This is a genomic window from Flammeovirga sp. OC4 (assembly GCF_000812565.1).
Taxonomy (GTDB): domain Bacteria; phylum Bacteroidota; class Bacteroidia; order Cytophagales; family Flammeovirgaceae; genus Flammeovirga.
Genome location: NZ_JTAM01000014.1, coordinates 1 through 57,671, shown reverse-complemented (window position 1 = coordinate 57,671; position 57,671 = coordinate 1). Strand labels below are relative to the sequence as shown.

The 57,671-nt window shown below is 34.9% G+C and carries 45 protein-coding genes (1 of these 45 running past the window's edge); 24 read left to right on the top strand and 21 right to left on the bottom strand.

Translation table 11 applies throughout. The features are described 5' to 3' along the window. The 3 genes from PL77_RS11990 to PL77_RS11980 form a co-directional block, all read right to left on the bottom strand. Positions 1-84 carry the 5' portion of a DUF4345 domain-containing protein gene (locus tag PL77_RS11990; RefSeq protein WP_044205355.1) on the bottom strand. The gene continues 342 nt to the left of window position 1, outside the view, so the window shows 84 of its 426 coding nt (coding positions 1-84); its start codon is at positions 82-84; the stop codon falls past the left edge of the window. 62 nt (positions 85-146) lie between these two features. After that, positions 147-1,004, bottom strand: a complete 858-nt coding sequence (locus PL77_RS11985) for an AraC family transcriptional regulator (RefSeq protein ID WP_044205352.1) — start codon at positions 1,002-1,004, stop codon at positions 147-149. Positions 1,005-1,831: 827 nt separating this feature from the next. Continuing rightward, positions 1,832-3,502, bottom strand: a complete 1,671-nt coding sequence (locus PL77_RS11980; protein WP_044205349.1) for a formate--tetrahydrofolate ligase — start codon at positions 3,500-3,502, stop codon at positions 1,832-1,834. A 261-nt stretch (positions 3,503-3,763) separates the two neighbouring features. On the opposite strand from PL77_RS11980, the gene PL77_RS11975 reads away from it, so the two are divergent. Beyond that, entirely contained in the window at positions 3,764-4,543 is a 780-nt protein-coding gene (locus PL77_RS11975) for an enoyl-CoA hydratase/isomerase family protein (RefSeq protein ID WP_044205346.1), read from the top strand. A 77-nt stretch (positions 4,544-4,620) separates the two neighbouring features. Here PL77_RS11975 and PL77_RS11970 read toward each other — a convergent pair whose 3' ends face one another. The 3 genes from PL77_RS11970 to PL77_RS11960 form a co-directional block, all read right to left on the bottom strand. Further along, positions 4,621-5,610: a KR domain-containing protein gene (locus PL77_RS11970; RefSeq protein ID WP_044205344.1), complete on the bottom strand. Its 990-nt coding sequence runs from the start codon at positions 5,608-5,610 to the stop codon at positions 4,621-4,623. 122 nt (positions 5,611-5,732) lie between these two features. Continuing rightward, the gene (locus PL77_RS11965) at positions 5,733-6,356 is read right to left on the bottom strand and encodes a CoA pyrophosphatase (protein WP_044205341.1); all 624 of its coding nucleotides are present in this window, start codon (positions 6,354-6,356) and stop codon (positions 5,733-5,735) included. Positions 6,357-6,558: 202 nt separating this feature from the next. Next, the gene (locus PL77_RS11960; protein ID WP_052444347.1) at positions 6,559-8,448 is read right to left on the bottom strand and encodes a glycoside hydrolase family 13 protein; all 1,890 of its coding nucleotides are present in this window, start codon (positions 8,446-8,448) and stop codon (positions 6,559-6,561) included. 176 nt (positions 8,449-8,624) lie between these two features. Between PL77_RS11960 and PL77_RS11955 the strand changes: the two genes are divergently transcribed. Further along, complete coding sequence (locus PL77_RS11955; protein WP_044205339.1) at positions 8,625-10,853, top strand: two-component regulator propeller domain-containing protein; 2,229 nt, start codon at positions 8,625-8,627, stop codon at positions 10,851-10,853. Between the two features lie 442 nt (positions 10,854-11,295). Here PL77_RS11955 and PL77_RS11950 read toward each other — a convergent pair whose 3' ends face one another. Next, a complete protein-coding gene (locus tag PL77_RS11950) occupies positions 11,296-11,652 on the bottom strand; it encodes a hypothetical protein (protein WP_044205337.1) in 357 nt (118 codons plus the stop codon). Positions 11,653-11,862: 210 nt separating this feature from the next. Between PL77_RS11950 and PL77_RS11945 the strand changes: the two genes are divergently transcribed. The 3 genes from PL77_RS11945 (at position 11,863) to PL77_RS11935 (ending at position 15,249) form a co-directional block, all read left to right on the top strand. Next, the gene (locus PL77_RS11945; protein ID WP_044205335.1) at positions 11,863-12,393 is read left to right on the top strand and encodes a hypothetical protein; all 531 of its coding nucleotides are present in this window, start codon (positions 11,863-11,865) and stop codon (positions 12,391-12,393) included. Positions 12,394-12,407: 14 nt separating this feature from the next. Next, complete coding sequence (gene dinB, locus PL77_RS11940; protein WP_082026507.1) at positions 12,408-13,481, top strand: DNA polymerase IV; 1,074 nt, start codon at positions 12,408-12,410, stop codon at positions 13,479-13,481. A 391-nt stretch (positions 13,482-13,872) separates the two neighbouring features. Further along, on the top strand, positions 13,873-15,249 hold the full coding sequence (locus PL77_RS11935; RefSeq protein WP_044205331.1) for a S9 family peptidase: 1,377 nt from the start codon (positions 13,873-13,875) through the stop codon (positions 15,247-15,249). A 13-nt stretch (positions 15,250-15,262) separates the two neighbouring features. Here the strand turns inward: PL77_RS11935 and PL77_RS11930 are convergent, their stop codons facing one another. The 7 genes from PL77_RS11930 to PL77_RS11900 all read right to left on the bottom strand — a co-directional run bounded on the left by PL77_RS11930 (position 15,263) and on the right by PL77_RS11900 (position 22,910). Next, positions 15,263-16,207 (bottom strand): bifunctional riboflavin kinase/FAD synthetase, encoded by a 945-nt coding sequence (locus PL77_RS11930; protein WP_044205330.1) that lies wholly within the window; start codon positions 16,205-16,207, stop codon positions 15,263-15,265. Between the two features lie 77 nt (positions 16,208-16,284). Further along, positions 16,285-16,983 carry a tRNA pseudouridine(55) synthase TruB gene (truB, locus tag PL77_RS11925; RefSeq protein ID WP_044205327.1) on the bottom strand — a complete coding sequence of 233 codons (699 nt, stop codon included), beginning with the start codon at positions 16,981-16,983 and terminating at the stop codon, positions 16,285-16,287. A gap of 16 nt (positions 16,984-16,999) precedes the next feature. Continuing rightward, positions 17,000-17,791, bottom strand: a complete 792-nt coding sequence (locus PL77_RS11920; RefSeq protein WP_044205325.1) for an undecaprenyl-diphosphate phosphatase — start codon at positions 17,789-17,791, stop codon at positions 17,000-17,002. A gap of 34 nt (positions 17,792-17,825) precedes the next feature. Beyond that, positions 17,826-18,053, bottom strand: coding sequence for a DUF3098 domain-containing protein (locus PL77_RS11915; protein ID WP_044205478.1), 228 nt, complete (start codon positions 18,051-18,053; stop codon positions 17,826-17,828). Positions 18,054-18,173: 120 nt separating this feature from the next. After that, on the bottom strand, positions 18,174-19,772 hold the full coding sequence (locus PL77_RS11910; protein WP_156152339.1) for an NFACT RNA binding domain-containing protein: 1,599 nt from the start codon (positions 19,770-19,772) through the stop codon (positions 18,174-18,176). 123 nt (positions 19,773-19,895) lie between these two features. Next, complete coding sequence (locus PL77_RS11905; RefSeq protein ID WP_044205322.1) at positions 19,896-21,911, bottom strand: LruC domain-containing protein; 2,016 nt, start codon at positions 21,909-21,911, stop codon at positions 19,896-19,898. Positions 21,912-22,019: 108 nt separating this feature from the next. Continuing rightward, positions 22,020-22,910 carry a zinc dependent phospholipase C family protein gene (locus PL77_RS11900; RefSeq protein WP_052444345.1) on the bottom strand — a complete coding sequence of 297 codons (891 nt, stop codon included), beginning with the start codon at positions 22,908-22,910 and terminating at the stop codon, positions 22,020-22,022. Positions 22,911-23,066: 156 nt separating this feature from the next. On the opposite strand from PL77_RS11900, the gene PL77_RS11895 reads away from it, so the two are divergent. From PL77_RS11895 to PL77_RS11880, 4 genes are all read left to right on the top strand, one after another. Then, a complete protein-coding gene (locus PL77_RS11895) occupies positions 23,067-23,573 on the top strand; it encodes an RNA polymerase sigma factor (RefSeq protein ID WP_044205320.1) in 507 nt (168 codons plus the stop codon). A gap of 91 nt (positions 23,574-23,664) precedes the next feature. Then, positions 23,665-24,909 (top strand): 3-deoxy-D-manno-octulosonic acid transferase, encoded by a 1,245-nt coding sequence (locus tag PL77_RS11890; protein ID WP_044205318.1) that lies wholly within the window; start codon positions 23,665-23,667, stop codon positions 24,907-24,909. 86 nt (positions 24,910-24,995) lie between these two features. Then, positions 24,996-25,988: a ribosome small subunit-dependent GTPase A gene (rsgA, locus tag PL77_RS11885; protein WP_044205316.1), complete on the top strand. Its 993-nt coding sequence runs from the start codon at positions 24,996-24,998 to the stop codon at positions 25,986-25,988. A 63-nt stretch (positions 25,989-26,051) separates the two neighbouring features. Then, the gene (locus tag PL77_RS11880; RefSeq protein WP_044205314.1) at positions 26,052-26,342 is read left to right on the top strand and encodes a KTSC domain-containing protein; all 291 of its coding nucleotides are present in this window, start codon (positions 26,052-26,054) and stop codon (positions 26,340-26,342) included. A 15-nt stretch (positions 26,343-26,357) separates the two neighbouring features. Here the strand turns inward: PL77_RS11880 and PL77_RS11875 are convergent, their stop codons facing one another. After that, on the bottom strand, positions 26,358-29,501 hold the full coding sequence (locus tag PL77_RS11875) for a SpoIIE family protein phosphatase (protein WP_044205313.1): 3,144 nt from the start codon (positions 29,499-29,501) through the stop codon (positions 26,358-26,360). A gap of 520 nt (positions 29,502-30,021) precedes the next feature. Between PL77_RS11875 and PL77_RS11870 the strand changes: the two genes are divergently transcribed. Then, positions 30,022-32,028, top strand: coding sequence for a hypothetical protein (locus PL77_RS11870; protein ID WP_044205311.1), 2,007 nt, complete (start codon positions 30,022-30,024; stop codon positions 32,026-32,028). 40 nt (positions 32,029-32,068) lie between these two features. Here the strand turns inward: PL77_RS11870 and PL77_RS11865 are convergent, their stop codons facing one another. Then, a complete protein-coding gene (locus PL77_RS11865; RefSeq protein WP_044205309.1) occupies positions 32,069-32,524 on the bottom strand; it encodes a VanZ family protein in 456 nt (151 codons plus the stop codon). Between the two features lie 30 nt (positions 32,525-32,554). Between PL77_RS11865 and PL77_RS11860 the strand changes: the two genes are divergently transcribed. From PL77_RS11860 to PL77_RS11835, 6 genes are all read left to right on the top strand, one after another. Next, positions 32,555-33,199 (top strand): peptidylprolyl isomerase, encoded by a 645-nt coding sequence (locus PL77_RS11860; protein ID WP_172665840.1) that lies wholly within the window; start codon positions 32,555-32,557, stop codon positions 33,197-33,199. Between the two features lie 211 nt (positions 33,200-33,410). Continuing rightward, positions 33,411-34,022 (top strand): hypothetical protein, encoded by a 612-nt coding sequence (locus tag PL77_RS11855; protein WP_156152338.1) that lies wholly within the window; start codon positions 33,411-33,413, stop codon positions 34,020-34,022. A 59-nt stretch (positions 34,023-34,081) separates the two neighbouring features. Beyond that, positions 34,082-34,900 carry a DUF3822 family protein gene (locus PL77_RS30480; RefSeq protein ID WP_172665839.1) on the top strand — a complete coding sequence of 273 codons (819 nt, stop codon included), beginning with the start codon at positions 34,082-34,084 and terminating at the stop codon, positions 34,898-34,900. Continuing rightward, complete coding sequence (gene coaD, locus PL77_RS11845; RefSeq protein ID WP_044205306.1) at positions 34,897-35,358, top strand: pantetheine-phosphate adenylyltransferase; 462 nt, start codon at positions 34,897-34,899, stop codon at positions 35,356-35,358. Before PL77_RS30480 ends, coaD begins: the two co-directional genes overlap by 4 nt. 72 nt (positions 35,359-35,430) lie before the next feature. After that, complete coding sequence (gene ricT / locus PL77_RS11840) at positions 35,431-36,822, top strand: regulatory iron-sulfur-containing complex subunit RicT (RefSeq protein WP_082026505.1); 1,392 nt, start codon at positions 35,431-35,433, stop codon at positions 36,820-36,822. Beyond that, positions 36,815-37,345, top strand: coding sequence for a gliding motility lipoprotein GldH (locus tag PL77_RS11835; RefSeq protein WP_044205302.1), 531 nt, complete (start codon positions 36,815-36,817; stop codon positions 37,343-37,345). The genes ricT and PL77_RS11835 overlap by 8 nt, the downstream gene beginning before the upstream one ends. 103 nt (positions 37,346-37,448) lie before the next feature. Here the strand turns inward: PL77_RS11835 and PL77_RS11830 are convergent, their stop codons facing one another. Then, positions 37,449-38,516, bottom strand: coding sequence for a hypothetical protein (locus PL77_RS11830; RefSeq protein ID WP_044205299.1), 1,068 nt, complete (start codon positions 38,514-38,516; stop codon positions 37,449-37,451). A gap of 267 nt (positions 38,517-38,783) precedes the next feature. Here PL77_RS11830 and PL77_RS11825 point away from each other — a divergent pair, with 267 nt between their 5' ends. After that, positions 38,784-39,452, top strand: coding sequence for a PD-(D/E)XK nuclease-like domain-containing protein (locus PL77_RS11825; RefSeq protein ID WP_044205297.1), 669 nt, complete (start codon positions 38,784-38,786; stop codon positions 39,450-39,452). Positions 39,453-39,522: 70 nt separating this feature from the next. Here the strand turns inward: PL77_RS11825 and PL77_RS11820 are convergent, their stop codons facing one another. The 3 genes from PL77_RS11820 to PL77_RS11810 form a co-directional block, all read right to left on the bottom strand. Beyond that, a complete protein-coding gene (locus PL77_RS11820; protein WP_044205294.1) occupies positions 39,523-42,096 on the bottom strand; it encodes a polynucleotide kinase-phosphatase in 2,574 nt (857 codons plus the stop codon). Continuing rightward, the gene (locus PL77_RS11815; protein WP_044205291.1) at positions 42,086-43,468 is read right to left on the bottom strand and encodes a 3' terminal RNA ribose 2'-O-methyltransferase Hen1; all 1,383 of its coding nucleotides are present in this window, start codon (positions 43,466-43,468) and stop codon (positions 42,086-42,088) included. The genes PL77_RS11820 and PL77_RS11815 overlap by 11 nt, the downstream gene beginning before the upstream one ends. 235 nt (positions 43,469-43,703) lie before the next feature. After that, a complete protein-coding gene (locus tag PL77_RS11810; RefSeq protein WP_044205288.1) occupies positions 43,704-45,467 on the bottom strand; it encodes a long-chain fatty acid--CoA ligase in 1,764 nt (587 codons plus the stop codon). A gap of 335 nt (positions 45,468-45,802) precedes the next feature. Here PL77_RS11810 and PL77_RS30475 point away from each other — a divergent pair, with 335 nt between their 5' ends. The 7 genes from PL77_RS30475 (at position 45,803) to PL77_RS11775 (ending at position 55,611) form a co-directional block, all read left to right on the top strand. Then, complete coding sequence (locus PL77_RS30475; protein ID WP_172665838.1) at positions 45,803-49,384, top strand: S8 family serine peptidase; 3,582 nt, start codon at positions 45,803-45,805, stop codon at positions 49,382-49,384. Between the two features lie 141 nt (positions 49,385-49,525). Then, positions 49,526-50,281: a 3-deoxy-manno-octulosonate cytidylyltransferase gene (gene kdsB / locus PL77_RS11800; RefSeq protein WP_044205285.1), complete on the top strand. Its 756-nt coding sequence runs from the start codon at positions 49,526-49,528 to the stop codon at positions 50,279-50,281. 120 nt (positions 50,282-50,401) lie between these two features. Then, the gene (gene kdsA / locus PL77_RS11795; RefSeq protein WP_044205283.1) at positions 50,402-51,232 is read left to right on the top strand and encodes a 3-deoxy-8-phosphooctulonate synthase; all 831 of its coding nucleotides are present in this window, start codon (positions 50,402-50,404) and stop codon (positions 51,230-51,232) included. Positions 51,233-51,285: 53 nt separating this feature from the next. Continuing rightward, on the top strand, positions 51,286-52,302 hold the full coding sequence (locus PL77_RS11790; RefSeq protein WP_044205280.1) for a transaldolase family protein: 1,017 nt from the start codon (positions 51,286-51,288) through the stop codon (positions 52,300-52,302). 9 nt (positions 52,303-52,311) lie between these two features. Beyond that, on the top strand, positions 52,312-53,013 hold the full coding sequence (locus PL77_RS11785) for a hypothetical protein (RefSeq protein WP_044205277.1): 702 nt from the start codon (positions 52,312-52,314) through the stop codon (positions 53,011-53,013). A gap of 304 nt (positions 53,014-53,317) precedes the next feature. Next, positions 53,318-54,277, top strand: a complete 960-nt coding sequence (metF, locus tag PL77_RS11780; protein ID WP_044205275.1) for a methylenetetrahydrofolate reductase [NAD(P)H] — start codon at positions 53,318-53,320, stop codon at positions 54,275-54,277. A 74-nt stretch (positions 54,278-54,351) separates the two neighbouring features. Then, a complete protein-coding gene (locus PL77_RS11775; protein WP_044205272.1) occupies positions 54,352-55,611 on the top strand; it encodes a hypothetical protein in 1,260 nt (419 codons plus the stop codon). Here PL77_RS11775 and ctlX read toward each other — a convergent pair. Next, positions 55,608-56,543, bottom strand: coding sequence for a citrulline utilization hydrolase CtlX (gene ctlX / locus PL77_RS11770; RefSeq protein ID WP_044205269.1), 936 nt, complete (start codon positions 56,541-56,543; stop codon positions 55,608-55,610). The genes PL77_RS11775 and ctlX overlap by 4 nt on opposite strands. Positions 56,544-57,671 lie beyond the last annotated feature (1,128 nt).

Here is a 57,671-nt window from a genome sequence, read left to right as displayed (position 1 = left end):
CATTACCAATGAAGAAAGACCTATAAATGAAAGTAATAGTCCTGAGAGTACGAGATAACTCTTGATTGTTTTAGATTGTTTCATAACTTCTGTTTGTAATTGTGTACTACAAAAGTCGATGAAAAATAAAGTATTGTTTGATCGTTTTAGCTCAAAGGTTTCTCATTTTGGTTCAAGCGCAAATCAGAGGGTGATTTCCCCACAAAATCCATAAAATTTCGATTAAAAGTAGCCAAAGAGTCATACCCTACATCATAAGCGATATCTGAGACTCTATCATTGGTGCTTTGTAATAAATCTACAGCTTTTTCGATTTTTTTAGTGTTGATGTACTTTTTAGGGCTTTCATCAAACACCTCTTTAAACTTTCGCTTGAAAGAAGAGGTACTCATCTGTGCAAGACTAGCTAATTCATCTATTGACAAGTTTGTATAAAGGTGTTTTTGGATCACCTTTTTAAAATTTACCTCATTGGGTTTAAAAATTGCCGAAAGGAAATCTAATTCTGAAGGAGCTGCGGTTGATTTTGAAACTAACAAAATAAACTCCTTGAGTTTTGCCTTAATAAGGCTTTCATCTGCTAAAGAAGGATTATCCAGTAAAAGGTTAATGCTCTCCCTATAGTTATCCAATAACTTATCCACCTCTACCTGCTTTACATTATAGTCTACTTTATGGTTGAGTTGTGTAAAGTCAAATTCAAAAAGGTCTTTTACAATAGATGGATATAAGAAGATACCAACAGATTCAATTCCTTCATCACAACTTTGAGAATCTTTCACTGGCTCGAAGAAATAGTTTAAACACTTTGCCAACATTCCTTGCTGACGGTTGACTTTGAAGTAATCCTCAGGTGTTCGTACGGCTACTTCTCCTTTATTAACGAACATAAAACAAGCTTCATTTTCAACATACTGTTTTAAAGTACGATCAAAGCTAGGCATAGATAACTTGATGAAGACAGGTTGCCCTTTATAAGTAATATGTTGTTCTTGATATCCCATGGTCAAAAGTTAAAAAAGATATTATTCAAAAATATTGAAAATAACCAAAAACAAAAAGAGGTTACCATTATCATGATAACCTCTCCAACTTAGTATGAAATGAAATGAATTATTACTTATATTTTTAAATATTATATATTTTTCTCTGTTTGAATTACTTATCCTAATTTAAATAACTTTTGATAAGTATTAAAAGGAATAATGAAATATTGAAACAAGTTCAACTTGAAGTACCATTCTTGTAAAACTTCAAATCTTTTTTCCTTTCAGTTATGTTTTACGTTATTACAAAGGTAAAGGTTGTCTTTAATAATTAACATGTGTTAAAACAAGCATATATAGTCTTTTACACCATAAACTAACCTGTTATAACGCAGGTTGTATTTTTCAATATTTTCAATAAAAACTCCTATTAGTTAAGAATATAATAATTATTGTTCGTTATACATTTATAAAAATCACAACATTAAATATTCACTTAACAATAATTTAATTTAAAATACAGCTTTCCCTATAATTAAACAGATTTTCAATTGTACTTGTATAAGTTACACATAACATTGTATCACATTATAAAATCATATTCATTCAACTTATTTTAATACATTTTTCACTTTGTTAAGACTTTAGTGATTGAACAATGTTATAAGATGTATTATTTTTTGATTATTTTAACTTTAATGAACATTAATATAACTCTGACCTGCTTTAATGACAGTTTGTTATGGTATCAAATAGTTTTAATACAATTCTAAAATAGAATTCCCTTCAAAATATCAACTGATACTTCAAAGGGAACTTAGCTATTCATTTAATGTCAAGGCTAATTATGATAATCCATCAATTAATCCGTCCTTAAACATAATTTTATTGGCTTGAGGTTCTTTTGGCAAACCTGGCATTCTCATAATGCTACCTGCTCTTGCTACAATAAAACCTGCACCGTTGTTGATTAATAAATCTTCAAAGTGAATATGGAAACCTCCATTAGGTGCTCCAAGAATCTTTGAGTTGTCTGTAAATGAGCTTTGTGTTTTCGCAACACAAACTGGCAATTCAGACATACCATATTTCTCAATTCTTTTTAATTTCTTCAAAGCTTTGGAATCCATTTTAATTCCATCCGCTCTATAGATCTTTTTAGCAATCTTATCTAGCTTTTCATAGATAGAGTCTTCAAGGTCATAAGTAAACTGTAACGGACCAGAAGGGTTAGTTTCAATCACGTCTACCACTTTTTGAGCTAAATCAGTGGCTCCTTTTCCGCCTTTCATAAAACTATCATTAACGGCAAATTCTACTCCTCTCTCATTACACCATTTCTCTACAAAATTCATTTCATCTGTAGTATCAAAAGCATACTGGTTGAATGTCACCATCACTGTTTGTCCAAAGCCTTGCATATTTTCAATATGTCTTTCAAGGTTTTTCATTCCTAACTTCAGGCCTTCAATATTGGGTAACTTAATATCATCTAAAGCCACACCTCCATGTAATTTTAAGGCCTGTGAAGTTGCTACAATCACGGTAAGATCTGGGTTTAAACCTGCTTTCCTACATTTGATATTGAAGAATTTCTCCGCTCCTAAATCCGCTCCAAAACCAGCTTCTGTAATAGTATAATCAGCATAGTTCATAGCCATTTTAGTTGCTAAAACTGAATTACAGCCATGAGCAATATTGGCAAATGGCCCTCCATGGATAAATGCAGGGGTATTTTCAGTGGTTTGCACCAAATTGGGGTGAATAGCATCTTTCATCAATACAGCCATTGCACCTTCCACACCTAAGTCTCTTACATAGACGGGGTCGTTATTATGGTCATATCCTAAATAGATATTACCGATTCGCTCTTGGAGATCTTCTCTATTTTCGGCTAAACATAAAATGGCCATCAATTCAGAAGCTGGAGTAATATCAAAACCTGCTTCAGCAACATCGCCATTTCCAATACCACCCAAACCTGTAACGATTTGACGAAGTGTTCGGTCATTGACATCCAATACTCTTCTCCAATTGATAGACTTCAATTGCTTTCCAGAAGCTCTTTCAAAATGTTGGTGGTTATCAACCAATGCCGAGATCATATTGTTGGCAGAAGTAATAGCGTGGAAGTCTCCTGTAAAATGTAGATTGATATCTTCCATTGGCAATACTTGAGCGTGACCGCCTCCTGCAGCACCTCCTTTCATACCAAAACAAACCCCTAATGAAGGCTCTCGCAATGCTGGAATTGCATTGTGTCCCAACTCTTGTAAACCTAAAGCTAGACCAACAGAAGTTGTTGTTTTTCCAATTCCCGCTCTAGTAGGAGTGATCGCTGTCACAAGAATTAGCTTTTTCTTGTTATCTCTTTTCTTATTCAATAATTCATAAGGCACTTTGGCCATATAATGACCGTAAGGGATCAGGTCTTCCTCTGGAATACCAATACTTTTTCCCACCTCATAAATACGTTTTAAGACAGTTTCTCTAGCGATTTCTATATCGGTTTTCATAGCTCGTCAGGAAATAATAATATGTTTATAATGCTTAATATGGTCCTTTTACTATAGTACATGTGCGAAATGAAATAGTTTGGCGAATTGAAATATAACTATTTTCATAACATTTTCAATTTACATAATAACGATAAACATTACATTATCAGCAACTTAAAACACACTACAGTTTAATTTTCATTGATTGGTATGCCAAAATAAAACATATTAATAGTAAATTAAGGTGTTATAAATCACCATCTAACAAAAACACATAGAATGACATTGGAATTAATTAACTACAAGAAAACTCAACAAATAGCTTACATCTCTCTCAATAGACCTGAGAAACGCAACGCACTGAATCATCAATTGGTCTCTGAACTCAAAGAGGCCCTCGATAATATAGAAAAAGACAATACTGTAAAAGCAGTAGTCCTCAAAGGAGAAGGAAAAGCTTTCTGTGCAGGAGCTGATTTGGCTTATATACAAGACCTTCAGAATTTCTCTTATGAGGAAAATCTAGAAGATTCGAACCACCTTAAAGAGTTGTTTCTAAAAATCTATTATTATCCCAAAATTATCATAGCGAGTATTCAAGGTGCCGCAATTGCCGGAGGATGTGGATTGGCAACGGTTTGTGACTTTTCTTTTGCTGAAAGTGGTGCGAAGTTTAGTTATTCTGAAGTAAAAATTGGTTTTATCCCTGCCATTGTCAGCATTTTTTTAGTCCGAAAAATTGGAGAAGGAAAAGCAAAGCAACTCCTCCTTTCAGGACAAGTTATTACTGCCCAAAAGGCGTTAGATTATGGTTTAATCAACGGCATCACTTCTGCTGAAAATTTGGAAGAAGAGGTTCTTGAATTTGCTAAAAAACTGGTTTCTGAAACCTCTTTACAGGCTAAAGCTGATACCAAACATCTAATTGCTTCAACTTGGCATTTACCTTTGGAAGAAGCAATGAATTTAGCTGTTGTATCAAATGCAAAAGCTAGAAGTAATGAAGATTGTAAAAAAGGTATTGCTGCTTTTTTGAATAAAGAAAAAATTGAATGGTAATTTTTTGAGGTATGAGGTAAGAATGAAGAGGTAAGATGTGTTATTCTTACCTCTTCATTCTTACCTCACACCTCATATTAGTTTTGTTGTACTATTTCTTTTTCGGGATAAACTTCCTGTATTATTGCATAAAATTCATCAATCAGCCCTTGATCTGTAAAAGCTGAATTCATTGACTTTTGGTCTACAGTCGGGCCTAATGTTTTCTTTTCGGGAGAGCCCAAAATATCTCCATTTTCACCTCTTATTCCTTCGATAGCACTTACATACTTTTGAGCTGCCTGTACAGGGCTTTGTGCCATTCCCACCCATTTCATCATTGTAAATCCTATATTCTCTAAAAACCATCTCTCGAAAGCCGGTTTTGTGGCTAACCCATTGGTACCATAAGTTAAACCCGGTGTGAACCAAATGTACTCTTGTCCGTCTTCTGCATTTTTAGCGAGTTTTGCGACCAAAAGAGCACTCATCAATTTAGAGGTTCCCATAGCATTCATATCATGATATTTTTGACCTTTTAGATTACCTTTGATGTAATCTTCTAAGACTTTTGGAGAATGAAAAGTCGGTTTATCAATCATACCAGGAATACCTCTTGCACCTTCTCCACCTGCAAATATCACCCTATAGTTTTCTGAGAGAAGGTTGCGTCTCTTCAGGTTCTGAAGTACAATATACCCTCCTATTACGTTTTGGAAGATTGTTTTCTCAATGGTAAGTCCATTCCAATTGATGTATTTGAATTCTTTCCCAAAAATCACTCCTCCTGATTGTAAAAACACAACATCAATTTTATGTTGAGAAGGAAGAGTAGCCACTGCTTCTTCAATAGCTAAGGGATCATTCATATCAAATCCTCCATATGTTTCTAAAGTATCAGCCGTATTATTGCTTTCTGCATTTAATAAAATTTTATGCTTTGCTTGTTGTGCTTTTTCTTTGGTTCTACAAGCCATCAAAATACTACCATATCCTTTATCGAAGAGAATTTTGGTTGTTTCTAAACCCATTCCTCCATTTGCTCCCGTAATTAAAATCCTTGTGTTTTGTTTTGATTTATTTTTCATAATAGTAATAGCGATTATTGATTTTCGATAGTACAAAGTACGGCTATTACAAAAGGATTAAATTGGAATATTAGGTCAATAAAATGGTAAATTAGGTCAAGGTAATTGAGCTGAAAGAGAGATTATATTTTCTCTATAATCATTAATAATTCACTCAACATCATAGCAGTAGCTCCCCAAACAGTATGTCCATAAACATCAAAAGCTGGCGTTTTAAACTTCACACCATTATCCAAATCAACAATATGTTCTTTATGGTTATTGATATCTTGTAATTGACTAATGGATGCTTCTACTACTTTATCCACTTCGTATTCATCAATATTGTATTGAAAAACATCGCTATAATTCGCCACTACAGGTACTACATGCATATTTGAAGGCGGAATATAGATATCCGATAATGTTCCTAATACTTTATTTCTCTCCACACTCACACCTATTTCCTCATAGCATTCTCTTAAGGCTGTTTCTATTAAATCTTCATCAGAATCATCATATTTCCCTCCAGGGAAAGCCATCTGACCACTATGTACTCCATCATAAGATGGACGCTGAATTAATGGAAAAATCAATGAATCTTCTTCCTCTTTCAATAAAATCAATACTGCTGCTTTTCTTGCTGTAGTAGGGATATCAAAAGGTGTTTCGTCTTGTCTTTTTAAAGACGACATCTTATCGTGTGCATCACGACCTGGTTTAGGTTCTGATAGTCTCTGTCTTAATTTATCTTGCCAATCGCTCATCAAATTGTCTTGTCTATTTGTTATAAAAAATGAATCTGTACTATGAATGTATAAAACATCAGTCTGTTCTATCACCCTTCAATATTGTACGTTAAAAATTAGTACTTAATCATAATTTACAATTTTATTTACAAAAAAAATAGAGCCAAGGAATTCACCTTAGCTCTATCTTTATCTATTTTCAGATTATTTTATTAAGTACTTATTTACCTAAATCAATAATCATTGCTGTTTTACCAGGAATTGTAAATTCACTTCCAATAGTTACTGTCTTACCTGTCAAGATATCTTTGCCTTTTGCATTCCCTTTCAATACCTCAGAGAAGCGATCCGTTGTGAATGTTTGCTCCTCTTTGTTGTTGTTCAAGATTACAAATACTGTTTCACTATCCGTATATCTTGCATAAGCATATACTTCATTGAAAGGTACCCAATGCTTTAATTTACCTTCAGCAATTGCCTTAGAAGTTCTTCTCCATTGAAGGATAGAACGCATGTAGTTGAAGTAATCATTTTCTTTTTTTGTACGGCCAGCTTCTGTGAAAGCATCACGCTTGTCACCTGCCCATCCACCTGGGAAATCCTCTCTCAAGTCACCATGGTGCCCACCTTTACCCATCAAGATTTCAGTACCATAGAAAATTTGAGGAATACCTCTTGTCGTCAATAAGAAAGAAGTTGCTAATTTCATATTAGGAATATTCTTATTGAAAACACCAAACGCTCTGTCAACATCATGGTTATCCATGAAGATTTTGTTTTGGTTGGCATCATCATATAAGAAATCTTCTGTTAATGTCTTATACACCTCTGTAATACTCCAGTTATTTCTCCAAGTTCTATTCAAAGCGTCCCAAACAGGGAAGTCAGAAACTGATTTTAAAGTTGATACAAATCCATCACGATTGTTTCCACCTGCTTTCCAATACGACTCCCAAGTAGCACCCGGCAACCAAGTTTCACCTACAATATAAAAATCAGGGTACTCGCTCAATACATAAGACACCCATTCTGACATCATTTCTTTTTTGTTGTAAGGATATGTATCCATACGAATACCATCAATACCTGCATACTCAATCCACCAAACAGAAGCTTGCATTAAGTATCTTGCTAAATAAGGGTTTCCTTGATTTAAATCAGGCATGTGACCGTCAAACCAACCATCTGTCATGATTTTTTTATCGTAATCAGAAGCGTTTGGATCCGATAAAGCTTCACCTTTGTAGTTGGTCTTTGTAAACTCTTTCCATTCGTGAATCCAATCTTTTGCAGGAAGATCTTTCATCCAGTCATGACCATTACCGATATGATTGAATACAAGGTCCATCACCACTTTCATGTCTCTTTTGTGGGCTTCATCTACCATATTTTTGTACTCCGCATTTGTACCGTGACGTCCGTCTGCTTTGTAAAAATCAGTAATAGCATAACCATGATAAGACCAATCTGGCTGATTGTTTTCTAAGAAAGGTGTTAACCAAACTGTTGTTACACCAAGATCATCCAAATAATCTAATTTTGAAGTTACACCTGCAATGTCTCCACCATGTCTTCCATCTCTGTCCTTACGATTGGCTTTTTGCGTTAAGTCTGCTTGAGAATCATTGGCTGGATTGCCGTTTGCAAAACGATCCGGCATAATCAAGTACATTACGTCTTGTGCAGTAAGACCTTGAGCTTTTGTTGCCTTATTTCTAGGCTTTAATTCAAACTCATACGTCAACTCTTTTGCTCCTGCTTTGAAAGAAATAGGATATTTTCCAGCTTTCGCATTTGCAATATTTAAATTCAAAAATAAGTAGTTAGGATTGTCTTGCGTATTCACACTTTCAATTCCGATTCCTTCTTCTTTAATTTCTACCGAAGAAGTGGCAATATTTTTACCGTGAATCACTAACAAAACAGTTTCGTTTTTCATACCTGCCCACCAATATGCAGGTTCCACTGTTTTTAACTTTACTTCTTTAGCGGGCTTCATATTCGGAATACTAGCTTGTTGAACTAGTGTCGTACTCTCTTCCATAGGAGTACAACCCATTCCTAATAAAGAAACTAAAATGGCCAAGATGCCAGCTTTTTCAATTTTCATACTTACGATATTCTGCAGTTTTAATTAACACAAACATAATTTGATTTATGATTATTAAAAAGTTGAAAAAAATTTCAACCGTTTGCGTTAAATAGTTTTTTCTAAATTTTCGGGTTTTTTCAAAGTTTAGTGTTAACAGATTATTATCTTGCTAATTCTAAACATCAATAATCTTCATGAGATCATTTTTTAAAGTTACATTCTTTAATGTACTAATTTTATTTGTCATTTCGTCTAATTTTGGTTGGGCACAAAATATTCCTGTAAAAACTTGGCGCTCACACCTCAACTTTAGTAATGCTCATTCTGTAGCCATCACAGACAATGAAGTTTTCTGTGCTTCCAATAATGCCCTATTTTCTTATGGTCGAAATAATAGCATTATCACCACTCTTACAAAAGATGATGGATTAAGTGATACCAATATTCTAGCATTAGGCTATGCTGCACCATCAGACCAACTGATTGTACTTTATGCAAATGGCAACCTAGATTTTATTACCGATGAAGAAATTGTAAACATGAGAACCTTACTCAACACCTCATACCCTAACAAGGTGTTTTATGGGTTAAGAGTTGATGGACGCTATCTCTACGTTTGTGCAAGTTTTGGTGTTGCTAAAATCAATACGGATAATTTTACCATTGAAGAAACGTATGATTTCATTGGTCAAAATGGTACTGAAAATGCCGTTTTTGATATTACATTCAGTGAAGAATTAATTTACATTGCTTCTAATGAAGGTATAAAGAGTGCTTCTACAGATGAAAGTGTCAATAAGCAAGATTTTAATAATTGGGATTTAATTATTCCTTCTACTTCATTCTCGACAAGATCAGTACTATGGGCAGGTGATGCGTTGTACTACACCAACAACCAAGTCAATGAATTAAGAAAATATGCTGATGAAACCTCATCAACTGTGTTGAGTTACTCAAAGAATGTTTACTTGCTTGATTTCTGGAGAGATGACATCACGCTTGTAGCCGAAGATGAAATCTACAGAATTGACGATCAAGATCGGGTAACCACTTGGTCCGATTCTAAAGTTCCTGCTCCTAGACAATTATTAGACGATGAAGAAGGAAGAGCTTGGGTAGCCGATAATACAAGTGGACTTGTTTCAATCTCTGCAAATGGGGAAGAAATTCAAGGCTTCGCTCCTTCAGGGCCATTATTTCCAGTTGCAAGACAGATCATCAATGCTAATGATAAAATAGTAATGATCCCATCTACAGATGACCCTAACGTAACAGTAGGAAGTTTCTCAATCTTTGAAAATGGTCATTGGATCAATTATACTTCTGAAAATAAAACGTCAGTCATCACTATTCCCACCACGGCTCCTTTTTATGGTGTGACCTTCAATGCCTTTGAAAATACGCTTTATTTTGCAAGTAATGGTGATGGACTTCTAGCGTACAATCTCAATGAAGAATCCTTTGAAGTGATCAAATCGCCATTTCTATTAGATGGCAGAACGGATGCTAATCTTAAAAGCCTTTCTTTTGACTTTTTTGGCAACTTATGGACGAGCTCCCAATTTTATATCCACCAAAGAGATACTGAGGGAAGTTGGACACACACAAGAAATTCAAGCTTAAGTTCCGCTGCCATAGCAACTCAGAACTCCACTCAAAATGATGTGTGGTTTATATTGGATAATAACCGAGTACTTACTTATAAAGATGGTAGTACTCGTTTTTTGACTACTGACCAAACGAGCGGTGGACTTCCTTCGAATGTAGTTTTTACCATACAATTGGATAACAGTGGAAGTATGTGGATAGGTACAGAAGATGGAAGTGCTGAATATTTTGGTTTCTCACCTTCTGAAGTCAGTGAGTTTTCAGTAGCCTTACCTCGTTTTGATGGCTTTCCGCTATTAAGGGGGGAAAGAGTGTTGAGTTATGGTATAGATGGAGGAAATAGAAAATGGATTGGTACAGGTAATGGCCTTTGGCTCTTCAGCAAAGATGGTGGACAGCTATTTGAATACTTTACTCAAGATAATTCTCCGCTTTTGTCCAATGAAATTAAAACTATTGGAATACAACCTAGTACCGGAGAAGTATTTATCGGTACTGAAAACGGTGTTGTTTCTTACCGATCAGATGCTACCGAACCTTCAAGAACGATTGATAATATTACTGTATTTCCGAGTCCAGTGAGACCCAATTATAATGGTGTTTTAACAATAAACGGTTTAGTGGATAACGCTAGTGTAAAAATTACTGACACGGCAGGAAATATCGTTTGGGATGGGAAATCTTATGGGGGTAGTACTTCATGGAACTTGAGATTAGACAGCGGTACAAAACCTGCCACAGGTGTTTATTTTATTTTCGCTACTGACCTTGATGGAGTAGAGAAAAATGTTGGAAAATTTGCAGTGATTCGATAATTCACAATAAAAGATATAAACCAAGCTCTTCCTTTTACAAAATGAAAAGGAAGAGCTTTTTTTATAATGACTGCCTTCAATATTTAACGTATTGTAAACTAAATTACCGTCAAATTTCAAGCTTCTTTCTTCTTCATTTTTCCATTGATGAAAAACGAAGCAAAAAATCTAGGCTTAGAAGTCAAAAGCTAAATTCCATTCCTCTCGCCTAAATGATTTTAAACTCGCTGCGCTCAAACAAGAAAATCATTCTTAACGGCTCAATTCATGAAATTCTTAGCGCTTTTCCCTTCAAGGCCAGAGGGAAAACTACCCAACTAAAATGGTAGAAAACTCAATGGCGCGAATGTTAAGCGTCAGCGTCATTCGTGTCCTACAGATCAACAGAAATCTCCTGATTTCTAAAAATCATAAATATTCGAAAACTTAGTTTACAGTGTACTTAATCACAATAGACAAATTCATCTTCTGGAGCTTCTTCAAGTAAATTAATATCTTGTTCTAATGCAGGAAAAGAAGAGATAGCAATTCCATCACATGCTTTTCGTTTTAGACCAGAAGCTGTCAATATTGTTTGATCACCATCAGAAGACATTGACACTCTTTGCCATGCTCCTTTGACAAACTCATTCGTTGAATTAATATAGACTTCAAAGTTTGTATTGGAATGATAGATGTATAAAGTATCTCTACTTTCACTGTATAGTACTTTATCAAAATTTCCTCCTAAGGGTTCAATGTCTTTAGAACACGAAGCAATGAAGGGTAAACTGATTAGAAATAACGCTAATTTTCTCATTTTAATTTAGTTTGATATCACACAAATTAAAGTAGATAGTATCAAAAAACCATTTCGGAACAGAGAAAATTCAGATTCTTTCACAAAACAAAAATGAACCAGCGTTAAATTACCGATTTACTTTTTAGAATAAACATATCACTATCATTTTTTGAATAGAAAATCTAAGGTATTTTTGTTGAAAATAAACCACCTTACAAATTCATTATCATGAGTAAAAAAGTTAGAATGTGTTATCCTTACCTTAAGGAAACAAGTTTTAAGTGTGACTTTGAAGTTGAAACTGATTCTTTAGCAAGTCATATTGGATACGCCTACTCAAAAGCAGGTCAATTTCCAGAAATGAAGAAAGAATTAATTTGGCTTTGTGAAATGGCTTACCACGTCAATGGATCAATAAGAGGGAATGTAGCTGTTACTCCAGAAGACATCGATAGAGCCATTGCTATACATGATAAATATCAGGCAATGGTAGAGAAAGAAACTAAAATGTTTAGCCTTCCTCTTGGCACTGAATTATCAGGTATGCTTAACCTTTGTCGCTCCAAAAGTAAAAGTTCGACTCGTTGGGCTTACAAAATCGCAAAATTTGAGGACGTGAAAGTAGATGGTCTCGTACCCGACCTATTAAACACCATGGCAAACATCTTTTTTGTAATGTCAGTTTATGTCAATAAAATGGCTGATTTGGAAACTATTGAATTTGTTTCTAAAAGCTATGATGTTCGTTATTTTGATTAATAGCTGGTTCAACATTGATACGTAAGATCATACATATTGATATGGACGCCTTCTTTGCTTCTATTGAACAGAGAGATTTCCCTCATCTCAGAGGCAAACCTGTAGCTGTTGGTGGAAGCAGAGAAAGAGGTGTCGTGGCAGCAGCAAGCTACGAAGCTCGTAAGTTTGGTGTCCGATCTGCTATGCCCTCTTCTTTGGCTTACAGAAAGTGTCCTCAAATCATTTTTACGAAGTCGAGATTTCATGTCTACAAAGCGGTATCAGAACAAATCAGAAAGATTTTTTATGAATATACAGACCTTGTTGAGCCATTATCATTAGATGAGGCGTACTTGGATGTCACTGAAAATAAAAAAGGAATTGCCTCTGCGATCCAGATTGCAGAAGAAATTAGAAAAAAAATTAGTGACTCACTTAATTTAACGGCAAGTGCTGGAGTTTCTTATAATAAGTTTTTGGCCAAGACAGCATCTGACATCAATAAGCCCAATGGATTAGCGGTTATTCTCCCTGAAGAAGCAATTGATTTCTTAGAAAAATTACAAATTGACCGATTTTATGGGATAGGAAGTGTAACGGCCGACAAAATGAAAAAGTTAGGTATCTTCAAAGGAAATGATCTTAAAAAATGGCCATTAGAACACCTTATTGATACTTTCGGAAAAAGTGGAAAGTTTTACTATCATATTGTGAGAGGTATCGACAATAGAAAAGTAAAACCTTCTCGTGAACGGAAATCGATTGGTGCAGAGCGCACCTTCTCCAAAGACATAGCTGATGTTGGCACCATGAAACAGCACTTAAGTAAGATTGCTGAGATTCTTTGGAATAGAATCAAAAATGCCAATAAATATGGTAAAACTTTAACTGTAAAAGTAAAGCTTCACAATTTTGAATCGCATACAAAAAGTAAGACCTTCGAAAAAAGAATTATCAACTACAACTTTTTATTGCAAGAGTCTTATCACTTGTTAGATGATCTTGAACCACAAAAGTTCAATGTAAGACTTCTAGGTATTAGTGTCAGTAATTTTAGCAGTAATGATGATGAACCTGAAAACACACAGGAACAATTGAAATTGTTTTAAATAAATACTATCTAATACTCTAATTTAAATAATAGCTAACTACGACAAATGCTAAAAAGTAACCTAATAATAATCCTAAAAGTAGACCTAAACCAAAGTAGCTATGACTTGTCAACAATTTTTTAATTTGATGTACCATAGTCAGTCACGTTAAATTATAATTATTTACATATATTTACAAATATAGCATTTTTAGTCTCTTCACAAAATTTAATTTTATAATTAAATGATACAATTGCAGATGTAAACTTTACTATTACACTTCAATGTGAATACTTAATCATTATTAAATAAGAATATTTTCAATTTAAGGGTACAGGAAGAAAGAAAAATAGATCGCTCTAACTCCCGTCCTATCCGTTAAAATATTCATTACCAATTAAATAAAAAGATGAAACGAAACATCATTTCAGTAAATATTTTCCTTTTAATTTTTCTATTATGCAGCCCAATGCAAGCTCAAAATTTAGTAGGTCCCTGGAAAGGCGAATTAGAAGTTCCTACCGGAAAACTAACGATTATCTTTCATATCAAACATGAAAACAACCGTTTTTCAGGCACTATGGATGTTCCTGAACAGGGAGGAAAAGGTATACCTATCCATAGTGTACAATACCAAAATCCTTTTTTAACAGTAGAATTGCCTAACCTAGGTATAAAGTATGTAGGCAATGTGTTAGATGATGACCATATTGAAGGAACATTCCAACAAGGAGGAGCTTCTCTTTCACTGAACCTAAAGAAAAGTTTGGAAGTTGTACTTGATCAACCAAAACCTCAAGAACCTCAAGCTCCATTTCCTTATATTTCAACTAACGTGACTTTTCAGAATGGCGATATCACTTTAAGTGGTACTCTTACTCGCCCTAAAGAACATAAAAAGTACCCTGCCGTCATTTTAATTTCTGGCAGTGGACCGCAAGATAGAAACCAAGAAATTTTAGGCCATAAACCCTTTTTGTTATTAGCGGATCAATTAACAAGAAGTGGGTTTGCAGTATTACGATTTGATGATAGAGGAACCGCAAAGTCTACCGGTAATTTTGCAAGTGCCACAACCTATGATTTTGCAGATGATGTTGTAGAAGCTTTTCACTTCCTTGAAAAAAGAGCTGATATTGATCCTGAAAAAATCGGTTTATTAGGACATAGTGAAGGAGGTATTATTGCTGCTGTTGCCAATGAAAAAGTTCCTCAAATCGGATTTATGATATTAATGGCAAGTCCAGGCGTTAATGGTAAAGATTTAATGCTTCTTCAGAAGAAAGTTATTGAAGAAAAAAGTCTACTCCCAGCTCCATTAGTTGCTCAAAATCAAAAAATGTTTGGAGAAGCGTATGATATGATCCTCAGAAAAGAACAACCTATTTACGACCGCTTAAAAGAATATTTCAAACATCAGCTTAATGCTCAAGTGAGCGACCAACAAATACATACTATTGTTCAATCAATATCAACGCCTTGGTTCTTGGAATTTATAAGATTGGACCCTTCTACTTATTTCCAAAATGTAAAATGCCCAGTATTAGCATTAAATGGCTCCAAAGACGTACAGGTGGTCGCTTCTCAAAACTTACCTGCAATAGAAGCTGCCTTAAACAAAGCAGGTAACAAGGATGTAACAATATTGGAATTGGAGGGTTTGAATCACCTCTTTCAAGAATGTTCTACAGGATTACCTAACGAGTATGGTCAAATTGAACAAACTCTTTCTCCTTTGCTATTAGATGAAATAAAAAAGTGGATTGCTTTTAAAACAGAGCAATAAAAGAAAGGATAAATTAAATTTTTGACAGCATTGATTGAGCTACTTTTTTATCTGCATGAAGTTGTTCGATCAATGCTTCTACTCCATCAAATTTCATCTCATCACGAATATGGTCTACAAATTCTACTTTGACTTGTTGATCATAAATATCAGATGAAAAGTCAAAAATATTGACTTCAATAGTTTGCTGAATCCCTTTTGTTACAGTTGGTCTTCTTCCGATATTCATCATACCATTGTACCAAACCTCACCCACTAAAATCCTTACAACATAAACACCGGATTTAGGAAGTAATTTAAACTGATCTAAAAGTTGGATATTTGCAGTAGGGAAACCGATCTTTCTTCCAATCTTATTGCCACTGACAACCGTTCCCTCAAAACTATAATTATAACATAAATACTTGCTCGCCAAACGAACATCACCGGCTTCTAATAATGCATTACGAATGGCTGTAGAACTCACCGCTGCATTTTCAATTTCCTGTTTTGTGATTTCTTCTACTTCAAAGCCAAATTCTTCTTGATGGGCTTTAAGGTATTCAAAACCTCCCTCTCGGTTTCTTCCAAAACGATGGTCATAACCGATTACAAGTTTGGTGGTATTAATTTTTTCAATTAATATTTTTCTCACAAAGTCCATTGAGGTCATTTGAGAGAAGTCTGCATTGAACTCTATTACAATCAAATGGTCGATGCCTTCTAACTGTAATCGTTCAATTTTTTCTTCAAGGTTCGTTAATAGCTTTAATGATTTCCTAGCTTCTTCAGGTTGAATAGTAAACCTTGGGTGAGGCCAGAAAGTAATTAATACCGTTTCTGACTGATCTTTTTTAGCCACTTCTCTAAGATGTGTCAAGATCTGCTGATGTCCATAATGTACACCATCAAAAGTACCACTTGTTACTGTTGCCCTCTTTAAAGGGGTGAAATTTTCTATACCGTAATGTACTTTCATTCAAAAATCGCTGTTATCAATTACAAGCATTAAATATATGATATCACAAAGAATAAGAGCATGATTAATGCATGCTCTTACTCCTCTACTTCTTGTCGGTTTCTCCAATCTCTGATGACCTCAATCCACTCGTCAACGGTCTTCGCATCCTTTACGTCATACTCTCCGATTTTTGTTCTTCGCAGTGCTGACATATAGGCTCCGACACCTAGAGCTTCTCCAAAATCTCTCACAAAACTTCTTACATAAGTTCCTTTAGAGCAAACCATTCTGAATTGAATTTTTGGAAAATCAATAGCAGTGATTTCCAATTCTTTTATTTCAATTTCACGAGGGTCAATCTTCACTTCCTTTCCTTTTCGAGCATGTTTATAAACTCTCACACCATCTACTTTAATCGCAGAGTGCATTGGCGGAACTTGCATGATCTTCCCTGTAAATTGAGGCAATAGATCGTAAATATTTTCTTCAGTGATATGACTGAAATCTACTTCATTTTCAACTTCAGTTTCCAAATCAACAGAAGGTGTAGTGGCGCCAATGACCATTTCGCCTTCGTATTCTTTAATTTGACCCTGAATCTGATCTATTGTCTTTGTTTTTTTTCCTGTACACAATATCAAAAGCCCTGTAGCCAAAGGATCCAAAGTACCTGCATGCCCTACTTTCTTCACCTTCATTTCCCAGCGTAACTTTTTCACTACACCAAAGGAAGTCCATTCCAATGGCTTATCCACCAATACAGTTTCTCCTGCTACAAAATCAAAATCCTGCATACTGTTTGTTTATATCTTAATTAAGTAAAGAATAGACGATAGCAATTGTTCCTACACTTGCACACCAAATAGAGAAGTACATCAATTTTGACTTCTTCACTAATGAAATCATCCATGTACAAGCAACCATTCCTGTAAAAAAGGCAGCTACAAAACCAACAGTCATTGGAACTACCTCAAAAGTAGATGAAAATGCTCCGTCTAATATATCTTTCGCAATTTTACCAAAAATCAAAGGTACTACCATCAAGAATGAAAAACGGGCAGATTTCTCTCTGTCAATTCCTAATAAAACTGACGTAGAAATCGTTGCACCTGATCTTGAAATACCTGGTAAAATGGCAATGGCTTGGGCAATACCAATAATAATCGCCTCTTTATAACCTACACTTTTGTTGGTATTTTTTGCCTTATCGGCTAGTATTAATAATACAGCGGTTACAATTAACATGCACCCTACTAGCAATACTGCACCTCCAAAAAGTTGTTCGATTTGATCGTTTAGAAATACACCTACAAAGGCAGCTGGAATCATTGAAAGAATGATCTTTAAAGAAAATTGTGTTTGCTCATTCCATTTAAATTGGAATAACCCTTTTAAGATCTCTAAAATTTCTTTCCTAAAAATAACCACTGTAGACAATGCTGTCGCAAAGTGAAGTACAACAGTCATCATCATACTTTCTTCTGCAACACTAGTATCCCCTAGTATTACCTTGGCAAGCTCTAAGTGACCACTACTACTTACGGGTAGGAATTCCGTTAGACCTTGGATAATACCAAGAACAATGGCTTCAAAAATATTCATTGATAATTTAAATTAATATGGTTTGTTAGCTAATTTATTCTGAAACGTCTTTGGATTTTGAGTTGACTAGAATGGCATAAAAGTTCAAACCAAAACCGCTCATTACGATGATTGGCCCTACTGTTAAACCTAAAACACCGAATCCCATTGGTGCTGATTCCAATGACATTACAAAAAAGCCTAAGGCAATTAACAGGATACCGATAAGCATCCACATGTAATTTTTCTTTCCAAATGCTAAGTGTTCTTTATTATTGCTCATGAATTTTGTGATTTCAATTTGTGTATAATCCACAAAGTTAATAGTTCAGTCAAATTATTTACTATTTCATAAATAGTATATTAAAAAATTACGCGGTTTGTCAGATAGTTTAATATTCATTTAGTTTAAACCTTCTGAAAATGGTGCCGGTTCTATCAATACTACCTTCTCTTTATCCACAACGACCAAACCTGCAGGATCTCCTTTTCTTTTTCTGACAAACTTTTTTGGTGTATAAATCACCGGACAAAGTGTATCCGTCTTTCTTTGTGAATAATAAGCGGCTAGAGAAGCTGCTTTTTCAATCACATTGACAGGAAAAGTAGGTTGTTTAGACTTCCATTTTACCACAACATGTGACCCTGCCACATCTCTGGCGTGTAACCAAAGATCTCTTTTATGGGCATACCTCTGCGTTAAAAGATCATTATTCACTGCATTTTTACCCACCCAAATTTCAAATCCTTTGTATTCAAATTTTCTGAATGGAAAAATAGGTTCATTCTTCTGCAACTTCTGTAAAGAATGAGCTTTAATGTACTTTCTGATTTCTCGAACCATTTCAAATTGACCAAGAGCATCACGGTGTACCTTCAGTTCCTCCATTTCATCTTCCTTCTGCTGAATATTAGCTTCTAGATTTTTGACTTCCAGCTTCTGATTTTTTGCTTTACGGTAATAGGTTTCCGCATTTTTTTGAGGAGTATGAAGTTCATTCAATTTAATTTTAATGTCTTCCTCATTGTAAAAATCAAATAATGTAATCTTCTTCGTTCGGGGTGGAATATTATGAAGATTAGCCATAATAATGTTGGCTATTTCCTCAAATCGAGCACTCTCTGTCAATTCCTCATACCTTGCATAATGCTTTTTCAAATAGCTTTTTGACTGTTTCAGTCTCTTGTCTATTTCTTTGATAAGAGGACCCTTTTCTCTTTCAACAAAAAATCGCTTCGAAAATCGGTAGTAAAACTCATTGGCTGCTTCTATGGGATGAGCAGACTCCAATAACGTTTTAGCATCTTCCAGCTGAAATAATAAAAACTGAACTTGTTCGTCTTTTTCTTCCACATAATAGTGTGGTGACTCCAGCTTTTTGACTAAATCAGAAAGTCTTGTCCATTGTTCGTCAGGAGAGACATCATTAAAACCTTGAGATTCTAAATAGGCATTAGCTTCACGACCTAAAGTAGGGAAAGTAGCTTTTATTCCTCCTTCAAAGAAAGCCTCTTTAGACTGATCAATAGTTCTATCCAAGGCATTAATCTCCATATTTTGATCTTCGATATGCCTTTTCTGAAAAATGGAATGTACCTCACCTTCATGAATCAAGAGTATGTTGGATCTATTGCCATACATTTTGAACAAAATCCCCCAATCGTTTGTCATTTTTACCAAAAAGGCTCTTTCATTATGATATTGGATAATATCTTCCACCTCTTGATCAATAGCATCCTTAAAAAGGTCTATGCTATTTACTTTTTTTCTTTGATAGTCTAATGGAAAAGTAAGTAAGTTGAAATTAGGTATCAGCGATGCTCTGATCCACTGTTCTTGTACACCTTTGTAAAAACCAATCATCAATTCGTCCTTACTTTGGCTAAAACAAGCGCCAAGGGTCATCCCTACTAATCTTTCTTTTAATGCCTGACTCAGCTGTCTGAGGAAATAATAATTATTGAACATCTCTGTAGTATTAACAATAGCCTGTCTCTTCAAAAGGCCATGTATTTATGTTTAGATTCTTCTCTTTTAAATTTTCAATACAAAAAAACGCATATAAATGATATAAAAAAAGCCCCAAGAACGATGCTTGAGGCTTAAAAGGTTAATTTTTAATGCTTAAGGTCTTTGATAAATCTTTTCACTATTTCTATATCCTGATTTTGATTTAAACCAATCAGAATAAGTATTTCCACTTGATTCTGCCCAACTCTTAAAATGATTATAAGCATTCGACACTTCAACTCCTTCATAAGGATAATAGAATTTTTCCGCGACTACATTAATTGCCCATGGATGATTAGCGGATGTTTTGTAGTAAATACTAGCCTCTGGATCTGTTACATCATCATACGTTTCAAAGAAATCAGCATTTGCCAATTGTGTAGGTGGTTGATTTGGCATATGAACCTCTCTTCCCCTATCTTGATCTACAAAAATAAATGGATTCGGGAAGTTCGTAAATGCCGTGTTATGCACTTGGCCAATGTTCATATCCATGGTAATTGTAAACTGATGCGGTGTAACATAATTGCCAGATTGTTTCACATTTACTAAAACATCACTTGACGACATTAAAGAGTAGGCGTCTTCGAAAAAGATGACTGTAGCTTTTGTATTACCGACTTCAGTTCCGTTAGATCCTACATTCACTACGCCTTTATCTAATATTTGCCCTGAAATAGAATTGACTGTAGTGGCATTAAATGGAAACTCTATTCCAAAACCATTGTGATAAAATCCACCTATTGCATACAATTCACTTTGCATCACAATATCTTTAATATAGTAACTTGTGTTGACTACTTTCTTGTAGTTCACTCCAATGACTACATCATTAAAGTCATAATCTCCTTTCTCAGGCCACATATCTTCAAAACCATACGTAGAATAGTTGGTTCTGTTGTTGATATAAACATTATATGCTCGTTCTGGGTCATCAGGATATTCCTCTTCATGATCATATGCACCATCTCCATCTGAATCTTCAGCTTCAGAAATGTCACCAATATCTCCCGTATCAATGGCATTAAATGGATTACTGGTCAAGTAGAAAATACAATCGTTGAAATCGTTATCTCCGCTAGGTCTTGTGATATCTTCAAAACCAAGTAAGATTATTTCCCTATCCACATCCTTTAGAGCAACCATATGTTGTCTAAAACCTTCTGCTGATACAGTATTTAATTGATAGTTACTGAATTTAACATCATTTCTATAAAACGCTTGAGAGGAGCTACTTTGCCATCCATTCGGTATCAATACCCAACCAATTGAAGTATTGGGAGCAAAAGTACCTAAATGAATTTTATGGCCTGTTTCTAACTGACCACCTGAATACAAGAAAGAAACATTTGGAAAGACGACTTTGATACTATCAATGTCATCCGTTGTTTGAGGAGGTGAACCTGTTGTATAGGTATAATACGCCAAAGAGTTTCTCCAGCCAGCACCTTCATGCACAAAAGTGATCCAAATATCACATGAGTCCGTGACTCTACTATCATAATTCACGTCCACAAGGTAGTCGGGATTGTACGTAGGTACAGGTCTTCTTTCTGGTAATGAAGCATCGATATCATCTAATAAGGCTTGTGGAACCGTATCAGGGTCAGTTAAATAATTAGGTAAACCTTGAGCGTTCCATCCTCCATACGTATCGTAAAGCGACCCACTGTAATTCATTCTTGCAGATGAATTTGCTACATCTTCAATAGTATTATCATAAATCGATGATTCGTTTACGACTAAGCGGTTTAAACCTGGCTGTACATCAAACTCGTAAAATTGAGGTACCCCTATCTTATTTACTTTGATGTATACTTTTTTCAACCCTTTATTTAGATTGTAAGTTGAAGTGAAAGACTCAGATCCTTTTATGGCTACCTCACTAATAAGTTCGCCCTCTTCAAATGAATTCGAAGTGTAAATTTCTATAGGCAAGTTGGAATCAGTGTATTCTTGTTCAACTGAGAACAGGAAATTTGCGTTTGTAGAATAGTCAAAGGATGGGTCTACTTGGATTGATTCAAATCCTTCCTCAGAAGAAGGAACATTTTGAGTTGTTTCATTTTCTTTCTGACATGAAGCACATAAGAAAGTAAATGATAAAATGAGAAAGAGTAATTTTTTCATGATTGGATGGTTAACAAAACTATAACCAATATAACTTCTTCTTTTCAAGAAAAGTTCAACATTAACAATAATATTTTTTCAATTAAACTTTTCGGATATTTCATTGAATTATTCAATAGTGTTTTTGGTTTTGTTAAGTTCTGGTTGACCTGCATCTATCCAGCAAGTATACCAGAAAGACGCAATTCTTTGAACGGCAAGTTGCATTCTATTTTCAACCATTCCACCTAATTGATCATGATAAGCTTTTGCATACTCCTCTGAAGCCTGTATTTCAAGCCTCCTTCCTCTTCTTTTAATTGTCATGCCTGAGCTTGACGGCAATTGTTTAACGATTACCCGCTCATCCTTCAACACTTTATCAACCAAAGCATGGGATTCTCGCATGATTTGCCATACCGTTTCTTTGATATCTTCAATATAATAAGGTTCTAAACCCGAAAATGAATAGTAATTTCCAAAGTGTTCAGGTAAAGTCGATTCCCAAAATGAATGTATACCTATCTGTCCTGTCAATTGTCCATTATAATTTTCGGTGGTATGCAACGGAACATGAAGATCTGCTAAATAATGTCCCACCTCACTGGAATACTTAATAATCAGTTTCTCATTTCTGTCCTCAAAAGCTTTTCTTAACATGTAGTAATAACGGATAAGATTCCATGGAGCTTCACCATTTTCTATCAAATGTTTTTCACCATAAATCAGCAAAGCTTCGTCATAAGTCATTGTTTTTAATAGTATTGAATCAGAATAGTGCTCAATATCAATATAATGCTTACCTCCTTCTCGTTCCAATAAACCTCTTCTCTGATCAGGTCTTACGGCTCCTTTTTTAATTTCTGAAAGTTGACTTTTGTAGAAAGGAAATAATTCTTGTGGAAGTATTAACACTGCCTCAGTGTTGATTGTCACATGGGCATAAAATCCCCAGAATAGGATAGAAATAGTTTGTAATAGCATCGTCGTTAAGTCTTTGTTTTCAACCAATTTCGACATAATGAATCGATTAAACAAGCTCTGTAAATATGACAAAATCAATGATTTTTCATTTTTGTTTAACTATTTAATATTTTTATTAAACAAAATTTTGATAATAAATTTTTAACCTCTATTATTGTTTAAACAAATCACCAAATCGTTAAACACAATATCATGACAGCAGTAGAATTTAATAATCACATACAGTTTTTGATACCTTCATTGGAACCCTTTGCAATGAAGCTGACAAAAGATCACTCCAACGCAAAAGACCTAATCCAAGAAACAATGTTGAAGGCATTTTCAAACAAAGAAAAATTTACTACGGGCTCAAATTTGAAAGCTTGGGTATTCACCATCATGAAAAATACTTTCTTAACAGATTATCAAAAAACATCAAGAAGAAAGACTTTCATCGACACTACTGATAATTTACACTTCATCAACAGCACTAATATTGAACAAAAGAATGCTGCCTACAGTAACTTTGCTATGGATGACATTCAAACAGCAATAGAAGATTTAGAGGAAATTTATAAAAGACCTTTCGTAATGTATTTCAGAGGTTTTAAATATCACGAGATTTCAGAACGCTTAAACATTCCAATCGGAACCGTAAAAAATAGAATATTTTTAGCTAGAAAAGAGTTAAAACAGATTTTAAAGGTTTACGAGCTGTAGTCATTGAATTAAATTTTAAGAATACACTAAATCATAATTAAGTAAAACCACTCTTTCATTGATTCATTATTTAAATTTATAAATTTGCATCATGTTAAAAGAAGCGTTTTACAACTTAGGCATACATGCTTACTCTGGAGCAATGAGTGCAGTTGCCTTATTTAACCCCAAAGCAAAATTGTTTGTTGAGGGTCGAAAAAATTTAATTCAAAAGATAAAGAATGATTTCTCAGATAACACAAAAGCTGTTGCTTGGTTTCATTGTGCGTCTTTAGGAGAATTTGAACAAGGAAGACCTGTCATTGAAGCATTCAAGCAACAGTTTCCACATTACACTATCGTTTTGACCTTTTATTCACCAAGTGGATATGAGGTACAAAAGAATTATGAATATGCAGATTATGTATATTATCTACCCATTGATTCTAAATCCAATACTTCTAGCTTTGTAAAATACATTCAGCCGAAAATTGCTTTTTTTGTAAAATACGAATTTTGGCATAATTACTTAAAGGAACTGAAAAAGGTAAATGCTCAAATTATTTCCTTTTCCACAATATTCAGAGCAAACCAAGCATTCTTTAAAAATAAAGGAGGTTTTCAACAAAACATGTTGAAACAATTCGATTACTTCTTCACTCAAGACCAGAACTCCTATGACCTATTATCTTCTATCAATATCAACAACAAAATGATAGCTGGGGACACTAGGTTTGATAGAGTGGCTGCTATTTGTCAGAAGCCAAGAGTAGATCAAATTGCAGAAACTTTCAGTAAAGATTCATTTACTGTAGTAGTGGGTAGTAGCTGGCCCAGGGATATTCAAGCACTTCAAAAAACAGCTAACACACTCAGCGGAATAAAGTGGATTGTGGCTCCACATGAGATTACTGACAAAAAAATTAATGAGATATTTAATACTTTTTCTTCAAAAAAAGGCATAACTTACTCAAATAGTACATCTGATAACATAAAAGATAAAAATCTACTCATCATAGATAACGTAGGCTTATTATCTTCGTTATATCAGTATGCGGATGTTGCATACATTGGGGGAGCTTTTGGAGAAGGCCTTCATAACATACTTGAACCAGCTACATTTGGAATACCAGTAGTTTTCGGTAAAGAATACTCTAAATTTAATGAAGCAGTACAACTTGTTGAAAGACAAGGTGCTTTTAATCTTCAAAATGAAGAAGAATGCTTTAATAAAATGAAACAATTATTTGATGATAAACACTACCGCTTAAAGACTGGTAATATTACAAAAAAGTATGTAGAAGAAAACTTAGGAAGCACAGAGAAAATCATAGATTTTTGTAAAGGAGTCTTGTAAAAAATTCAATAAAATAAGGTACTTTTGCACTCTAAGTCGAATTCGTTTTTAATTAAAATATTTTATTTTATCTTCTTTATCACTCAATGGCAAAAAAGAAAAGTACATCAAAAAAGAAAAAACAAGTAGAGAAAGTTGAAGTTGTAAAGCTTCAAGGCTTAATCACAAAATCAACTGGTCTCTGGTACACTGTTATTGATTGTGATACAAAAAAGAGCTTTCAAGGTCGCTTGAGAGGCAAATTGAAATTAAAAGGAATGAAATTGACAAACCCCATTGCTGTGGGAGATTTTGTAGAATATTCCATAGAAGATGAGATTGAAAATACTGTAATTATTCATGATATTCTTCCTAGAAAAAATGTCATACTAAGACAGTCCACTAGAAAGAAGTACCATGGACATGCAATTGCAGCTAATATAGATCAAGCTATTTTAATTGCCACTCTTGCATTACCTAAAACTTCTTTAGGATTTATAGATCGTTTTTTAGTTGCTGCTGAATCATATAACGTACCAACTTATATTGCTTTTAATAAGGATGATTTGTTAGATGATGAAAGCAGAGCTTACTTGGACGAACTAAAAGAGATGTATGAAGCTTTAGGATACAAATGCTTGAGAATATCTGCTTTAGAGAATAGCAACCTAGAAGAGATCAAATCCATTATCAAAGACAAAACCTCTCTTCTTGTTGGTCATTCGGGTGTAGGTAAGTCAACCCTTCTTAACAAATTGGCATCAAATGTGCATCAAAAAACGGATGAGGTGTCGCTTTTTGCAAATAAGGGGAAGCACACCACTACTTTTGCTGAGATGTTTGAATTGAAAGACCACAATGGTCATTTAATTGATACTCCAGGTATAAAGGAATTAGGAATTATGGGAATCGAAGAAAATGAATTAGGTCATTTTTTCCCAGAAATCCGAGATGTGATGCACGACTGCAAATATAACAACTGCACCCATACACATGAACCACATTGTAGGGTGCTAGAACTAGTAGATGAAGGAATTATAGCCCCCTCTAGGTATCTTAGTTACATAAGTATGTTAGAGGGAGATGATAACAGAAAATAATACTAAAATGTGATCTATTATCTTGAGTTTACAAAGATAATACCTGTTGAAACTATACAAATTATGAGAGAAATACTCGTTGAAAAGATTATCACTCCAGAATCGACTCTTATCGAATTCTTGATTTATGACAGACAAAAAAAGTCTTTACAAGTAGCTTATAAGCGAGGAAGACATGCGGGCGAAAGTAGAATTTACAAAAACTTTCCTGCGGATTCATTTGACATGATTATTACAGCACCCTCAAAAGGGAAAGCTCTTTTAAGAGAACTTAAAAGATATAAGAAGGAAGAAAACGCTTTCTTTGGTTTCTTCAAAAAAATATTCAATCCAAACAAAAAAGTACCTTACTAGACAATCAACTTCCAACTACAACTTTAGCCCAAGAATTGTAATATCATCAATTTGTTCTGCTTTACCCCTCCATCTTAAATAATAATCATTAAGCCACTCTTTTTGTTCACTTAATGATTCAATATCTGACAGACCACTTAATAAATCCCTAAATTTAGATATACCAATCCTTTTTTCTTTACTATTAAATTGGTCATAATAACCGTTTGAAGTAAGGTATAGGAGCGTATTTGGCTTAAATTTCATTGTATGAACTTGAAATCCCTTTGCTTTTACATGCATAGGCTCATCTCCTATTGCCCTTCTAGTACCTTTTACTTCAAATAATTGACTGTCTTCTATATAAAATAAAGGTCTTTTCGCTCCAGAAAATTCAACATTAATATCGGCACCATTTTTCACTACCCGTAACACTACTAAGTCCATACCAATCATAGTAGGATCTTTCTCCGCAATTTGACACAGTTTTATATCGAGTTGCTCTAATATATCATTTGTTTTCACTTTTCGATCATTAACGACTTCATTCAGTAAATCTAACCCAATAATCGATTGGATTACACCAGGAATACCATGACCAATGGAATCACCTACAACATAATAAGAAACCGCTCCGTTTTCATCTTCAAAAGTTTTTTCCCAATAAAAATCACCAGATACTGTTTCTTTTGGAATGAATAAAATAAATGAATCTTGAATATGTCTATTTATTTTTTCTAAAGAAGGTAAAACTACAGACTGAAGTGAGTTGGCATATAACAATTGTTCCTCTACTTCCTTCTGTCTTTTCTCTAATACACTATTAAGGTTCATGAATTTAGAGACTTGCTTTTTTAGTATTAACTCACGGTTTGAAAGGATTTTATTTTTTTGTTTTACTTCCTCTGTTCTTTCGCTTACGAGCTTTTCAAGAATTTCTTTATCATGTTGATTTTTCTCATCATAGAGTTTAAAAACAATAAATATACCTCCAAATAAAACCGAAAAAGCACCTAATATACCATACCAAGTACGATACCATCGTTCTGAAACTACAAAATAAAAACGGGCAGGTTCACTCCAATGATACTCCCCAGTTTGTTTTGCCATTAATTCTAATGTATACTTACCAGTCTCAAGTCCCGATACAATAAACTTATTAGACCATCCTAAGTTCTTCCATTCACCTTGATTGTATCTGATCTTATACTGAATCAAATTACCTGGGTAAGATAAACTTGCAAACTGAAATTCTATGTAAGAGGATTTCGCTATTTCAGGTTTATCTAGTTGATTGAAATCGAAATTAGAGTTTTTAATCGATGTAAAGATTGGTGTGGGAGTCGATTGTATACTTACTAATTTTTTAGAAACACCAATACCAGCGGCTGTACCTACCCAAATTTCATCATTTTCACTTAAAAGAATACCCCTGTAGGTCATTGTTTTGGTAGGCAAACCAGAAATCTCATCAAACACTAGATAATCTTTCCAATCCTCAACCCTTACAAGCCCATTTGAATTGGTAAGCCAAAAAACATTGTTATTCCTATGATCTTGAACAACTCCTTTTACCGCTCCTAATTTTAGATTGGGTATTTTACAATCCACTAAAGAGTCTTCAGAGAACTTCGCCAATCCAAAGTTAGTAGCGAGATAAAAATCATCGCCTGCTTTTAAAAAATCGTTAATTCCAATGGCTACATTTCTTGTGATCGCTACAGGTTTACTTAGGTTTTCAAACTTTTGAAACTTGGTATTGAATTTATAAAAATAAGACTCATCACTGTTTCCTCCAAGGTAAAGTTGGTCATCTAGAATTTTAATGGTGTTAATCTTCCCTTCCACCCCTTTACTTCTATCATAAGAAGAAGGATATTTCATCCGATGAAGGTTATACAAACCACTATGATCCTGTAAATACCATAGACCAAATTTTGGAGAATAAACTACATCATAGATTGCTCCTCCATTTTCTGAACACTCTATTCTCCTTAAAAAATCACCTTTAATTGAATAAACGAGAAAATCACCTAAGTTCGTAGTAAACCAATATTCATCTTCGATTCTAATCATCCTTAAAACTATTCCAAACTCACTCGGAATAGTCCATTGGTCTAATAACTGATTAGTCTGACTATCACAAAAATAAACCGTACTACCGTCTGTAAAGATAACCTTATCTTGGTCTTCAATAATTGATTGAATATAACCGTTTGTATATTTTTTATAGGGAGAACTAAAATATTGTTCTTTCAAATATAATGCTCCATTATCTGTTGATAACCAAATATTCTGAGAGTCATCCACAAAGACAGAAGAAATCACCTTCCGCTTAATGAAGTCCATTTTCTCTAACTTATAGTCATCTTTTAGAATTTGTACTTTGTACACTCCATCACTCCACGTACCTGCAATCCATTCTTTATCATTATATTTTGTGATACAAGAAGCATAAATAGGGAGTATAAGCTTCTTTGATAAAATTTCGGTTCCATTTTTATTTAAAATAACTTCTACTACTCCAGACTGAGTGGCTACGATTATTTTCCCCTTAAAGAAAAAGGCATCATTAACCCTCTCATTGGTTGTCAAAAGTGGCACTTCATCAAAAGTATCTTTACGAGAATTGTATTTATACAAGTAGCCTGCTTCCGAAAAAGCATATATCCCAAGTACCGGATCTTCTAATATTGCAAATGAACGCTGAAAATTTGTAGGTAAATCTCTCTCTGAAAATTGATATCTATTGATAAGTTTCAAATCAGGGTCAAACTTATAAATAGCATGATTATCACTCACCCAAACTTTTTTATCGCTACATTCAAAGATTGATTTTGGGTACCACATTAATGTATCAGAAGCATAGTTATCCCCCTTGATAATAATATTAAACGTAGGGTGATTTGGAAGAGCATTCACCCGTACCAAGCCTAGATCAGTAGTTGCAAGTGTCTTTCCTGTAGAAGTAGTAAAGACGCTTTTCACATATCTGCTGGGTAACTCTTCTTTGAATTGAGTGAAGTTGGTACCATCAAATCGAATGAGGCCATCATCAGTTGCCAGCCACATGAATCCAAGACTATCAGCACATACTCCCTTCACTAGACTATTTTGTAATCCATTCAGTTCATTGTAAATAACTTTTTGCCATTGAGCGTAGGTAATATGAGAATACATCAAACTACTCAGCAAAGTTAACAGAGAGATACGCCATATAAGCAACAGCCTTTGTTTTGAAGATTTTATAATTTTTATTTTTTGGGTCAAAATTAAAAGTTCGCTAATTTTCTAATTGGTATTTCGTTAGAATTTACGTAAATGATTGATGAATTCACAATAAATTTTACAGAAAGTTATTTTTTATTTTCAGATCGTCATCTCATGAAAATAAAATATTAAAAATGCAACATTGATTTTCATGAATAACCTCATTTATTTTGTAGAACATTTTAAGACAAGCGTAAAGACAGCAATCCGTTAAAATCCATTAATCTGTATTGATGTAGCTCAATTATCTTAATTTTCTTTTAAAGTATTTAGAATTACATAATTTATTGATATACAAATAGATATTAAATATTCAATCAAACTTTGTGTGCAATTTTAGATAACTTTTATTAATTTATAGGAGTGATATAAATTCCAGTTTACTCGTGCATTTTTAGCCGTTTCGATGCACTATAACTTTTCTAATATAATGATGACATATAAATTTATCTTGAACGATGATTTCCTTGAAAAGTACAAAAATACTAAACCTCCCTTCGGCTTCAACGGTCTTGGAGAATTAGTATACATGCGTACTTATTCCCGCTTAAAGGACGACGGAACAAACGAAGTTTGGTGGGAAACTGTACGACGCGTCGTTGAAGGTACTTATACGATCCAGAAGAATCACATCTTAAAATACCAATTAGGATGGGACGACAACAAAGCTCAGCTTTCTGCTCAAGAGATGTTTGACCGTATGTTTAACATGAAGTTTTTACCTCCTGGTCGTGGTCTTTGGGCAATGGGTTCTGAATTAACAACAAAGAGAAACCTCTTCGCAGCTTTAAATAACTGTTCTTTCGTAAGTACAGAAACAATGGCTTCGGACCCTACAAAACCTTTTGAGTTCTTAATGGACATGTCAATGTTGGGTGTTGGTGTTGGATTCGATACTAAAGGTGCTGGAACTGTCAGTATTTACCAACCTAATAAGGAAGATAAGGTTACTTATGTAATTCCTGACAGTAGAGAAGGCTGGGTAAACAGTACTGGAATGTTGTTAGACTCTTTCTTCCATAAAGGTAGAGTGAGTGTAGAATTTGATTATTCAAAAATTAGAGAAGCAGGTTTACCAATCAAAGGTTTTGGTGGTATTGCATCGGGTGCCGGTCCTTTATTAAAATTACACGATCAAATTCGTGCAATGTTTGAAGGTAGAGATGAAGATGCTACTATCACTGTTACTGATATTGTAGACATCATGAATATGATCGGTTGTTGTGTCGTTGCGGGTAACGTGAGACGTTCTGCTGAAATTGTATTTGGTGATGCCGATGATGATGAATACTTAAAATTAAAAGACTACCGCTGGAACCCTGAAACCCAACAAATGGAAGGTTCTTCAGCACATCGTTCTGAGTATGGTTGGTCTTCAAACAACTCAGTATTCTCACATGTAGGAATGGATTACAAGAAAGTTGCTGCTCAATCTGCTGTCAACGGAGAACCTGGCTACATCTGGTTAGATAACATGCGTAAATTTGGACGTATGGGTGATGCTCCTGACAACAAAGACAATAGAGCAATGGGAACAAACCCTTGTGCAGAGCAAACACTTGAGTCTTATGAGCTTTGCTGTTTAGTAGAAACATTCCCTACTAGAGCAACAAATAAAGAAGATTACTTAAGAACATTAAAGTTCGCGTATTTATATGCCAAAACGGTAACGTTGACAAATACGCACTGGCCTGAAACGAACAGAGTATTATTAAGAAACAGAAGAATTGGTACTTCTATGTCTGGTATTGCTCAGTTTGTTGAGAACCAAGGGTTAGACACATTCAGAGATTGGTGTGATGATGGATACAACACAATTCAAAACTGGGATAGAATTTATTCTGAGTGGTTGTGTGTAACTCCTTCAGTGAAAACAACTTCAGTAAAACCTTCAGGTACAGTATCACTTTTACCAGGTGTAACACCAGGTATGCACTACCCTGAAAGCAACCACTATATTCGTCGTATCCGTTTATCGAAGAAATCGCCATTAATTGAGAAATGTATCGCTGCCAACTATCATGTTGAACCAAGCGTATCAGAATCAGACACTATGGTTGTTTCTATTCCGGTAAGTATCGACAACGTAAGAACAGTCAACCAAGTAGGAATTTGGGAGCAAGTACACTTAGCTGCTTTCTTACAGAAATACTGGGCAGATAACCAAGTTTCTGTGACAGTGACATTCAAGAAAGACGAGGCCAGCCAAATTGAGCCTATCTTGAACTACTTCCAGTATCACTTGAAATCAATTAGTTTCTTACCAAAATTGGAGTTAGGAAATACTGTTTATCCTCAAATGCCTTATGAAGAAATTTCTAAAGACAAGTATGAGGAATTAGCAAAACATATCAAGCCTCTTAACTTTAATGATTTAGGACAAGGACAAGATGTTGAAGCGGAGAAATTCTGTGATGGCGACCACTGCCAACTTTAATTTCGCACTTCATTAGAAATAGTTAGAGCACCTTTTATATTTATAAAGGGTGCTCTATTCTTTTAAAATTATAAATAGGCACCTTATTGACTATTTTATGAAGCAATTCATAACAATAAATGCCCATCACTCCCGCACTTGCGTCAGCCACAAAATCCCAAACGTCGCCTTCTCTTGCATCCAAGAGTACCCCCTGAAGTATCTCTGTCAACATTCCCCATGAAAAAATAATAATTAGAACAGTGGTCACAATTGGTTTTCGTTCATTGTTGAAAAATTTTCCTCCACAAAGAGAAAACATGAGAGAAGCGGTGAGAATTCCAAAGATTCCAAAATGCCCAATTTTATCTCCGTAAGGTAAATTAAGTAAAAAGCTATCACCATCCACTGGACTTACAGTCAGTAATAACTTGATAGTCATCAGAAACCATAAGAATGATGGAAGTAACCATAAAAGTTTTTTCTTAAACTCGTTCTTGTTTTCTATTTTCGCCATAAGTAATTAATGTTTTTCAAGCACAAAAATATGCGTTCATTCTCATTATCATTTTATATTGTCATTTTTTTATGTTCTTTTTTCGCTAATGTGAGTACAGCACAGAGTAAAAAGAAATTGAAAGGAAAAGATGAAGTCATCCATATTACAAGTTCTTATGGAGAAATTGTTCTTATTTTATCTGACAAAACGCCAGACCACAAGAAAAACTTCATTCACCTTGCCAAAGATGGTTTTTATAATGGTACCACATTTCATAGAGTACTAAAAGACTTTATGATTCAAGGTGGAGACCCTAATACCCGACCTAATGGAGATTCAACTCGAATTGGAATTGGTAACCCAGGATACACCATAAATAGCGAATTTGACTCTACTTTAGTTCACAATTACGGAATGATAGGTGCTGCACGCCAAAATGATGAAATCAACCCCAATAAATCTTCAAGTGGATCACAATTCTATATCGTCCAAGCCAAAGCAGGAGCACACCATTTAGATGGCGAGTATACAGTGTTCGGAATGGTAGTAAAAGGTATGGATGTTGTCGAAAAAATCTCCGATTTAGAAATTAACCGTGAAGGTAAACCGTTAAAAAGAGTAGAAATAAATATAAAAGTTGTTAAAGAAAAAAGGAAGAATCTTCAGAAAATGTACGATTTGAGCCAATTTTAAGTGATAATGTAAAAAAAACACGAATTATAAAGATTCAGTAACAAGTTTTAGGTTAATGAGATTATTTTTTATCCGAAAACTAATTAAATTTGCCAATGTCTGAATTGGATCTAGATTATAAAGTTTTGCATTGACTTTATTATTTAGTATAGTTCAATTTGGACTTAGTATTTAGTTCGCAGCAAGATTACAACAAACTCTTTGTAGAAAAATGACAAAAACAAAAATACTTACTTTGTTAATGGTGCCAGTTGTAGTATATTTAGGCTACACGTTATTTCATAGCGTATTCGACACTATTGAGTTAAGTGAGCAGATTAAGAAGTCCGAAGCTCGTGTGATCAAACAATTAAAAATGATCCGTGATGCGGAGACAGCTTATTTATCGAGATACAAGCAATATACTGCTTCTTGGGATACGTTAGCGATGTTCATCGATAGTGACACTATTTATAACGTACAAAAGAGAGAAATTATCCAAGCTCGTAAGAAAAACGATCCATTATACTACACTCGTACAGATTCAGTACGTATTGAGTATGATACAATCGGAGCAACTCAAGTAAGAGAAAAGATTTTCCCTGTTGAGGAGTATGGTAATTTTGACGCATCGAAGTTAAAATATATCGCCGGTAAAGACGGTAAAGAATTTGAACTTTCTGCAGATAAAGTTAAAAAAGGTAATGCGATGGTTTCTTACATTCAATGTGTGGACAAGTTCCCATTAGATAAGCAACGTAAAGAATCTAACGCTTCACCAACAAGAAGACTTCTTAAGTTTGGTTCACTAAGTGAAGCAACTACTGCAGGTAACTGGGAATAATATTGGAAGATCTGCTATTAGAATCAGTCAGATACTCCGTACATTCAAACAGCTTTGATGTGGCTCGGCTAGCTGAATACAGCTTGCATTTGAGAATACATCAAAGCTGTCTTGTTATAGGAGTATACGACCCTGAAAACAACGAGTGTTTAGCTCTTGAATCTTATTCATACGAGACGGCAATGAATACCACTGCCTTAATCGTAAATCTGCATAATATAGTGCAGAAACACCCTTTCCTTAATGCCGCATTTTGGAAAAGAGTACACATTATCTCCGCTCTGTCATCTTTTGCATTTGTGCCTGATGATATTGCCGATGAAGAAACTGAACAGAATATTTTAAAACTGTCTTCAAAGTTTAGTAGTAAAAAAGACAAAGTCTTTAAGAACGCTACAAATTTTGGAGCAACCATTGTTTACGCACTTCCTTCTGAATTAGAAGAGTGGCTCAATGAAATGTACAGTAATTCTAGCATTACTTACAATCACTATGTAAATAGCTTTGTTCAAGAAGTTAGTGAAATAACAGATAGCATTCATTGTTATATTGATACAGACACTATTTGCATTATCAAAACCAATGAAGGCAACACCCTCTCTTTTGCAAATACTTTTAAGTATAAAACAGCTCAAGACATGTTATATTTCATTCTTTTTGTTGTTGATGAATTAGGTTTATCACCCAAAGAGACGGAATTATACATCTGGGGTGAATTAAGTAATAATGCAGAAGAGATTAACACCTTAAGAAAATTCATAGGCAAAGTAACTTTTGGAAATAAGCCAAAAGATGTGCTATATGCTTATCAATTTGATCAAGAGCCTCATCAACATGCTGCCGTTGATATTATAGGCAATATGAAATTATATAAATGAAAAGAATTGCTTTTTTTCCAGGCACTTTTGATCCTTTCACAAAAGGACATGAAGATATTGCTCTAAGAGGAGCACAATTGTTTGACGAAATTGTCATCGGAATCGGTCATAACACAAAGAAAAAACGTTTTTTCCCTGCTGAAAAAATGAAAGAATTGATCGAAGACTATTTTAAAGATAATCCAAGTATAAGAGTCATTTTATATCAAGATCTCACAGCAAAAGTAGCTAAAGATCTTGGAGCCTGCGTTTTATTAAGAGGCCTTAGAAATACCACTGACTTCGAATACGAAAACAGTATTGCCCAAGCAAACAGATATGTAAACGGCATTGATACTGTATTCATTTACACTTCACCAGAGTTTTCTCACCTCAGTTCATCTATTATCCGTGAACTACATAAATTTGGTCATAGTGTGAGTGAGTTTGTTCCATTCAAATTAGAATCGGAATATTAATTTTTTTGATGCATTTTTGCATTCGGCTAAATTGCCAAACCTATCGAAAGATAGACTTAAAGATATATAGATATGGGATGTCAATCGTGTGCAACGGGAGCATGTGGGGTACCAACGGGATGTGGCAGTAATGGCGACTGTAGTTCTGGCGGCTGTAGTAAATTGAATTCTTTCGATTGGCTAGGCGACATGGATCTCCCCTCATCGCAACGTTTTAATATAGTAGAAATAAAATTCAAGGGTGGTAGAAAAGGTTATTTTAAAAATCACCTTCACCTTGAATTATATACAGGTGATCCAGTAGTTGTCGATACGGGCAATGGACACCATATTGGTCATGTAAGTTTACAAGGAGACTTAGTAAGATTACAATTGATCAAAAAAGGGATTAATGAAGAAGAGGATGAATTATTAAACATTCTCCGCCACGCCACTCCTAAAGATTTGGAGAAATTGGCAATGGTAAAAAATAGAGAAATTCCTACTTTATACCGTACTAGGGAAATCATTCAAGACATGGAGTTACAAATGAAACTCTCTGATGTTGATTTCCAAGCGGACAATTCTAAGGCTACATTCTACTACTCTGCAGACGACAGAGTAGACTTCCGACAGCTGATTAAAGTATTGGCCAGCGAATTCAAAATTCGTGTGGAAATGCGTCAAATCAGTTTGAGACAGGAAGCGAGTAGACTTGGTGGTATTGGTTCTTGCGGTAGAGAATTATGTTGTTCAACATGGCTGACTGAATTCAAAAGTGTCTCTACTTCTGCTGCTCGTTATCAAAACCTTTCTTTAAACCCAAGTAAGTTATCTGGTCAGTGTGGGCGTTTGAAATGCTGTCTGAACTATGAGCTAGAAACTTATATTGATGCTTTAGTGGACATTCCTTTACTGGATAAAAACTTAAAGACACAGAAGGGTGAAGCAGTTCTTCAGAAGGTAGATATTTTCCGCAAGAGAATGTGGTTTAGTTTCCAAGGAGAAACAACATGGCATGCGATCTCTACCAAAAGGGTTCATGAAATCTCAAAAATGAATGAGAGAGGAAAGTTCCCTGAAACATTGGAAGAAAATACAATTGACAAGACTGCTGTAATGCAGGAACAGAAATTAAGTTCTGTACTTGAAAAACAGCCTGTTCCTCAGAAAAAGAACAAAGGAAAGCGTAAGCAGGACCAAAATAAACAGACTCCTGACAATAAAAAAGGCCAACAGCCAAATGAACGTCAGAAAAATCAGTCTCGTAAAAAACAAAATAACGGACCTGCTAAGAAAAGAGGTAACTTCCAGAATAGACAAAAAGGAAACAATGCTGAGCAAAAGCAAAATGATGGCAAAAAGTCTAATAATGCTCATAAACAGCAACAGCAGAAGTCTAAAAAAGAAGGAGGCAATAACAAAAAACCTCAAAGAGGTAATTTCAGAGGAAAACGTAGAAGACCTAACAATACAAATGAGTAATCCTACTAAAATAGTTTTACCTTTCTTGGGTGTAATCTTATCATTATTCTTTACTTCTTGTGACTCTCAAATGGTGCATGAGGAGTTTGTGGATTATGAAAATGAATCTTGGAATGTAGATTCTTTAGCATCGTTTAATTTTGATGTAGAAGATCTCAATACTGAGTACAATTTGATTACCTACATTAGAAATACCAATGATTATCCATTCCAGAATATTTACATCAAATATTCACTAGTTGAGCATGGCACACTTGATGAAGTTGACACTTTAATTGCTGAAACAATGAAAGATTGTCAATTATTCAAAATGAAAACAGGTGAACCGTTCGGTAAGGTTGAAAAATCTATTGGTAATTCAAGTACAGGGGCTATTTACAACCACCCTGTTATATTGAAAAAGAATTTCAAATTCTCAAAGGAAGGAAATTATACTTTTCAAATCTCACATTTTATGCGACCGGATGATTTAAACGGTATAATTGGTGTGGGCTACCGATTGGAGAAAGCAGAGAAAAATTAAGTTTTTCTAAAAATAAAAAATAAGGAGATCCGGTATTTTAAAATACTAGATCTCCTTTTTTAATGCATTAATAGTGTGAGTAATTTAAAAATTCTCCTCTTCCTTATTGCTCATATTGAGAAGAATCAAACATGTCTTTATACTTGTCTTGTCTTCTTAATACGTGCTCAATCGATTCAGTTACAATTTCCCCCATATTCTCACACTTCAAGAACCTTGAACTCTGGTAATGTTCGGAAAGGTCTTGCCTCAAGGACATCACATTCTCTCTAGGAGCGATTACATCCTTACGCATTGTTCTTAAAATATCCTTTGCTCTGTGACGGAAACCCATTACTCTACTGGCAATCATAAAACGTTCCTCGGCTTGGTACTGTCTTACAGATTCCCAAGAAATTTTACCCATCATGAGCTTTAAAATGGCGTTGTTCTGACGATAGAATTGTGGCATATAAATATTTCTTCTTCCTTCATAACTCTGCTGGTCAAAGTCAATAGGTCTGATTCTGTAGTTGATCTCATCAAAATCTGGTACCATTAGAACTACCCAGTTTGAAGAGTGCATATCTCCTAGAAGCTGTACAAAACATCTTTCATTGAATTTCACAAACTCCTTTGTCAAACGCGTTTTATTTTGGTGACCATCTTCCAAGTAACTATTAATAAATGTATCACCTGGAATACCCGGAATGTGCTCCTCAATTAGCGTCTGTTCTGTCACGAGATAACTCACCTTATTCGGTGATAAAATATCTTCTAATTCTAAACCATAAATCCTTGAAGCATCGGCCACTTTGATATAGAAGTAGTCAAAGTTATCGTTGATTCGGTTTACAATTCTTACTCTAAATGGCTTGGTATTACCGTAAGTACACATATCTACCCTATCCACGAAAAGGTGTTCCATGACCGTCAGGTTACCATCGGCTCTCAAAGATGCATAAAGTTTTTTAAGCGTTTTATACAATTCTTCCATATCATCCTGTGGATAAAATACAGTAATCCACAAAGTATCCTCACCTTGTGAGTCATAAAGTGGAATTGCATTATTAAAACGCGTTAGATCTTCATACTTGATATTTACTGGAGAGATCCTATCGTACTGATCTAAAAAATATTCTAACGGTTCTGTAACCGGATAAGGTAATTTTTTCTTACTAATTAAAGCCATATTATCGTTCTTCTAACCGATACCAAAAGCACAACCTTCTTTTGATAATTCTTGAAATGGATTCTGAGTAAATTTAACGAAGTACTCCAATATATTTGCTGTATTTTATTGTTTTGTGATGACTATCTCCAAAAAACTTTCTTTCAAGCACTCATTCATAACTTTTTAAGAATTTCAATCACAAAAAGTTGAGGATTCATGAAAAGAAAAGAGTTGTGAGTTCCAAGAGTTAACTGCATCTTTGCAAGACAGAAAAAACTCATTTATATGTCAAAAATTGCTTACGATATTGTAGATATGCCAGAGGCGGAATACAGAGCACACCCTGCCCTTGCAAATACCGATTTGAAAAATGCTCAAATGCACCTTTTAAAACAACCTCCTTTTACTCCTAAAAAAGCTTTAAGAGAAGGTACATATTTACACACCGCAATTTTAGAACCCGAAAAATGGGTGGATATGCAAAAAAAGCTAACGGCTCCGCAAGCCAATAAAATTGGAAGAATAGCCGCTACTGCTAGAAACTATCCTCTTTTGAATAAGTTGCTTTCGCATCCTGATGTATTAATTGAAAAATGTATTTTTTGGAAAGACCCTCTTACCGGTTTAGAATGTAAAGCAAAACCCGACCTTTTTATTGAAGGTGAAGTGGTATTGGATCTTAAGACTACTTCTAGAAATATGCGTCAGGCGTTTGAAAAGCAGGTTTTACAAAAAGATTTTGACAGACAGATTTCATTTTACAATATTCCAATTCAAGCTCCAATTGCAAGAGTGATTGGTGTGAGTAAAACTTCTAAAGGAAGACTTTTCAGACTGGAATGGAATAAAGAAGATGAGTACTTGGTGCACGGCAGAAAAAAGGCTGAGGTGTTACTGAAGAAAATTGCAGATGATGCTACACTTCATGAAACGGCACTTTCGCTAAGAAAATAACTCAATAAAAACCTCTCACCGTAAAAAACTACGATGAGAGGTTTTCATTTTAGATCTATTGAAAACAAATTTACAACCTTGGATCTACTTCTTCGCTTTCTAAAGCTAAAACACCAAAAACGGTTTCATGTACTCGTCTCAATGGTTCTTGTTGTACGAAACGCTCTAAGCTCTCAATACCCAAAGCAAATTCTCTCAGCGCCAAAGAACGTTTTCTTGAAAGTCCTCTATTTTTAAGTCGTTCAAGATTTTCCGGCAAATCATATTCTGGACCATAAATGATTCTCAAATATTCACTTCCTCTACATTTTATAGCAGGCTGTTGCAAACCATCTTTACCACGAGTAATGAAGTCGAAGGATTTCACTACCATTCCTTCACCACCTTTAGCCGTCAAATCTGTCCACCAATCAATGACCTCTTGAATGCTCTCCTCACTTTTTGTATTCACAATTTTGTAAGGTGTGATTCTGAAAATTTCCTTATCTGCTTCACAAATTGATTGGATTTTTTCCATATGCCATTGATGGTCTTTATCTACATGAACTTGACCTTCTGTAGCTAAAATATGGAATGGAGCCAATTTATAATCACTGATTGATTTCACTTCCCAACAATAGTTTCTGTAGGCATCAATATATTTGTCAACCGTCCCTCTTTTATCAGTTACTTTCGACAATAATTGTTCAATGCCTTCCACTCCTCTGCTTTGTGTTTTTTGCAATACTGCCTCTACTGCCGACAGTGATCTCTGAGCAGAAGTACCTACCGCAGCATATTGATCTTTCAAAAGCGACTGTGCTTTAGCAGACCAAGGCATCAATTCAGCATCCAAACAAACCCAATCGGTATCAAATTGTTCCCAGAATCCTGATTCCGTTAAGGCACTTTGCACTCTACTTAGGAATTCTTTTTCAATAGCCTGATCATTGAAAAAGTTTCTTCCAGTTCTAGTATAACAAACTCCGATACCTTCATTTTCAATACCAAAACGCTTCAGTACTACTTCTTCATTTTTACAAACCACAAGAACAACCCTTGAGCCCATGTGCTTTTCTTCACAAACCAACTGCTCTACTCCACGTTTTTTGAAGTAATTGATCGCTTCTTTTGGATGTTCTAAATAGTTAGGCAAATCACTCGTTTCACAAGGAGACATAGTTGGAGGCAAGTAGATCAACCATTTTGGATTAATAGCAAATCGGCTCATTACTTCTAGTGCAGCAATGGAATTTTCTTCCTTAATAGTCAGGTTATTTCTCAACCTTGTCTGCACTATTCGCTTTCCAATGACATCATCAATCACCAACAAATCGTCATATTCCTGCTGATGTGACATGCCTGATGAACTTCCTGCTTCCAAAGGTTTCACTGGCTCACTGTACACTTTTGCTGCATCCACCGAAATTAATTCTTCTTCTGGATAACGTAATGCGGTCAATTTCCCTCCAAATACACAACCTGTGTCAATATCGATAGTCTTATTAAACCACTCTGCTTCCGGAACTGGAGTGTGACCGTACACCACTTTCGCACTACCTCTGTATTCAGAAGCCCAATTGTATCGGACAGGCAAGCCAAATTCATCAATCTCACCCGTAGTTTCTCCATAAAGACAGAATGATCGTACTGCTCCAGATCCTCTTCCCTGCATTTCTTCTTTCACACCTGCATGAGCAACTACCAATTTTCCATTATCTAAAATATAATGACTGACTAGACTGTAAAGAAACTCTCTTACATCTTCTAAAAATGCATCAGAAGCACCTTCCAACTGTTCCATCGTTACTTCCAATCCGTGCTTCAATTGCACATCTCTGCCACTCAGTTTCTTTTGTAATTTGATGTCATGATTACCGGGCACACACAAAGCGACTTCACTTCTGACCATACTCATCACCAACTTCAATACTTCAGGAGATTTTGGACCTCTATCCACTAAATCACCTAAGAAAATTACTTTTCTACCTTCTGGGTGTGTTACTTCGATACCATAATTTGAACCATTATCTTCCACTTGATTCATCACATAACCAAGTTTCTCTAATAATTCAATTGTTTCATCATAACAGCCATGAATGTCACCAATGATATCAAAAGGACCATGCATATCTTTTTTGTCATTGTAGAGTTTTTCTCTTACCACTCCAGTGACAGCTTCCACCTCTTCCTCTCCTTTTAACACATAAGTCTTTCTGAAACCTTCCTTCTTCAAACCTCTGATTGATTTTCGAAGTTGCTGTTGCTGATTACGAATAACATGATTGCCAAAATTACGATCTTCCCTTTCCTTGTTTCTTTCCTCACATACTTTCTGAGGCATATCTAAAACAAGGGCAACAGGAAGCGTATGGTATTTTTTAGCAAGATTCAATAAATTCTTTCTTGCTTGCTTCTGTACATTGGTAGCATCCACTACCGTAAGCAGGCCGTTCTTCAGCCTTTTTTCTATAATAAAATTCAATACATCAAAAGCATCCTGTGACGCTTTCTGACTGTTCTCATCATTAGACACTATACCTCTGCAAATATCTGATGATACGACTTCGTATTGATTAAAATGTTTTGATGCGAATGTACTCTTACCTGAACCCGAAGAACCGATAAGAAGTACTAATGATAATTCAGGTACTTTAATTTCCATGATTAAAAATTGCCATTTGTGATGGAGCTCCTACTTTACTGTCTTCTTCTCCGATTGATAAAAATGAAACGGTGTAATTGTACGTTTCGGCTACTTTGTTCGCCCACGTTTCAAACTCTGCTCTTGTCCACTCAAAACGATGGTCTGTATGACGCATAGTATTTTCTTCCATGCTCTCATAAAGTACATTGTACTCACCATTTGGTGTGGTAAGAAAAACCGTTTTAGGCTTTGCGAATTCGAATACAACCCTTTCAAAAGATTGAAGACGGCTTTCATCCATATGTTCAATCACTTCCACAATCGTAGCCGCATCAAACCCTGCCAAACGATCATCTTGGTACGTCAATGCTCCTTGAAAAAGGTCAATTCGATCTTTTTGCTTAGGTGCCATTTCCTCCCAATGCAGACGTTCCTTGCACTTGGTCAAATCTTGATAGGAAACATCCATTCCGACAATTTTCTCTAATTGCTTTTCCTTGATCAGCATTCGAATCAGTTTTCCTTCTCCACAACCTAAATCAATCACATTTTTAGCCCCGGAAGCTAAAAGTTTTTCCAAGACCAATTTCAAACGTTGAGTATGCAATGTTTCCTTCTTCACATTTTCCTCCACCTCATTTTCTTCGACATCCTCATCACGGAGTTGTTCTAAGGCTTTTCTTGAAAGGTGGCTTAAATTAAAAAGATATCTTTTGGTGATCTGTTCTTTCTCAGGATGATCTTTCAACCATTCTTTTCCTTTGTCCAAAAGTTTTTCAACTTCATTATTGCTCACATAATAATGCTTATCATTGTCCAACGCTGGAATTAAAACATACAAGTGAGAAAGCAGATCTTTCAATTTCAAAGTATGTTTTAAATTCAATGTAAAGTATTTACTATCGCCCCATTCCGTGAATTTTTCATCCAACGTATAACGTTCCAATCCCACCTCATAACCTAGAGGTTCAAACATATTTCTAATCAGCAATTCCCCACCTTTTGGAGCTGGCAATGAAGTTAAACTTACTTCAAAGGGCATCTCAACATCTACAAGACTGGGATCATGACTACACTTTCCGTTCATCGCTGTTGAAAAAGCTTTCGATAAGGCTACGCTCATAAATGACGAAGCCACATAAGGTCGGTCATTCACATATTGACCCAATGCGAATCCTTTTCCTGACAGGTTTCTACCTCCTCTTACCATGTCAATTGGATCAATATCCAACAACAAAGACACTGTTGTTTTCTCTTCTGAGCTTTCGGGGTAAAATACATGTGCTTTTCCGATGGACAGTTTTACAGTTTGCAGTTTATCGGGATGCTTATGCAACATAAACCCCAATACAGACGCAGGCTGATGCGTGGTTGTGATGTTGAGTAACATTTGATTTTTAAGTTTCAAAAAAATTTAATTCCTGCTGTAGATTAAGCTAAAAATATCTCCTTCTTGTGAGAATTCAATATTAGTTTGTTGTTATTGTCAGACAAAATTTAGTTTGCTTTTCCTAAACAGGTAAATAAAAGTAAAGAATAATTAAATCACATCAAACAAAGTATATTCTATAGATTAATTACAAATAAAAAAGGCTATGAATTTCACCTCATAGCCTCTTCAAAAATTATTGATACATTTCCTCAATCATGCTCTCATATTTCTCATTGATCACCTTCCGTTTTAATTTCAACGTAGGTGTTACCTCTCCTGAATCAATGGACCAAACATGATCAACAAGCGATATTTTCTTCACTTTTTCCCATTGAGCAAAGTTTTTATTCGCTTTCTCAATTTCCTGTTCAATTTTTTCAAGGACCTGATCATTCTTGATCATTTCGTGATCAGTGGTATAATTGATATGATGTAAGTTGCACCATTCTTTCAATCCTTCAAAATTAGGAACAACTAGTGCTGATGGGAATTTTCTATTATTTCCTATCACCGCCGCTTGCTCAATAAAATAAGATTCCTTGATTTTATTTTCTATCAATTGAGGTGCAACATATTTCCCTCCAGATGTTTTGAACATTTCCTTTTTACGGTCCGTAATTTTAAGAAATTTTCCTTCTACTAGCTCACCAATATCACCCGTATGGAACCATCCATCTTGCAAAACTTCTGCTGTTTTCTCTGGATTTTTATAATATCCCATCATGACATTAGGTCCTTTGGCGAGAATCTCCCCATCATCAGCAATTTTCACTTCCACTCCTTCAATCAATGGCCCTACTGTACCCACCATCATATCAATCTCTTCTGCTCTATTTACAGCAATCACCGGTGATGTCTCCGTTAATCCGTACCCTTCACAAAGTTTTATCCCTGCCGACCAGAAAACTCTAGCTAAACGAGGCTGAAGTGCTGCTGCTCCTACATTAATTGCTTTCACATTACCTCCCAAAGCTTCTCTCCATTTTGAGAAAACTAGTTTATTGGCCAATTCCAGCTGTTTATCATAAATAAAACCTTGATCTTTTCTTGGCTCATAACGGAGGCCTAAGTTGAGCGCCCAAAAGAAAATAGCACGTTTCGGTCCGCTTGCTTCTAGACCTTTTGCTATAATTTTATCATAGATTTTTTCCAACAAACGTGGTACTGTGTTGAATACATCTGGCTTCACTTCTTGTAGATTGGCAGCGATCGTTTCCATACTTTCGGCATAATAAACAGAAACGCCGTACTGAAGGAAATAATGGAAGCCTGTTCTTTCGTAGATATGGCATAAAGGCAGAAAACTTAAGGCTTTCGACTTTCCTTTCTCAATAGGGCAAACAGAAGATACTGCTATTGCATTAGAAACAACATTTTTATGGGAAAGCATTACTCCTTTTGGTCTTCCTGTAGTGCCAGAAGTATAAATGATAGTCATCAAGTCATCTTCTTTAATGTTTGACATCATTTCCTTTACCGCTGTTCTTTCTTTCCCTTTCCCTAGTTCTTCTACTTCAGTCCAATGTGGAGCATTTTCAATTTGATCAAAGGTGAAGATCTTCTCAATGTTAGTCGCTTTCTCTGCTGCTTCAGTTGATTTTTGAAACAGATCCTCATCTCCTACAAAAACAAATTTCGAATCCGAATTCTCAAAAATATAGCTGTAATCATCTACAGTGATCGTCGGATAGATCGGCACTGAAATAATACCGACTTGCTGACAGGCTAAATCAATGAAATTCCATTCAGGTCTGTTAGCTGAGATGATTGCTACTTTATCGCCACTTTTTAAGCCTGACTCAAGAAATCCTACACTAAGATTGTTAACGATTTCGACGACTTCATTTGTAGAGAACTTTCTCCATTGTTTATTTTGCTTGTAAGCGACGCAGTCCTCTTTCGGGAAGTTCTCTTGTTGCACGTATAGAAAATCAAATGTGCGTTTAGGTGTTGTCATAATTTATTGGTTGTTAATTAAATTGGAATGTCTCTTCAAATGAAGCAACTAGGTTTAATATTATTCAGGTAAAAGGGAAGCTATATAAAGAGAATGATGCAACATAAAAGAGGCTTCAATCAGTTCAGAAAACTTATTTTATCCTTTCAAATGCTTCTAAAGTTTGTTCCAATGACTTTGTTAAGAGACATTCTTTCTTGTTATTGGATTTTGTGTTATCTTAAATCTATTGATAATAATATATTTGTCCTAATTTTAAGAAGATATAAATGAAAACAGCTTTATAAAGTTGTTTTTCATGACTTTACACAGATTGCAATTTCTCCATGAAAGGAATGTCATTATATAATACCCTCTCTAAATTTATCATTGTTACGATTCTTGTGTCTTTCCATTTTATGACGAATGCACAAGAGCAAAATCGTTCAGTGATTTATGCTAAGCTTAAAAGTACGGATGCAGAGATTCTTCAACCTTGGTCTACGTCTTACCTTGAAGACCGTGACTACCCTGCTAAAATGCTTTCCCCTAAAAAGTTTTCACACATCATTCCTCCTTCTAAGAATCCCTTTTCTTTCTATCAAATTTTTCAAAAAGAAAGACCTGATATCTTAGAAATTCATATTAATAATGGCGACGACATCCAAGCTGCGTTAGAAGAATTATATAAACATCCTCTTGTAGAGTATGCTGAAATCGACGTTTACTACAAAGATTTGCAGGAAATCCCAGAATATACTCCTAATGATCCAAGCCATACATCACAACACAACATCTTCAATCACAACCTAAAACAAGCTTGGGCAATTACGAAGGGTAGCGAAGATGTCATCATTGGTATTCATGACAGTGGCTTTGATGTAGAACACGAAGACCTTAAAGGCAATATAAAAATCAATGAATTAGAACTTAATGGTATTGCGGGTATTGACGATGATAATAACGGTTATGTTGACGATATTTATGGATACAATTTCCGTACGAACAGTGGCAACTTAACAGGTACAGATCATGGTACTGAAGTCGCTGGTAATGCCAGTGCTGTACCTGATAACGAGATTGGAATTGCAGGTATGGGTTTTAATACAAAAATGATATTTGCCGTAAGAAATACTTTAAGTAGCTTAAGCTACCTTGCTGAAAATGGAGCTGATATCATTAATATGTCATGGGGTGCCGCTAATGTAAGTTCAAGAGCTTATGCTGAAGTCATTGACTTTTATACTGAAGACCCCGAATATGATGTGTTATTCATCGCTGCTGCGGGAAATGATAATCACGGTCAAGTGCTCACAGATTATTACCCAGCTTCTTATGAAAATGTAATGTCGGTGTCTGCTGTAGATCAAAATAAAAATCACAGAAACTATACTAAAAGTTACAATATCACTGTCGCAGGAACAGACGGCTCTTTAACTACCACAACAAACAATGGGTACAAAGGAGCTACAGGTACTTCATTTGCATCACCTACACTTACAGGAATTGCCGCCTTAGTTAGAGGTGAGTATCCAGAACTTACTGCCAAACAAGTCAAACAACTTATTCGCTTTACTGCCGATACGACTTTTTATTCCATTGGAAGTAATGCCAACAATAAATATGTCTTTGGATATGGTTTAGCCGATGCATACCGAGCATTAACTTATAAAGACAGTGCACATATTATTCAAGCTGAAAATATACAGTATGGTCATCACATCACAAGGGATATCACAATAGAGCAAGGAGACACTATTGCAATTTGGTTTGATTTTAAAAATATTTTAAATGGAAATTCTGGGGACTTAAAAGCTATTATGACTTCCTACAGCGATAGTTATACCCCAATCTCTGATACTACTTTTATCGGGCAACTAAATGATGAGCAAGAAATTTCAAATGAAAACACTCCTTTTCTTTTTAAAATTAGTGAATCAGCCAACCTTCAGGAAAATGTGCACTTCAGAATCAACTTTGTAGATAGTACTTCTAATTATGTTTATAAGGACTGGCAAAATGTTGAATTAAATATCACGCTTGAACAGTTTATCAATTTCAGTAAAATCACAGGGGTATTCCGCCCTGATGGCACTATAGGTAAAGAGCATGGATTAAACTATTATACTTCAAATCTTAACAATAATTTTGGGTATTATCACCTCACAAGGCAAGCAGGTGTCATATTGGCCAGTAAAGACAGGGTATCTGACGCTACCTATACAAACATCAATACTAATACTAGAAGTGCCGATTTTCAAGGTGTTTCTTTTGTCAATTATATAAGAGAATACGCTTCTGACAACAATTTCCCTGTTCATGCTTACACAATGAAATATGTTGACTCAAAATCAAATGCTCCTGTATCCGTTGAGGTTGATCAAACTTATTTTTCTGGAAATCAATATTACGTAAACAGTGAATTCTTTACCGAACTCGCTATAAAGAATAATTCCAATGCTGAAATTGACACGCTATATGCAGGGCTTTTCATGGATTGGATGATGGAATACACTACTTTTTCTCAAAATGACTTCCCTGCTGACAGTTCTATTTTAGACTATGACCCAGAGAGAAGAATGGTATTTGTAAAACACGTCAATGAAAGAAAGTATGCGGCTATTACATTATTAAATGAAGGTAAAATTAATATCCAAGCCATAGATAATTCAAATGGTGACAATAGTGCTATTGATATCACAGATGGCTTTACGGATCAAGAGAAAATTCAAGCGGTTTCATCAGGTATTGGCACTACAACAGTCGGTGCAGCCGGAGTCGGTACCAATTCATCTAGTGTGATCAGTTTAAGTATTCCAAAATTACAAGCGAACGAGACGGCGAGAGTAGGATTCCTTATTACAGCAGCCGATAGTTTAACACAACTTCATGCTCAAATTGACAGCATTCGTCCTTACACTCAATATTGGTTAAAAGGTCCTTCTCCTGAAATTCCATTTCAAGCAGCTTATGAAGGAGAATTCGTTACAATCAGAACAGATGACTTTGATTCTTTAGCCTTGTACAAAAGTGACGATGATGATAATAAAGTACTACAAAGTAGAGGAAGGCAATTTGAAGTCTTAATTGATTCTATCGACTATTATTATGTTCAATCCCAAGGGAGATATGTGTATAATGGAGATATCGTGCAATTAAGAGGGGAAGTGATTCCGGTATTGGATATTGAACCAACGCTTTATTCGTGTATTAATAGTAGCGTAATTATACAACCTAAAGGCTGTGGTATGTATAATTTTTACAAAGACGAATTCTTAACACAACTGCTTTATACAGGAAGTTCACTCCTATTACAAGACATACAGCGAGACACTTCTTTTTGGATTACTTGCGGCAGTGGAAACATCGCAATTTCTGATAAAGTATATACTGAAGTAGTCATTGACTCCACTTTCAATACTTATACACTTTCAGATAGTATTTCTTATGTTGATGGAAACATCACTGCCACTTTCAGTGCACACAATAATGCAACTACATGGACATGGTATCTTGATGGCGAACAAATAGGTGAAACCAATGCCATTTCAGTCACTCCTACGTTTACATCTACCGGAACTTCAGAATTAAGACTATTTGCAACCAACCGAGCTGGCTGTACCTATATTATTTCAAAAGAAATTGAAGTAAAAAGTGACAACCCATTAAGTTCAGTGGTCTCTACTTTGGAAGAAGGTAAATTGTATCCAAATCCAGTGCATGATGGCATCATACATCTAGCTTTATCAAGAAATCTAGGAGTGATGTCATTTGAACTCTATACAACAGACGGACGCTTACTATTGGATCAAATTCCGTATACCATAAACGGAGCACATTATACAATTTATCTTCCAAGAACACTTCAGAGTAAGAATTGTATTTTGAAAGCCTCTTCGAAATATGGAAGCAAATCATGGCAAATTTCCATTCAATAACGTTGTAAACTTTTAATTTATCATTTCTTAATATTTTAGTGTCAACAAAAACAAAAATAGTACATTTGTAGCCACTATGAGTTTTTAGGGATTTTTCAACACTCTTCAAGCTCTAATCGAATAAGAATCAATAATTTAAATATGCGTAAGTTTTTAGGAATTATTCCTGCTCGCTATGGGTCATCTAGATTGGAAGGTAAGCCACTTGCTGATATTTGTGGAAAACCGATGATTCAACACGTATACGAACGTGCTACTGCAACAGTAGAAAATGTGTATATCGCCACAGACGATGTACGTATTGTTGAGGCAGTTGAATCATTTGGAGGGAACGTAGTCATGACTTCAGTTGATCATTCTAACGGTACATCAAGATGTCTTGAAGCCTTAGAGATCGTCAACCAACAAACAGGTAAAAACTTTGATGCAGTAGTGAACATCCAAGGAGACGAACCTCTTCTAGAGCCTGTTCAACTGACTGAGTTGATCGAAAGTTTTGATGAAAGTACTGAATTTGCTACACTCGTCTTGCCGGTTGTTCATGAAGAAGACTTGATCAATAATAGTGAGGTATTTGTGACTTTTGATCACAATAAAGACGCATTGTATTTCAGTAGAGCAGTCATTCCTACCGTAAGAGGTGTGGACCCGAAAGAGTGGATGCAACATACCACTTTTTATAAACACATTGGTCTTTATGCATATACCAAAGAAGCCTTAGCGAAATTTTCTTCTCTTGAGCCTACAAATTTAGAGCAATTAGAGTCGTTGGAACAGCTAAGATGGATTGAGCACGGTTACAAAATCAAGGTCGGTATTACAGAGCATGACAGCATTCCTGTAGATACAAAAGAGGATTTAGAACGTGTTCGACAAATTATGCAAAAGTTAGTTTAAAATTTACAAATAGCTAACGTTTATCATTGGGCATTAATTTAAAAATAAATTAAATTGCGCATCGTTGGAGATTAGTCCTTTATGTTTGGACATCACCCAATACAAAAGCAATATATACAGATGAGTAAAAACATTGTCAAAGTTGGCGATATTAACTGTGGAGCCGACGAGTTATTCCTGATTTCTGGTCCTTGTGTTATTGAGGACGAGAGTATCATGATGAAAACAGCAGAGAAATTAAAAGAGGTTACGGAACGTTTAAACATTCCGATGATCTATAAAGCATCTTTCCAAAAAGATAACAGATCTTCAGTAGATTACTATAGAGGACCTGGTATTGATGAAGGTTTAAGAATCCTTCAAAAAGTAAAAGATGAATTCGGTTTCTCTTTAGTTTCAGATATTCATTATCCTGACCAAGTAAAACCTGCTGCTGAGGTTTTAGATATTCTTCAGATTCCTGCTTATTTATGTATGCAAACTGACCTAGTAGTTGCTTCTGCAGAAACAGGTAAAGTAGTAAACATCAAGCACGGTCAGTTCTTAGCTCCTGAAAATATGATTAAGCCTGCTCAAAAAGTGGAGTCTACAGGCAATAAAAACATCATTTTAACAGAAAGAGGTTATTCTTTTGGTTACAACGATTTGATTGTTGACCCTCGTTCATTCTACGAAATGAGACAAACAGGATATCCAGTTGTATTTGATGTAACTCACTCTATCCGTAAATACGGTATCCCTTCTGCGGATCCTACAGGTGGAGCTCGTCAATACTTAAGCACATTGGCTAGAGCTGGTGTAGCTGCAGGTATCGATGGTTTATTTATCGAAACTCACCCTTGCCCTAACGAAGCTCTTTGTGACGCGGCAAGTCAATTAGATGTAAATCAGTTAGAAGAGTTCATGAAACCTCTAATTGAATTACACAATATCGAAGTAAGCTACCGCTAGTACTTTCTTCACATTTTTTCCGATTTAAAAAAACAAAATATATACTTACTAGTATGGAATTATATTTAGATTCTGCGGAGATCAATGAGATCAAATCGTCTTTTGAACAACTTCCGTTCATGACTGGTTTAACTACAACTCCTACGTTCATGGCACGTCACGGTATCACTGATATCGACGGTACTATCGTTGAGTTGTCGAAAATTGTTCCTGTTCTTCAAATCGAAGCATTAGGTGACACTGCAGAAGAAATCGTTGCTGAAGCAAAACGTCAAGAGGCGTTAGGTTTAGACCGTGAAACTACTGTTTACAAAATTCCTGTATCTAAAGTAGGTCTTAAAGCTTGTAGCATGCTTGTAAAAGAAGGTTTCAAAGTGAACGTTCACCTTGTATACACTTTACAACAAGCGTATATGGCTATGCAAGCTGGAGCAACTTATGTTTGTCCTCTAGTTGGTCGTTTACAAGACCAAGGTCATGATGCTTTATCTTTAGTTAAAGATTGTGTTGAAGCTGTAAACTACTATGGTTACAATACTAAAATCATGTTCTCTTCAGTTCGTACTATCCAACACGTACGTGACGCTGTAGACATCGGAGTTCACACTATTACTGTACCTTGGAAGATCATGTCTCAATTAACTGAGAACCACTTCACAAAAATCGGTACTGATCAGTTCATCAACGATACTCGTTTAATGACTGTTCGTGTAGGTGATGCTTTATCTGACATCAACCCTACTATCACTGCTGACGCTACAATCGCTGAAGCATTAGTAGTAATGACAAACAACAAAACTGGTGCTGCTACTGTAGTAGACGCTAACGGTGCTGCTATCGGTATCTTCACTGATGGTGACTTACGTCGTTTAGTATCTGAAAAAGGTGGTGATGTTTCAAGCATCAAAGTTGGTGATTTAGGATTAACAGCTCCTATCTCTATCGATGCTCACGAATTATTATTCGCTGCATCAAACTTAATCAAGGAGAAGCAAGTTGACGAACTAGTAGTAACACTTGACGGTAAAGCTATTGGTTTATTAGACGTTCAAGATATCGTAAAATACTAATCTCTAACCATGAGAGAAGAATTATTCGAAGAAGGAGGAGGCGTGTTTGTAACCGCCTCCTCTTCTCTTTTAGAGCAATTGAAAAAAGTCAAAGGATTGATCTTTGACTGGGACGGTGTTTTTAATGGCGGTGTAAAAGGCGGTGCTATGCCGAGTCCGTTTAGCGAAGTGGACTCTATGGGTGTAAATATGCTTCGTTTTGGCTACTTCTTAGAGCACGGTGAAATCCCTTTCACTGCAGTTGTAACTGGAGAATTTAACGAAGCGGCATTTAAATGGGCCAAAAGAGAACATTTTGATGCTGTTTGTTACTTAGTCAAAGACAAAGTAAAAGTACTTCCGCTAGTAGACAGCATGTCTGGCGTAAAAGCAGAAGAAATCCTTTTCACTTTTGATGATATCCTTGACATTTCTTTGGCGAGAGAAGTAGGTGCCCGTTTTATGGTCGGAAGACAAGGAAGCCCGCTTTTCACTGAATATTGCCGTATGCATGGCTATGCTGATTACATTACTGGTAATGCAGGCAACAGTAATGCTGTAAGAGAAGTATCAGAAGTTGTATTATGTTTATTGGATCGTTTTGATGAGACTATCGACAAGAGAGTTGATTTTGAAGGTGATTATGCGAAATACATCAAACTTAGAAATGAAATTCCTACTAAGTTCTTCAAGAATGAAGGCAGTGAATTCATTGAAAACAATCCTCTTTAAGACTGACTTAGAAGAGCTTTTTATTCAATCCCTATTTTTCTAAAGATGAGTAGGGATTGTTTTTTTATATAAAATAGAACTCAACAGAAATATTCTTACCCATTAGAACATAATTAGCTTTCATTTTCATAGGCATTCTACGTTATTATTGAAGATTTTATAAAAAAGTCATCAAAAAAAAGAAAATTTATCACTTTCTTTTTGGTAAAGCTTACAGATGAAAATAACTTTGCGATCACGTTTTATGTATTTGAGCGATTGTAATCAAGTACTTATGTTTCGAACAAACTAAATATTACAGCCTTTGAAAGTTATAGATCGTCTTAATCAAGCAGCCGAGGATAAAAAGACATTATTTTCTTTTGAACTACTTCCCCCAGTAAGAGGTAAGAGTATTCAATCATTATTTGATGCTATCGACCCACTAATGGAGTTTAATCCTGCATTTGTGGATGTTACCTATCACAGAGAGGAGTACGTTTATAAAGAATTATCAAACGGCTTATTTGAAAAATCAATCCAACGTCATAGACCTGGTACAGTTGCCGTTTGTGCTGCCATTATGCACAAATACAAAGTAGATACTGTCCCTCATATCATTTGTGGTGGTTTTTCTAAAGAAGAAACAGAAAATATCCTTATTGAATTAAACTTCTTAGGGATTGAAAATATATTAGCTTTAAGAGGTGATGCCGCTAAAGGTGAAGCTTCTTTTACACCTCACCCTGAAGGGTATGCTTATGCTTCTGAACTAGTAGAGCATGTCACTAAGATGAATGAAGGTGAATTTAAATATGCTGATCAAGCAGGATTTAAAGGCGGTTTCAGTATTGGTGTAGCAGGTTATCCTGAAAAGCACATGGACGCTTCAAATATGTCTTCGGACATTGATTTCTTAAAAAAGAAAGTAGAATTAGGTGCTGATTACATCGTCACTCAAATGTTCTTTGATAATCAAAAGTACTTTGATTTTGTAGATAGATGTCGTGCGGCGGGTATTACTGTACCTATCCTTCCAGGGATCAAGCCTTTGACAACTCAAAAGCAATTGACACTTTTACCGAGTATCTTTAAGTTAGATTTCCCTGAGGAATTATTGACTGAGGCTAAAAAGTGCAAAAACAACAAAGAGATCAAGGAATTGGGTATTGAGTGGGGTATCAAACAATCAAAAGAATTGATTGAATACGGTGTTCCAGGTATGCATTTCTATTCAATGGGTAGATCTACATCTGTAAAAGATATCGCTGAAGCAATCTTCTAGGATTAGATTATTCGCTTGAAGTAATTATATTGCTGCAATATTTTGAAGTCCATTCAAATGTTGCAGCATTTTTTATGATCATTTTTAGTATTCTCCTTTTAGCAGCGGGTATTTTTTTACATCGAAAAAAAAATGCTTCTCTTTTTCCCTTTATCTATGATCGAGCCTTATTCGTAAAACTCATTTTGGGTTTACTATTAGGGTACATCTATTCTAATTATTATAAAGGAGGGGATACATTTATACTTTACAATGATTCGGTCAAACTAGCAGAGATTGCTAAAACTAACTTTTTAGGATACATTGATTTCGTATTCTCCAAACCCTATCACTATCCACCTGAAATACAAGCCCAACTGATCCAAAGCAACAGTTCTACAGTATATTTTACAATCGTTGGAAGTGTTTTGAGCCTCATTTGTTTCAATAATTATTGGGTAATGTCTCTTTACATGTCTTTTTTCAGTTTTTGTGGGGTATGGTTTTTATTAAAAAGAGTCTCTTTACTCTATCCCTCTACTCAATTTAGCTTTCTAATTGCCAATTTCTGTTTTCCAACAGTAGTCTTTTGGAGCAGTGGTGTCATTAAAGAAACGATATCAATACCTATTTTATATTTTTGCATTGGTATTTCAATTGATATCATCACTAAAAAAGTAAGGGCAATTTCTATTATCATCCTTCCTTTCCTATTGTATAGTTTGCTACAACTTAAGTTTTATTATTTCGGAGGATTTGTAATTTTCTTTTTACCAATATTATTCTTTATCTATTTGAAAATCAATTCTATTGAATTTAATAAAAAATATTTCTTATTATTACTTTCCTTCATTGTTTTGGGTGGTATTTTTATCGTCAATTTTGAATATCACTTTGGATTAGAACAGTTTCCAAAAACGATTTATGCTAATTATTTAAAACTCAGTTTAAACGAACAAGATTCATATGCCATTCACCTTGAAAATATGAATGAAAGCTGGAGCGGTATACTTCTTTCAATTCCAGAAGCCATCATCACACCCTTTATTTACCCCAATTATTTTACATCAAGACATATTTTTGATGTATTAATCAGTACTGAAAATCTTATTTCAATTGTACTTATTATTCTAAACTTCTTCCTGTTAATTACCAAAAAAGTCAAAACTTCAAAATACAATCCACTACTTATAAGTATTCTATTAGCCTATTCATTATTAATGATTGGGTTCTTAGCAATAGCAAGCCCCAATTTAGGATCATTAAGTAGATACAAAATTGGGGCAAGTGTATTTTTATACTATGTTTTACTCATTCAAGTAGAACCTTATCTGAAACTATCTGATAATGATTAGAGGTTATGAATATTCTCGGCTAAGTAAATTTCCGCCATCATACACCTTGTACCACCACCACAAACATTTTCAATCGTATCAATCGGAGAATGAATGATTTTGACATACTTCTCCATCAATTCAATCTGTTCAGGAGTGAAAGAATGATAAGCCCTTGAAGACATTGTGAACTTTTTATTCCCGTTTAAATCTGTCACTTCTAAGACATTACAAGTAAAGTCTCTTAATTGAGCATAACTAACATCTACAATTTCTTTACCTGTAGCTTTAAACTTATCCCAAAGCATTGCTTTTTCTTTCTGGTCTGTAATAGAAGCCCCACAAATCACCACAAAATCACTTGCAATAGAGAGCATTACGTTGGTATGATAAATTGCTTTCCCATTTTCATCAACAGAATTAAAAGCAACAGCTTCATAACCTAATGTTTCTGCATGCTGTTCAAACAGTTCTTTATCAGTTCTTCCAGAAAGGCAAGCATAAGCGATCTTATGGACTCTATCAAAAATAATACTTCCTGTCCCTTCTAAAAACTGATTTTTCTCTTCGTAAACTGACAAATCTGTCACTTTAGACACATGGAAACACATTTCCAGCATATCAATGATATCTTTTCTTCTTTCCGCTCTTCTGTTCAGAGGACGCATTGGATATAAGAATATATCACCGTTACGATGAGTCGTAAACCAGTTATTAGGAAACTGACTATCAGGTTTTTTAGGTTCTGGCGTATCATCAATGACAGTCACATCGATGTCATTTGCTCTAAGAGTAGCTACGTAGTGATCAAACTCCTTTAATGCACTTTCTACATAATCTGAATTTGAAAGATCAAAATTGGTTTCCTGAAATTCATTATCTACGGCCGTATCTTCATTAAAGCCAAATGACGCAGGTCTTACCATCAGTATATGTTGAGAGGAATTATTCATTTGTGTATATATGTTTTATAAGTATAGTATGGTAAATCAATAATGAATAAAATTCAGTGGCAATACTACTCAAAATTCTCATTTAATACCTCAAAAAAGAAAAAATCTATTTTTTTTTCGATTTTTTCAAAAAAAAATTTGATAAGTGTACGAACTAACACTTAACTATATTATTGTCAGTGATTCAATGTAAAATCAAAATATGATCTATGTCATCATACAACAATTCAATATAAAAACAAATTAAGTGTTTCTGATACAAAACTAATATTGCATTTTGCGAAATTTCGCAGTAGTAAATTTCAAATGAATAAGCTTTGACAATAGAAAATATTACCCCATATTTGTAATGTAATCAAAAGGAAATAAGCTTTTGAATTACTCAGAAAAAGAAATAATACTCTACAAAGAGTTAAAAATATAAGTAATAATTCATTTCATTTCATACTTTGTGGGAGAGGTTGTCATTCAGTGGCAACCTCTTTTTTTGTTCACATAATTTTCATCTCTACTCGGTAAATTATCATGAACTTCATGATGAAGGAGTTCACTCACAGACAAAGAAATGCTTCATAATGTGATACATACCAAAATTAAGACACCCAGTATCTCTTTAACTCAAATAATTTTTCTTCAAAAAAGTGGCGAAAATCATCAAAAAAACATCTTTAACAATTTTTAATATCGTCATAATTTTTTAAGTGTACCACAGAACACTTTACAAACAAACTTTTTCTTTCATAGCAAGATGCATTACGAAACATAAGGGTCAACTTACACTTAATACCTAAAAAGTAATTAAGCGTATAAAATACAAAATTAATAATATTTAAAATCAAACTTTACACTTATTAAATTTCGACGTTTTAAATTTTGACAAAAGAAAATAATCGTGCACCTTTGTTATGTAATCAAAAGGAAATAACTTTTGAATTACTCAAAAAAGAAAGAATACTCTATAAAGAGTTAAAAATATAAGTAATAATTCATTTCATTTCATACTTTGTGGGAGAGGTTGTCATTCAGTGGCAACCTCTTTTTTTGTTTACTCATTTCTAAGTTATTGTTCAGCAACAAACTTAAAGCAATGAATAAGTTGTTAGTACATTGTAAACTAAATTATCGTCA

Excerpts from the sequence above, each read along its gene's own strand:
- PL77_RS11835 (WP_044205302.1), top strand. The coding sequence starts at position 36,815 with ATGAGTAATCCTACTAAAATAGTTTTACCTTTCTTGGGTGTAATCTTA.
- PL77_RS11965 (WP_044205341.1), bottom strand. The coding sequence starts at position 6,356 with ATGAGCGATTGGCAAGATAAATTAAGACAGAGACTATCAGAACCTAAA.
- PL77_RS11975 (WP_044205346.1), top strand. The coding sequence starts at position 3,764 with ATGACATTGGAATTAATTAACTACAAGAAAACTCAACAAATAGCTTAC.
- PL77_RS30475 (WP_172665838.1), top strand. The coding sequence starts at position 45,803 with ATGTCATTATATAATACCCTCTCTAAATTTATCATTGTTACGATTCTT.
- PL77_RS11890 (WP_044205318.1), top strand. The coding sequence starts at position 23,665 with ATGTTAAAAGAAGCGTTTTACAACTTAGGCATACATGCTTACTCTGGA.
- PL77_RS11935 (WP_044205331.1), top strand. The coding sequence starts at position 13,873 with ATGAAACGAAACATCATTTCAGTAAATATTTTCCTTTTAATTTTTCTA.
- PL77_RS11960 (WP_052444347.1), bottom strand. The coding sequence starts at position 8,448 with ATGAAAATTGAAAAAGCTGGCATCTTGGCCATTTTAGTTTCTTTATTA.
- PL77_RS11810 (WP_044205288.1), bottom strand. The coding sequence starts at position 45,467 with ATGACAACACCTAAACGCACATTTGATTTTCTATACGTGCAACAAGAG.
- PL77_RS11980 (WP_044205349.1), bottom strand. The coding sequence starts at position 3,502 with ATGAAAACCGATATAGAAATCGCTAGAGAAACTGTCTTAAAACGTATT.
- PL77_RS11860 (WP_172665840.1), top strand. The coding sequence starts at position 32,555 with ATGCGTTCATTCTCATTATCATTTTATATTGTCATTTTTTTATGTTCT.
- truB (WP_044205327.1), bottom strand. The coding sequence starts at position 16,983 with ATGCAGGATTTTGATTTTGTAGCAGGAGAAACTGTATTGGTGGATAAG.
- PL77_RS11870 (WP_044205311.1), top strand. The coding sequence starts at position 30,022 with ATGATGACATATAAATTTATCTTGAACGATGATTTCCTTGAAAAGTAC.
- PL77_RS11950 (WP_044205337.1), bottom strand. The coding sequence starts at position 11,652 with ATGAGAAAATTAGCGTTATTTCTAATCAGTTTACCCTTCATTGCTTCG.
- PL77_RS11855 (WP_156152338.1), top strand. The coding sequence starts at position 33,411 with ATGACAAAAACAAAAATACTTACTTTGTTAATGGTGCCAGTTGTAGTA.
- ctlX (WP_044205269.1), bottom strand. The coding sequence starts at position 56,543 with ATGAATAATTCCTCTCAACATATACTGATGGTAAGACCTGCGTCATTT.
- PL77_RS11900 (WP_052444345.1), bottom strand. The coding sequence starts at position 22,910 with ATGTCGAAATTGGTTGAAAACAAAGACTTAACGACGATGCTATTACAA.
- coaD (WP_044205306.1), top strand. The coding sequence starts at position 34,897 with ATGAAAAGAATTGCTTTTTTTCCAGGCACTTTTGATCCTTTCACAAAA.
- kdsB (WP_044205285.1), top strand. The coding sequence starts at position 49,526 with ATGCGTAAGTTTTTAGGAATTATTCCTGCTCGCTATGGGTCATCTAGA.
- PL77_RS11905 (WP_044205322.1), bottom strand. The coding sequence starts at position 21,911 with ATGAAAAAATTACTCTTTCTCATTTTATCATTTACTTTCTTATGTGCT.
- PL77_RS11825 (WP_044205297.1), top strand. The coding sequence starts at position 38,784 with ATGTCAAAAATTGCTTACGATATTGTAGATATGCCAGAGGCGGAATAC.
- PL77_RS11880 (WP_044205314.1), top strand. The coding sequence starts at position 26,052 with ATGAGAGAAATACTCGTTGAAAAGATTATCACTCCAGAATCGACTCTT.
- PL77_RS11775 (WP_044205272.1), top strand. The coding sequence starts at position 54,352 with ATGATCATTTTTAGTATTCTCCTTTTAGCAGCGGGTATTTTTTTACAT.
- PL77_RS11865 (WP_044205309.1), bottom strand. The coding sequence starts at position 32,524 with ATGGCGAAAATAGAAAACAAGAACGAGTTTAAGAAAAAACTTTTATGG.
- PL77_RS11830 (WP_044205299.1), bottom strand. The coding sequence starts at position 38,516 with ATGGCTTTAATTAGTAAGAAAAAATTACCTTATCCGGTTACAGAACCG.
- PL77_RS11985 (WP_044205352.1), bottom strand. The coding sequence starts at position 1,004 with ATGGGATATCAAGAACAACATATTACTTATAAAGGGCAACCTGTCTTC.
- PL77_RS11820 (WP_044205294.1), bottom strand. The coding sequence starts at position 42,096 with ATGGAAATTAAAGTACCTGAATTATCATTAGTACTTCTTATCGGTTCT.
- PL77_RS11955 (WP_044205339.1), top strand. The coding sequence starts at position 8,625 with ATGAGATCATTTTTTAAAGTTACATTCTTTAATGTACTAATTTTATTT.
- PL77_RS11915 (WP_044205478.1), bottom strand. The coding sequence starts at position 18,053 with ATGAGCAATAATAAAGAACACTTAGCATTTGGAAAGAAAAATTACATG.
- PL77_RS11785 (WP_044205277.1), top strand. The coding sequence starts at position 52,312 with ATGAGAGAAGAATTATTCGAAGAAGGAGGAGGCGTGTTTGTAACCGCC.
- PL77_RS11815 (WP_044205291.1), bottom strand. The coding sequence starts at position 43,468 with ATGTTACTCAACATCACAACCACGCATCAGCCTGCGTCTGTATTGGGG.
- PL77_RS11875 (WP_044205313.1), bottom strand. The coding sequence starts at position 29,501 with ATGTATTCTCATATTACCTACGCTCAATGGCAAAAAGTTATTTACAAT.
- PL77_RS11920 (WP_044205325.1), bottom strand. The coding sequence starts at position 17,791 with ATGAATATTTTTGAAGCCATTGTTCTTGGTATTATCCAAGGTCTAACG.
- PL77_RS11945 (WP_044205335.1), top strand. The coding sequence starts at position 11,863 with ATGAGTAAAAAAGTTAGAATGTGTTATCCTTACCTTAAGGAAACAAGT.
- kdsA (WP_044205283.1), top strand. The coding sequence starts at position 50,402 with ATGAGTAAAAACATTGTCAAAGTTGGCGATATTAACTGTGGAGCCGAC.
- PL77_RS11895 (WP_044205320.1), top strand. The coding sequence starts at position 23,067 with ATGACAGCAGTAGAATTTAATAATCACATACAGTTTTTGATACCTTCA.
- ricT (WP_082026505.1), top strand. The coding sequence starts at position 35,431 with ATGGGATGTCAATCGTGTGCAACGGGAGCATGTGGGGTACCAACGGGA.
- rsgA (WP_044205316.1), top strand. The coding sequence starts at position 24,996 with ATGGCAAAAAAGAAAAGTACATCAAAAAAGAAAAAACAAGTAGAGAAA.
- PL77_RS11930 (WP_044205330.1), bottom strand. The coding sequence starts at position 16,207 with ATGAAAGTACATTACGGTATAGAAAATTTCACCCCTTTAAAGAGGGCA.
- PL77_RS11790 (WP_044205280.1), top strand. The coding sequence starts at position 51,286 with ATGGAATTATATTTAGATTCTGCGGAGATCAATGAGATCAAATCGTCT.
- PL77_RS11970 (WP_044205344.1), bottom strand. The coding sequence starts at position 5,610 with ATGAAAAATAAATCAAAACAAAACACAAGGATTTTAATTACGGGAGCA.